The organism is Streptomyces sp. NBC_01241, from assembly GCF_041435435.1.
Classification (GTDB): domain Bacteria; phylum Actinomycetota; class Actinomycetes; order Streptomycetales; family Streptomycetaceae; genus Streptomyces.
The window spans coordinates 7569153-7626823 of record NZ_CP108494.1; the positions used below are offsets into that span (position 1 = coordinate 7569153).

At 69.8% G+C, this 57671-nt stretch carries 45 protein-coding genes and 5 pseudogenes (2 of these 50 cut by a window edge); 26 read left to right on the plus strand and 24 right to left on the minus strand.

Features of this window, described 5'->3' with window-relative positions; genetic code table 11:
• Both OG306_RS34400 and OG306_RS34405 read right to left on the minus strand, forming a co-directional pair.
• On the minus strand, positions 1-266 hold the start of the coding sequence (locus tag OG306_RS34400; RefSeq protein WP_266750150.1) for a sensor histidine kinase. Its footprint begins 1828 nt before the window's first position; the window shows 266 of its 2094 coding nt (coding positions 1-266); the start codon lies at positions 264-266; the stop codon falls past the left edge of the window.
• Positions 244-972: a response regulator transcription factor gene (locus OG306_RS34405; protein WP_266750152.1), complete on the minus strand. Its 729-nt coding sequence runs from the start codon at positions 970-972 to the stop codon at positions 244-246. Before OG306_RS34405 ends, OG306_RS34400 begins: the two co-directional genes overlap by 23 nt.
• 264 nt (positions 973-1236) lie before the next feature.
• Between OG306_RS34405 and OG306_RS34410 the strand changes: the two genes are divergently transcribed.
• The 3 genes from OG306_RS34410 (at position 1237) to OG306_RS34420 (ending at position 5375) form a co-directional block, all read left to right on the plus strand.
• On the plus strand, positions 1237-1956 hold the full coding sequence (locus tag OG306_RS34410) for a hypothetical protein (protein WP_266750153.1): 720 nt from the start codon (positions 1237-1239) through the stop codon (positions 1954-1956).
• 274 nt (positions 1957-2230) lie between these two features.
• On the plus strand, positions 2231-3076 hold the full coding sequence (locus OG306_RS34415; protein WP_266752594.1) for a maleylpyruvate isomerase family mycothiol-dependent enzyme: 846 nt from the start codon (positions 2231-2233) through the stop codon (positions 3074-3076).
• Positions 3077-3233: 157 nt separating this feature from the next.
• Positions 3234-5375 (plus strand): tetratricopeptide repeat protein, encoded by a 2142-nt coding sequence (locus tag OG306_RS34420; RefSeq protein ID WP_266750155.1) that lies wholly within the window; start codon positions 3234-3236, stop codon positions 5373-5375.
• A gap of 27 nt (positions 5376-5402) precedes the next feature.
• On the opposite strand, the gene OG306_RS34425 is transcribed toward OG306_RS34420, so the two are convergent.
• The 4 genes from OG306_RS34425 to OG306_RS34440 form a co-directional block, all read right to left on the minus strand.
• On the minus strand, positions 5403-6764 hold the full coding sequence (locus tag OG306_RS34425) for a hypothetical protein (RefSeq protein ID WP_371666049.1): 1362 nt from the start codon (positions 6762-6764) through the stop codon (positions 5403-5405).
• A 619-nt stretch (positions 6765-7383) separates the two neighbouring features.
• Positions 7384-7602 (minus strand): hypothetical protein, encoded by a 219-nt coding sequence (locus OG306_RS34430; RefSeq protein ID WP_266750158.1) that lies wholly within the window; start codon positions 7600-7602, stop codon positions 7384-7386.
• A 35-nt stretch (positions 7603-7637) separates the two neighbouring features.
• Positions 7638-9266, minus strand: coding sequence for a transposase (locus OG306_RS34435; RefSeq protein ID WP_266750159.1), 1629 nt, complete (start codon positions 9264-9266; stop codon positions 7638-7640).
• 341 nt (positions 9267-9607) lie between these two features.
• Complete coding sequence (locus OG306_RS34440) at positions 9608-10027, minus strand: hypothetical protein (RefSeq protein ID WP_371666050.1); 420 nt, start codon at positions 10025-10027, stop codon at positions 9608-9610.
• 115 nt (positions 10028-10142) lie between these two features.
• On the opposite strand from OG306_RS34440, the pseudogene OG306_RS34445 reads away from it, so the two are divergent.
• A pseudogene (locus OG306_RS34445) lies at positions 10143-10321 on the plus strand (IS5/IS1182 family transposase); the annotation flags it as partial.
• Positions 10322-10600: 279 nt separating this feature from the next.
• Here OG306_RS34445 and OG306_RS34450 read toward each other — a convergent pair.
• Positions 10601-10786 carry a DUF397 domain-containing protein gene (locus OG306_RS34450; protein WP_266904782.1) on the minus strand — a complete coding sequence of 62 codons (186 nt, stop codon included), beginning with the start codon at positions 10784-10786 and terminating at the stop codon, positions 10601-10603.
• Positions 10783-11640, minus strand: coding sequence for a helix-turn-helix domain-containing protein (locus tag OG306_RS34455; protein WP_266904780.1), 858 nt, complete (start codon positions 11638-11640; stop codon positions 10783-10785). The genes OG306_RS34450 and OG306_RS34455 overlap by 4 nt, the downstream gene beginning before the upstream one ends.
• A gap of 365 nt (positions 11641-12005) precedes the next feature.
• Here OG306_RS34455 and OG306_RS34460 point away from each other — a divergent pair, with 365 nt between their 5' ends.
• A complete protein-coding gene (locus OG306_RS34460) occupies positions 12006-12449 on the plus strand; it encodes an ATP-binding protein (protein ID WP_266904778.1) in 444 nt (147 codons plus the stop codon).
• 41 nt (positions 12450-12490) lie between these two features.
• On the opposite strand, the gene OG306_RS34465 is transcribed toward OG306_RS34460, so the two are convergent.
• On the minus strand, positions 12491-12847 hold the full coding sequence (locus OG306_RS34465; RefSeq protein WP_371666051.1) for a hypothetical protein: 357 nt from the start codon (positions 12845-12847) through the stop codon (positions 12491-12493).
• Between the two features lie 203 nt (positions 12848-13050).
• On the opposite strand from OG306_RS34465, the pseudogene OG306_RS40990 reads away from it, so the two are divergent.
• Positions 13051-13406, plus strand: a pseudogene (locus tag OG306_RS40990) (IS630 family transposase); the annotation flags it as partial.
• 91 nt (positions 13407-13497) lie between these two features.
• Here the strand turns inward: OG306_RS40990 and OG306_RS34470 are convergent.
• The 4 genes from OG306_RS34470 to OG306_RS34485 form a co-directional block, all read right to left on the minus strand.
• Positions 13498-15957 carry an Ig domain-containing protein gene (locus OG306_RS34470; protein WP_266904776.1) on the minus strand — a complete coding sequence of 820 codons (2460 nt, stop codon included), beginning with the start codon at positions 15955-15957 and terminating at the stop codon, positions 13498-13500.
• 55 nt (positions 15958-16012) lie between these two features.
• The gene (locus OG306_RS34475) at positions 16013-16840 is read right to left on the minus strand and encodes a carbohydrate ABC transporter permease (protein WP_266750168.1); all 828 of its coding nucleotides are present in this window, start codon (positions 16838-16840) and stop codon (positions 16013-16015) included.
• Positions 16837-17646: a carbohydrate ABC transporter permease gene (locus tag OG306_RS34480; RefSeq protein ID WP_371666291.1), complete on the minus strand. Its 810-nt coding sequence runs from the start codon at positions 17644-17646 to the stop codon at positions 16837-16839. Before OG306_RS34480 ends, OG306_RS34475 begins: the two co-directional genes overlap by 4 nt.
• Positions 17647-17831: 185 nt before the next feature.
• Positions 17832-19115: an ABC transporter substrate-binding protein gene (locus tag OG306_RS34485; protein WP_266750172.1), complete on the minus strand. Its 1284-nt coding sequence runs from the start codon at positions 19113-19115 to the stop codon at positions 17832-17834.
• Between the two features lie 113 nt (positions 19116-19228).
• Between OG306_RS34485 and OG306_RS34490 the strand changes: the two genes are divergently transcribed.
• The 5 genes and pseudogenes from OG306_RS34490 (at position 19229) to OG306_RS34510 (ending at position 26384) form a co-directional block, all read left to right on the plus strand.
• Positions 19229-20449, plus strand: a complete 1221-nt coding sequence (locus OG306_RS34490; protein WP_266750173.1) for an ROK family protein — start codon at positions 19229-19231, stop codon at positions 20447-20449.
• 43 nt (positions 20450-20492) lie between these two features.
• A complete protein-coding gene (locus OG306_RS34495; protein ID WP_266750175.1) occupies positions 20493-22646 on the plus strand; it encodes an alpha-galactosidase in 2154 nt (717 codons plus the stop codon).
• 126 nt (positions 22647-22772) lie between these two features.
• Positions 22773-23570 (plus strand): annotated as a pseudogene (locus tag OG306_RS34500) (PP2C family protein-serine/threonine phosphatase); the annotation flags it as partial.
• 468 nt (positions 23571-24038) lie between these two features.
• Complete coding sequence (locus OG306_RS34505; protein WP_266750177.1) at positions 24039-25298, plus strand: esterase/lipase family protein; 1260 nt, start codon at positions 24039-24041, stop codon at positions 25296-25298.
• Between the two features lie 24 nt (positions 25299-25322).
• Positions 25323-26384: an alpha/beta hydrolase gene (locus tag OG306_RS34510; protein WP_266750179.1), complete on the plus strand. Its 1062-nt coding sequence runs from the start codon at positions 25323-25325 to the stop codon at positions 26382-26384.
• Positions 26385-26547: 163 nt separating this feature from the next.
• On the opposite strand, the pseudogene OG306_RS34515 reads toward OG306_RS34510, so the two are convergent.
• Positions 26548-26793, minus strand: a pseudogene (locus tag OG306_RS34515) (hypothetical protein); the annotation flags it as partial.
• A gap of 12 nt (positions 26794-26805) precedes the next feature.
• Here OG306_RS34515 and OG306_RS34520 point away from each other — a divergent pair.
• From OG306_RS34520 to OG306_RS34530, 3 genes are all read left to right on the plus strand, one after another.
• Entirely contained in the window at positions 26806-28995 is a 2190-nt protein-coding gene (locus OG306_RS34520; RefSeq protein WP_266750180.1) for a hypothetical protein, read from the plus strand.
• Positions 28996-29342: 347 nt separating this feature from the next.
• Complete coding sequence (locus tag OG306_RS34525) at positions 29343-30872, plus strand: PfkB family carbohydrate kinase (RefSeq protein ID WP_371666052.1); 1530 nt, start codon at positions 29343-29345, stop codon at positions 30870-30872.
• Entirely contained in the window at positions 30847-32508 is a 1662-nt protein-coding gene (locus tag OG306_RS34530) for a PfkB family carbohydrate kinase (protein WP_371666053.1), read from the plus strand. Before OG306_RS34525 ends, OG306_RS34530 begins: the two co-directional genes overlap by 26 nt.
• Positions 32509-32596: 88 nt before the next feature.
• Here the strand turns inward: OG306_RS34530 and OG306_RS34535 are convergent.
• A pseudogene (locus tag OG306_RS34535) lies at positions 32597-32962 on the minus strand (glycoside hydrolase); the annotation flags it as partial.
• Positions 32963-33167: 205 nt separating this feature from the next.
• Here OG306_RS34535 and OG306_RS34540 point away from each other — a divergent pair.
• Genes OG306_RS34540 through OG306_RS34550 form a run of 3 tightly spaced genes read left to right on the plus strand, consistent with a single transcriptional unit; the run spans position 33168 to position 35925 of the window.
• On the plus strand, positions 33168-34475 hold the full coding sequence (locus OG306_RS34540) for a cytochrome P450 (protein WP_266750184.1): 1308 nt from the start codon (positions 33168-33170) through the stop codon (positions 34473-34475).
• Complete coding sequence (locus tag OG306_RS34545) at positions 34472-35731, plus strand: cytochrome P450 family protein (protein ID WP_266904772.1); 1260 nt, start codon at positions 34472-34474, stop codon at positions 35729-35731. The genes OG306_RS34540 and OG306_RS34545 overlap by 4 nt, the downstream gene beginning before the upstream one ends.
• Before the next feature lie 32 nt (positions 35732-35763).
• Positions 35764-35925: a hypothetical protein gene (locus OG306_RS34550; RefSeq protein WP_327258518.1), complete on the plus strand. Its 162-nt coding sequence runs from the start codon at positions 35764-35766 to the stop codon at positions 35923-35925.
• Between the two features lie 78 nt (positions 35926-36003).
• Here the strand turns inward: OG306_RS34550 and OG306_RS34555 are convergent, their stop codons facing one another.
• From OG306_RS34555 to xylB, 4 genes are all read right to left on the minus strand, one after another.
• Positions 36004-37371: a cytochrome P450 gene (locus tag OG306_RS34555; protein WP_266904770.1), complete on the minus strand. Its 1368-nt coding sequence runs from the start codon at positions 37369-37371 to the stop codon at positions 36004-36006.
• 253 nt (positions 37372-37624) lie between these two features.
• Positions 37625-38482 carry a hypothetical protein gene (locus tag OG306_RS34560; protein ID WP_266750190.1) on the minus strand — a complete coding sequence of 286 codons (858 nt, stop codon included), beginning with the start codon at positions 38480-38482 and terminating at the stop codon, positions 37625-37627.
• Complete coding sequence (locus OG306_RS34565; RefSeq protein ID WP_266750191.1) at positions 38482-39759, minus strand: VWA domain-containing protein; 1278 nt, start codon at positions 39757-39759, stop codon at positions 38482-38484. The genes OG306_RS34560 and OG306_RS34565 overlap by 1 nt, the downstream gene beginning before the upstream one ends.
• Before the next feature lie 51 nt (positions 39760-39810).
• The gene (gene xylB / locus OG306_RS34570; protein ID WP_266750193.1) at positions 39811-41292 is read right to left on the minus strand and encodes a xylulokinase; all 1482 of its coding nucleotides are present in this window, start codon (positions 41290-41292) and stop codon (positions 39811-39813) included.
• 216 nt (positions 41293-41508) lie between these two features.
• On the opposite strand from xylB, the gene xylA reads away from it, so the two are divergent.
• A complete protein-coding gene (gene xylA, locus OG306_RS34575; RefSeq protein WP_266750195.1) occupies positions 41509-42678 on the plus strand; it encodes a xylose isomerase in 1170 nt (389 codons plus the stop codon).
• Between the two features lie 268 nt (positions 42679-42946).
• Here xylA and OG306_RS34580 read toward each other — a convergent pair whose 3' ends face one another.
• Genes OG306_RS34580 through OG306_RS34590 form a run of 3 tightly spaced genes read right to left on the minus strand, consistent with a single transcriptional unit; the run spans position 42947 to position 46550 of the window.
• A complete protein-coding gene (locus OG306_RS34580) occupies positions 42947-44194 on the minus strand; it encodes an ROK family protein (RefSeq protein WP_266750196.1) in 1248 nt (415 codons plus the stop codon).
• A 47-nt stretch (positions 44195-44241) separates the two neighbouring features.
• Positions 44242-45306, minus strand: coding sequence for a formylglycine-generating enzyme family protein (locus OG306_RS34585; RefSeq protein ID WP_371666054.1), 1065 nt, complete (start codon positions 45304-45306; stop codon positions 44242-44244).
• Positions 45303-46550 (minus strand): ROK family transcriptional regulator, encoded by a 1248-nt coding sequence (locus OG306_RS34590; RefSeq protein ID WP_266750198.1) that lies wholly within the window; start codon positions 46548-46550, stop codon positions 45303-45305. Before OG306_RS34590 ends, OG306_RS34585 begins: the two co-directional genes overlap by 4 nt.
• 210 nt (positions 46551-46760) lie before the next feature.
• On the opposite strand from OG306_RS34590, the gene OG306_RS34595 reads away from it, so the two are divergent.
• The 6 genes from OG306_RS34595 to OG306_RS34620 all read left to right on the plus strand — a co-directional run bounded on the left by OG306_RS34595 (position 46761) and on the right by OG306_RS34620 (position 54695).
• Positions 46761-48278 (plus strand): sulfatase-like hydrolase/transferase, encoded by a 1518-nt coding sequence (locus OG306_RS34595; protein ID WP_266750200.1) that lies wholly within the window; start codon positions 46761-46763, stop codon positions 48276-48278.
• The gene (locus OG306_RS34600; protein ID WP_266750201.1) at positions 48275-49120 is read left to right on the plus strand and encodes an ABC transporter permease; all 846 of its coding nucleotides are present in this window, start codon (positions 48275-48277) and stop codon (positions 49118-49120) included. Before OG306_RS34595 ends, OG306_RS34600 begins: the two co-directional genes overlap by 4 nt.
• Positions 49121-49122: 2 nt before the next feature.
• Positions 49123-49905, plus strand: coding sequence for an ABC transporter ATP-binding protein (locus OG306_RS34605; RefSeq protein WP_266750203.1), 783 nt, complete (start codon positions 49123-49125; stop codon positions 49903-49905).
• Positions 49902-50933 (plus strand): aliphatic sulfonate ABC transporter substrate-binding protein, encoded by a 1032-nt coding sequence (locus tag OG306_RS34610; protein WP_266750205.1) that lies wholly within the window; start codon positions 49902-49904, stop codon positions 50931-50933. Before OG306_RS34605 ends, OG306_RS34610 begins: the two co-directional genes overlap by 4 nt.
• Positions 50930-53230, plus strand: coding sequence for a DUF4838 domain-containing protein (locus OG306_RS34615; protein WP_266750207.1), 2301 nt, complete (start codon positions 50930-50932; stop codon positions 53228-53230). Before OG306_RS34610 ends, OG306_RS34615 begins: the two co-directional genes overlap by 4 nt.
• A gap of 292 nt (positions 53231-53522) precedes the next feature.
• Complete coding sequence (locus tag OG306_RS34620) at positions 53523-54695, plus strand: RNA-guided endonuclease InsQ/TnpB family protein (protein ID WP_371666292.1); 1173 nt, start codon at positions 53523-53525, stop codon at positions 54693-54695.
• A gap of 164 nt (positions 54696-54859) precedes the next feature.
• On the opposite strand, the gene OG306_RS34625 is transcribed toward OG306_RS34620, so the two are convergent.
• Positions 54860-55084, minus strand: coding sequence for a hypothetical protein (locus OG306_RS34625; RefSeq protein WP_266750209.1), 225 nt, complete (start codon positions 55082-55084; stop codon positions 54860-54862).
• A 102-nt stretch (positions 55085-55186) separates the two neighbouring features.
• Here OG306_RS34625 and OG306_RS34630 point away from each other — a divergent pair, with 102 nt between their 5' ends.
• Both OG306_RS34630 and OG306_RS34635 read left to right on the plus strand, forming a co-directional pair.
• Positions 55187-56068, plus strand: coding sequence for a phospholipid scramblase-related protein (locus OG306_RS34630; RefSeq protein ID WP_266750211.1), 882 nt, complete (start codon positions 55187-55189; stop codon positions 56066-56068).
• Between the two features lie 194 nt (positions 56069-56262).
• Positions 56263-56871 (plus strand): GNAT family N-acetyltransferase, encoded by a 609-nt coding sequence (locus OG306_RS34635; protein ID WP_266750213.1) that lies wholly within the window; start codon positions 56263-56265, stop codon positions 56869-56871.
• 53 nt (positions 56872-56924) lie between these two features.
• Here OG306_RS34635 and OG306_RS34640 read toward each other — a convergent pair whose 3' ends face one another.
• A protein-coding gene (locus OG306_RS34640) for an APC family permease (protein ID WP_266750215.1) crosses the window boundary here: on the minus strand, positions 56925-57671 show its 3' portion. Its footprint extends 762 nt past the window's final position; 747 of the gene's 1509 nt are visible here — the last part of the coding sequence; its start codon lies beyond the right edge, outside the window — the gene reads right to left on this strand; its stop codon occupies positions 56925-56927.

The window sequence follows — 57671 nt, forward strand, 5'->3', positions numbered from 1 at the left end:
TCCCAGGTGGGGTGAGCTGCCGCATATCCGAGCAGGGTGTAGTAGATCTGGGCGTCGGCGGCGAGGTTCTGACCCTGTTCCTGCTTGATGGCGCCGGAGGTGGTCTGGACGGCAAGCCAGGCCGTGGCGGCCACCGAACACGCCGCCACCAGCGCCGATACCGCCAGCAGACGGCCGAACAGACTCTTGCGCAGCGGCAGCCGCGCCCGCTGCTCACGTCGAAGGGGCACGCCACGCACCCGGCTACGACGACGCACGCGAAGCATTCCTCGCCGGGTCCGTCAGCTTGTAGCCGACACCGAAAACGGTGAGCAGCCGGACCGGCCGACGTGGCGTGGGCTCGATCTTCTTGCGCAGGTTCATGATGTGCACGTCGACGGTGCGGAAACTGATGTACCGGTCGAAGCCGTGCAACTCCTCCAGCAGCCGCTGCCGGGTGAAGACCCGCTCGGGCTCGGCCGCCATGGCGGCGAGAATCCGGAACTCGCCGGGTGTGCACTCCACGGACCGGCCGTCGACCGACACCTCGTGCCGGTCCGGGTCGACGATGAGCGCACCCACCGTCAGCACCTGGTTCGTGACAGGATCGCCCCCCGCCGCTGCCCGCCGGCTGCGACGCAGCAGCGTCCGTACGCGCGCCATCAACTCACGCGGGCTGTACGGCTTCGTCACATAGTCGTCCGCACCGAGGTCCAGACCCAGCAGCAGATCGTCCTCGGTGCTGCGGGCCGTCAGCATCAGCACCGGCACCTCCCGGTGCTCGGCGCGCAGCACACGTACCACGTCAAGACCGTCGGCCCGCGGCATCATCACATCGAGCACCAGCAGATCGGGCTCCCGGTGCCGGACCTCGGCGAGGGCCGCCAGGCCGTCCCCGACGACCGTGACCGCGTGGCCCTCGTGTTCGAGGTAGCGGCGTACGAGTTCGGCCTGCTTCTCGTCGTCTTCGGCGACTATGACGTTTGCGCACACGCGGACGATCGTAGATGAGCCCGCGCCGGCACCTGGTGACACCGCTCGTCCGACAGACCCCGGACGCCGAGCGGGCCGACTTCGGGCTCCGCTGCGAGAACCCGAAGTGGCCCCAGTGACGGACGAAGTCGATCCGGCTCCAGTGGGCTGTCATCTGCCAGGAGTACGCAAGTGGGTTCTGCCACCGTCGGGCGGAGCGTCCGTCCAGCGGGCAGTGGAAAACCGCTCGACGGATCTGTCCGGGGCGGGGCATGCTCCGCACTCGTGACGACGCCGAAGCAGCTCCTGGTCCAGACCGCCGCCCGCAACAACGCCGACTGGTGCGCGGCGATGAGCCGATCGCACGACGTGGCGAGCGAGTTCGGGACACAGGCCTGGACGGCCCCGACCCGCACACCCCTGTACTACCCCGACGCGGTGACGCTGGTGCCGGGTGCCGACCCGGCCGCGCTGGCAGAGCGGATCGACATCACCGCGCCCGGCGCCTCGGTCAAGGACAGTTTCGCCGACCTCGACCTGACGGAGGCCGGCTTCCAGGTGCTGTTCGAGACGCAGTGGATCCACCGCCCGGCGGGTGCGCCCGCCATCACTTCGGATCTCGCCTGGGACGTGGCGGGTGACCCGGACATGCTGCGTGCCTGGGCGCTCGCCTGGGACGGCGGGGAGGGCAGCGCGGGCCTCTTCCGGCCCGAGCTGCTCGACGACCCGGCCACCTTCGTGCTCGCCGGACAGTCACCTGACGGCCGGGTGATTGCCGGAGCGGTGGCGAGCCGCAGCGACCATGTGGTCGGAATTTCCAATGTCTTCGCCCTGGAAGGCGGCCCTGACGCGGCCTGGCCGGTCGTGCTGGACGCGGTGCACCGACTGTTTCCCGGCCTGCCCGTGGTCGGCTATGAGCACGGGCAGGATCTGGCGGTCGCCGTCCGCCACGGCTTCCAGCCGGTCGCTCCACTGCGGATCTGGCTGCAATCTGACCGTCGGTGACTGGCCATCGACTGCCGCCGTTCGCGGGTGTCGTATCCCCGTGGTGGGCTGCGCGTTCGCATCACCACGCCGCATGCCATGCGACAAGATCTTCATCGACAAATCGTCCGGCAAGCTCGCCGGCCGTCCGACATATGCTTGGTGCCATCCCGACTTCAACACGCTGAACTTGGCAGGGAAGCGATCCGTGACGAGGTCCACGGAGGAGTGCGCGGACACGGACGAGTGCGCAGACGCGGGCGAGTACACAGCAGCGGTCGAGGCGGGGAGAACTGTGGAACCAGGAACCGGATACGACGCACACGACGCACACGACGTACCGGGCGTGCTGCCCGAAGGGCTCGGCGAGGCGATACGTGCCACCGCCGAGGAGATCGCCGAGGTGCTGCGCGGAGTTGCGGACACGAGCGTCCCGGTGCCCGGCTCGGAGTGGACCGTAGGGCAGGCGGCGGCGCACCTGACGCAGGCCAACGAGCTGATGGCCGGCATCGCCGCAGGCCAGGAACGCACCTACGGGGACGGAACGCCGCAGAGCCTGGCCGCGGCCAACGAGCGCGCGCTCGCCGCCTTCGAGGAGCGGGGCGCCGAACCGCTGGCCGGGATGATCGTGGCGCACGCGGAGGCGTACCTCACGGCGGTGGACCGGTACGGGACGGACGAGAACGCGACCGTGGTCACGCCGTTGGGCCCGATGAGCCGGGCGGTGCTGAGCTCGTACCTGCTGACACACATGCTCGGCCACGGCTACGACCTGGCCCGTGCGCTGGGCCGCCCGCACATGATCGACCGCACCCGCGTCGAGCTGTCGCTGCCCTTCCTCATTACGGCGATGCCCCGGGTGACCGATGCCGCTGCGATCGCCCGGCTGACCGCCCGCTACACGATCCGACTGTGGGGCGGCGCCCGCTTCGGCGTCACCTTCACCGACGGCGTCGTATTCGTCACCCCGCAGCCGCCCACCCGCCCGGACTGCACCATCCTCATCGAGCCGGTCACCTTCCTCCTCATGGCGCTCGGCCGGTGCAACCCATGGGGAGCCATGGCCCGCGGCCGCGTCCTCGCCTGGGGCCGCAAACCCTGGCTCGCTCCCCGGTTCCCCAGGCTGTTCACGGCACCCTGAGCGGCGGCCGGATCTTCCCGCGTCGAGCCAGGACGATCACCATCGCCATGTCCAAGAGATGCCGCCCCGTCTGACGCTAACGTTGATCCGCACGGTGGCAGCGGCGGTGCCGGGGAGGGCGCATCGCGCGGAACACCGGGAACGAGGAGTGCGCGACATGCTGGATCCCACTTCGGTGGCGGCGATTTCGGCGGTACTCGGCGCGGTTGGTTCGGGGATGGCCAACGAGGCCGGCAAATGGGCCTGGGAGTCGACCGGCGGCTTCGTACGGAGAATCGTCGGGCGGGAGGTCCCCGCGCCCGTCGCCCCGGGCGACCGGGACGACGTGGCCCGCATGGTCCACGATCAGATCCGCTCGAACCCACAACTCGCGGCCTCCTGGAGCGCGTTCGCGACAAGAGTGCAGGACAACCCCACTCCCGTCGGAGCAGCAGCGCGGTCACACCTCCCCGCCTCCATCAGGTTCTTCACCGACCGCAAGGAAGCGATGAAGCAACTCCAGCGCGAGGCATCCCGGCGCGCGGACGGACGGCCCCGCCTCGCCCTGGTGCACGGCCCGGACGGCATGGGGTCCAGCACGCTCGCCGTGCACTTCGGATCCCGGCCGACCCGGCTCTTCCCGGACGGCCAGATCTACGCCGACCTCGGTGGCGGGGGCGCCGGGAGCGCACGCGACGTCGGAACCGTACTGCGCACGCTGCTCCGCCAGTTGGGCGTGCGGGACGAAGAGATGCCACCCGCGACCGACCGGCTCGGTGAGTTCTTCCGGCACTGTGTGGCGGACCGCAGGCTCCTGGTCGTGCTCGACCACGCGCACTCGGCGGCCCAGGTCCGGCCGTTCCTCACGTCGGCGCCCGGGGTGTTCACGATCGTGGTCGCCCGGACCCCGTTTCCCGGGCTCGACGCCGTACGGGTCCCCGTCGGTCCGCTCACCGACCGGGACGCTGTGCGTCTGCTCACCGATATCACCGGCAAATCCGCCGTCGCCGCGGCTCGCGCCACGTTGCCGTCGCTGCTCGACCGGTGCGGCGGATCGCCGTACGCCCTGCGTGCCGCGGCGGACCGGCTCTCCGCCCCCACCCTTCCGCCGCGCAGCGCCGCGGTGAACGGCGACCCGGTCCAAGGGGCGGCAGAGGACAACTACCAGCTCCTGACGCCGGAAGCCGGCACGCTGTACCGGCTGATGGCGCTGCGCGGTTGGCCTGCCTTCGATGCCGCGGCGGCGGGACGGACCACCGGTCTGGACCCGGCGGTCACGGCCGGACTCCTGGAGGATCTTGCCGACAGGATGCTCCTGGAGCGCAGCCGGAGCGGAAGCGACAACAGGCGCTACCACTACCGTCCCGGAGTCCGCGCACACGCCGAGGCGACAGCGATCCGCGTGGACGGAATCGCGGCCTGCTCGGCAGCCCTGGCCCGCACGCTCCTCGCCTACGCGGACCTGGCGGCATCGGCGGCCCACCAGGCACTCCCGGAGAGCTGGCGCGTCCCGGCACCCTCCGACGAGCGGTCCGGGCAGGTATACGAGGACCGGGGCGCCGCCCTCGACGTGCTGCTCGCGGAGTCGGGCAATCTGGTCGAGGCCGTTCGCTGCGCCGAGGAGTCCGGCCAACCGGACACCGCCGTACACCTGTGCCGTTCCCTGTGGCCGCTGCAGCTCAAGGCCGGGCATCACGAGATGCTGCTGCCCGCGCTGCGCATCGGAGCACGTCTCGTCGACTCCCATCTCCCGGGAAGCCTCGACGCCGGAGCGCTCCACGCTCAACTGGCGCACAGCCTCACCGAACTGGGGCGTTGGGAGGAAGCGGAGGCGGAGTCGCTGGCTGCGGCTCGGGCCGAGGAATCGGCAGGCCACAAGCGAGGCCACGCCTCGGCCGTGGAGTTCCTGGGACTGCTGAGACTGCGTCAGTGGCGTTACCAGGAGGCGTACGAGTGCTTCGAGGAAGCGGGCGACATCCTGAGCACGCTGGGCGCGCACGACGAAGGAGCAGCTGATCTGCCGCGTGCCGAGGCCCTGTTGGAGCGCCACCGCGGACGAGCCCTGCGCGGGATCGGGCGGGGAGCGGAGGCCCGGGAGAGGCTGGAGTCAGCACTGCGCCGCTTCCGGGTGAGCGGCGATACGTACAACACGGCCCGGACGCTCACCGATCTGGCCGAGACCTGGCTGGACGGAGAGGACACCGAAGCGGCACTGCCCCTGATCGACGAGGCGATCGCCACACTCGACGGCCAGCGCGCGGAGTACCACCTGACACATCTGCGACGCATGCGAGAACGCTGCATGACCGGCACCCCGTAGGCGCTCTTCCCGGCTCCGGCACCTCCGTCATCCCGGAGGTGCCAGAGGCTCGATGCGTACGTGGTGCAGCCGAGCACCTGTCCGCACGGAGAGCCCGTCGGCCACGGCTCGCGCGAGCCGCTTGTCGGGGGCGCCCACATCGTGGTCGCTCGTGGCCAGCCAGGCGTACAGGGCTGAGGCGTACACGGCGGGATCCACACCGCGGACGCCCTCCGTGGAGGTCGCGGGCGCCGCCACCACCCGCAGCGGCTCTTCGCCACGCATCCGGACCACACACGCGGACGGCCCGGTCACATAGGCCGCGAGTGAACAGCACTGATCGCGGCGGAGCACCTCGGCGGTCCAGATCGACGGGGACCCGAAGCGCGGATCGTCCGGTGCCCCGTCCCGGAAGATGACATCGGCGAGATCCAACTGGTCCACGTCACGGGTGTCTTCGTGCACAGCGACGTGCATTTCACCGTAACCGTAGCCGTCATCATCGCCATCGCCGCCGCTGTCCGCACTCGTCCACGGGGGCGGCCCCGCCCAGCGACTGACCGCGATCTCGCCCGGCCCGCGTACCTGCGACAGAACGCGCAGGGGGACAGTGACCGTTCCGGCCTCGTAATCGGGCAGCGTGAGCGGCTTCAAGGAGGCCGGCCGCGCGGGCTCCGGCGCTCCCATCATCGAGTAGAAGAGCCTGCGCAGGCGCTCCGCGGATTCGCCCGGCACGGAGGTGGTGAATTCGGCGGGCCCCGGCAACGGCCGGTGACGGGCGATGAGTCTCTCGATCTGTGCCGACAGCGATGCTTCGGGGTTCAGTTGTGGCGCCTCCCGCATGAACGCGGAGATCGGCGCATCGGGATCCAGGGCGTCGAGCGGCGCGGCGCCCAGCAGCACAGGAGTGCCGAGGGCGGCCGCGTAATACGTGACGGAACCGTGGTCCCCGATCACCGCATCGGCGGCCAGCAGAGCCTGCCGCCACCCCTTCAGCGGATCGATCAGCGCCAGCCCGCCGCGCCGCGCGCGATCGAGCCAGGAACGGATCTGACCGGGTCCGTGGCCCTGCCAGACGTTGGGGTGCAGTATGGCCGCGAACCGGTACTCGTCCACGGGAAACTCCGTGGCGACCCGATCCAGCAGCGCAGCGATGACGTCACCACCGCCCTCTTCGCTGTCACCGACCAGTGAATCGGAGTTCCAGGTCGAATTGAGCAGTACGAGCCGCTGCCCCGGCCGCACCCCCAACGCGCGGCGGAAGCGCTCGCGATAGGGCCGGGCGGCGAGCATCCGGTCGAAGCAGGGGTCCCCGGCGAGAACGGCGGTCGGCGCCGCCTCGGGGCAGGCGATGCGCAATCGTTCGTACTGCTCGGGGTGGGAGAGAACGAGCGCGTCCGCGACGGGCACGCCCCGCGACAGAAGCCACTCCGGCGCGAGCCCGAAGACGGGCACTGCCCCCGACCCCGACCCGGTGTCCGGTGTCCGGTGTCCGGTGTCGCCAGCCTCTTAGTGTAGCCGACACCGTGTGAAAGGATGGCCAACTGCCCGGAAAAAAAGTCGAGTTGACCGCCAAAACTGGCGGAGATGATCAGATCCACCTCCGTCTCGGTCGCCTGCTCGTACGGCATGACCGGCACCCCGGTATCGGCAAGCAACTCTGCCGTGCCCGCCGCGAATGCCGAGGAGCCCGTACAGGTCACCAGCAGCTGGACACGCCAGTCGTCGTCGAACAGGGGAAGTACGTCGAGCAGCCGGGTCGCGGCGGTCACGTTGTGTACGACGACGAGCACGCGCAAGCACTTGCCCCGGGTCGTCCACCGCGCCGCGTCGTCACCCACCGGCACCCGCACCCGTTCGGCCCGCCCGTATGCCATTCGTCCGCACGCCCCTTCATCCAGTCCAGCTCAGCCACGATAGTCAACCAGTGCGACCACCGGACCGACCATGGGGCAGACCATGGGGCAGACCATGGGACAGACCCGGATTGGGGCAGACACCAGGACAGGCTCATGTATGCGGCGCCCCCTCACGCAGCCATCGCAACCGCGACCTTGCTCAGTGGTGAGTCGTCGTGGGATCGGGGCGCGTTCCGGTCGGCGAAGACGACAACCCGCAGCACCGCGAACCGTGCGACACCCGCCAGGGCGGATGCCGACAGATAGACCGTCTGCTCGACGAGGGCCGAAGGTTCCGGCCGTACGGCGTGCAGGCAGAGCAGCGCCCCGGTCGTGAACGTATAGCTCACCGCGACCGTCACTCCGGACTGGAGATGGACCGTTCCTAGCCAGTGTGCATGAGTGAGTCCTGGACCCACTGATGTGTACTGGGCGCATCCCGAACGGTTTTGGATGCGCTGGGTTGCCGCTTTCGCGTCCCGTTCGGCGGCACGTCTCTGGGGGCGTGGTCCGTTGCGAGTGGGCGGGTTCCCTCGCGCCCCCGTGCACCTGGCCTGGCCTGGGCGGTCCGATGCCCCGCACGATCTCTCTGGTCGTGTGGGGGCGGTGCCGTCCGACGCCGGACCGGGTGTCCGAGGGCGCGTCGTCCGATCGCGATGCCGGCGGCATCGTGACGGGACATTCTGCGGTGCGGGGTGGCCAGTGGTTTCTGCCAGTGCTGGGCACCCCACATCGAGGTGTAGGCGGGGTCGACCGCGACGATACTCAGGTCGTGTTCGGCTGCCATGGAGACCAGCCGGGCCTTGAGCTTTCCGGTCGGGATTCCGGAGATGAGCTGGCGGAACCGTTTCCTGCGGCCGTGTTTCTCGCGGGTCTTCTCGGTGGTGAAGTCGAGGTCTTCGATGGCGATCGCGGTGACACCGGCCTGCTTGGCCCAGTGGAGCAGGCGGGTCAGTGCGTGGCGGATCTGGGCGTCGCGGTGCGTGGTGGTGCCGGAGAGGTTGTAGCCGAAGCGGTGCGGGTCGCCGATGGGGTTGCCGTGTGGGTCGAGGTGGTAGGCGGCGAAGTGGTCGGCGTTGGTATCGACGCCGATCATGCCCCGGGCTCGGGCGGTCGTGAGGGGGATGGTCTGGACGATGGGGCGTTGCCAGGAGGCGGTGAGGTACCAGCGGCGACGGTCGGTGTCGAGGTGGATGCGGTAGGCGACGGACCGGTTCGCGGTGATGCGGTCGGCCCACTCCTGGCCCCGGTGTGCGAACGCCACGGTCGAGGTGAGGGTGTACCGGCCGTGCTTGGCGTTGGCCAGGTGTGCGAGCGGGACGGGCAGTTTGATGCTGACCTCGCCGTCCGGAGTGACGCGGATGGTCTCGTTCCCGAACCGCTTCCCGGACTCGCCGTCGGCGGCGATGAACCAGCGCTCCGCCTCCCAGCGCTCCCGCCACTGCTCTTCGGTGAGGTGGGCGTCGGCGAGGTGGTGGCGAGTGTTGAGGAGGCGTTTGCCGCCGCGTACGACCCGGACGCGTCCGGCCTGCCGGTCACGGACCGCGGCAGCATGCCGCGCTTCCAGCGCCGCGAGACGGCGGGACTTGTGGAACCACTCACCCCTGGAACGGTAGCCACCGGCCGCCCGCTTGGTGCCCCTCGCGCCGATGGGGAGGGACAGGCGGTGCCGCAGCGTCCCGATCCCGGCCTCCAGATTCCGGATGTGCGCCGCCTGACAACGGCGCGCCAGCGCCCACTGATCGTGTGTGGCCTTGGTGATCGCACCCGCGATCCGAGACGACGACAGCGGCGTCAGGTCCCGCTTGCGCGCCGCCCAGGTCTCCTTGCTGTGCTCCAGACCATCCGCACAACGGGCCCTGAGGTCATGGGAAGCGAGCGCGCCCTGGTGCTCACCGACTGCCCGCAGAACCTTCTCGTCCTGGGGCGTGAGGTGCTTGAGACGGTCCCGGACCGCCACCCCGCAAGGCCCGGGCGCCACGAAGGGCGCGGCCAGCTCCCGTACACCACCCACTACAACACCCCCTCCCACGAGACCGGACACCTGCTACCCAGTCCAACGAGCACCAGCCGCCAAGGTCACCCATTCGGCCCCAGAACTCCCGTTCCCGCTCCATGAAGCCGCCGACAGGACTCACTCCTGCTCACTCCAACGCCACTTCAGCTCAGCAAACCGACAGCAGCTCACAACCCCTTTTGCCGCCCTGTGTGCGACATGGCCTCGGGCCCGGCTGGAGATCCGGAGCAGCGGGATTGGGCATATGTGCCGGCTGTCTCGGGCTTGCACCCCCGGTCTGGGGCGCCTGGGTTCGCGGATCGCTGCATCGTGCGGTTTCTGCGCACCAGATGCCGAGCTCAGGTCCCTGTGTGGCCGGTGAGTACCTCGCCGAAGACGTCGTAGACGACGACGCGCATCTGCTGCGAGTGGATGGCGGAGAAGGTCTCCACGATGGTTTCTGCCGTGGACATGGGGTCCTCGACGGGGGTTGGGCCGCCGTTGATGTCGGTGGAGATGAAGGCATTTCCGGATTTGGCGTCCCAATCACCGATGATCTTCTGGACTCGTGTGGCAGCCTTCTGCTGGTCGTTGGTGCCGTGCTTGTCCACCCATGACCGGAACTCTCGTGCTCGCTTGGAGGACTTGGCCTGATTGGTGTCCCTGGGGAGTTTCGTGGCTATGTTGGTGGGAGGGAGGGGCCCGGCAGAGTCGTCGTGGAGACTGCATCCGGTGAGCAACGCGGCCGTAACTGCAATGCCAAGGAGCGGGGTGATCACTGCGCGCACGGTCTCTCCAGCGTAGAGAAATGAGAGGAAGCTTCCGGAGCGGAAGCCCGGAAGGGCTCAGAACTTGAGTGTGTCAGAACCGGCGATCGACACCTTCAGCACCGGACGCGTCGGCATCGAGTCCTCCACACGACTGGGCCGACACTGCTGGGTGGCCGAGAGTACCGTGTCGTGGCTGGTCAGCTGCCGACGACTGCACCGCCGCGACGAACGCAAGCCTGAGCACTTCCTGGCCTCTGTCGGCATAGCCGAGTCCTCATCGCCCACCGCCGCCTCAACGGATGAAGCGACGTCTGACGAGCGGTGCTTGGAGCCGCGACCATGCTTCGTGATCCAGCCCTGAACAGGGCAATCGCCAACCAAGCGAACAGTGCAGCCGACACCACCCCAAGAGCGAGGTAAACGATCCTGGGCCACTGCTCCGTGCTCACCAAGCTCCCTCTCCGTGGACAACCAGCCCGATAACTCCATGGCTGTGTCACCCCAAAAAGGCGGGCACCCAGACCTGAGGCCTGATGTCGTCCGGCCCGGTCCATGTGTGGACCGGGCCGGAGGCACGTGTCGTCAGTGATCCGCTGCGTACCGTACGAACCGGCCCCAGCCCTCGCGTCCGACCGCGAACGCTGGGCGGCTCAGGTCCTTGGAGTCCCGGACATGGACGGCCTGCTCGGCGACAGCGACCTCCACGCAGTCGTCGCCCTGGCTGCCGCTGTAGCTGGACTTGAACCAGGCGAGTTCCGTCGTACTCATAGGTCTCCTCGCAGTCGCTCCAACAGACCCCGCGATTCCTTGGGGTTCAGGGCCTGCGAACGCAGTGTGTCATAGCGCTGGTGAAGGAGACTCACCTCTTTCGGATCGGTGATCAGCCGTCCGTTCTGCTGCCCCTCGGAGTACCCGAGGCGGCGTCCTTCCGGCGTCTCCAGCAGCCGCACCGGCCCGTCCAGGCACGCGTGTAACCCAGCCTCCAACGGCACCACTTGCAGCGTCACATTGCGCGGAGCGCTGAGCTCCAGTATGCGATCGAGCATGCCCCGCATCTGCTCCGGACGGCCGAACCTGCGCCGGAGGACATGCTCTTCCACGATGAAGCTGAACGGGACGGTAGGCCGTTCGTGCATCATCTTCTGCCGCTCCAGCCGCGCTGCGAGCTGGGCTTCCAGCTGCTGATCCGTCAGCAACAGAATCGTGCCCTCGAACACCGCCCGCGCATATGCGTCCGACTGCAACAACCCCGGCACCAGCCTGCACTCGTAGGTGCACAGGCTCACCGCAACCTTCTCCAACCGCGCCCACCTGCGGAACCAGGCCGCCAGCCCCGGCTCGCCGCGCGTCAGATGGGCTGCGGCTTTTCTCAGCGCGCACGTGTTGCCGAGTGCCGCCTCCGCCCGCTCCACGAACGCGTCATCCGGCATGCGGCGCCCCAACTCCACCGAGTCCACTGTGTGTTTGGAGAACCTCACGTGCGTGCCGAAGTCGGTCCGGCTGAGCCCGGCGTGTTCGCGGAGGGCCTGGACGACGGCCCCGAAAGTCCGCAGACTGTCCGAGGGGTCGGGTTCCCGCTCCTCCCGATCAGCCCCTGCCACAACGGCGTTATCGGTCGTCATACGCGGCCACCTCCAGGTGCATGCGCGCGCGATCTTTCCGCGCTCAACTCACCCAGGGTGACGGAATGACCGTCGCGCTGGCCACTGAACGTGCCCGTACGCTGACTGAGCGTACGGAGTCCGGCGGTCCGAGTGCAGGCCGGCGCGGACGGTGAACACACCCAGAAGCAGCCGCGGGCCCGACGATCAGCCAAAGCACTGCCCGACACCTTCCCGAGCAGGAACTGTCCGGCACCAGCGATACGGACCCGGCCCGGTGCGACGTCCGTACAACGTTCCGCGCCGTGGTCCCGCTCTCCGTACCCCTGCCTGTCGTACGGAAGTAATGCCTGGTCGGAGTCGTCTCAAGGGGAAACCCTGGCGGGGTGAATCCATCGAACCAACTGGCGGAACCATCCCGTCCGGCAACCGAGTTCACGCTGCGGCTCAGCAGCACCCGCCGCGGTGCACGACTCGCCCGTACACTCGCCGTTCAGCAACTGACCGAGTGGCGCGGAGTCCCACACGATTCGGCCTCCGCGCAGGCCGTCGCACTTGTCACGGCAGAACTCGCCTCCAACGCGATCACCCATGGGCGTCTGCAGGGACGCGACTTCCGGCTGACGCTGCGGTTGTTGCCCGAGGCCGTCCGTATCGAGGTGACCGACACCCGTCCCGAACGCCTCCTCCCGGCTACAGCTCCGAAGCCCTGCGATCCGGTTGGCGAGACCGGGCGTGGTCTGCTGCTCGTCGAGGCGTACGCGAGCCGCTGGGGATGCGCGGTTCTCGATGCCTGCACCAAGTGCGTGTGGGCCGAAGTGCTCTGCTGAGGGCGCATGCAGGGGGCTGTGCTTGCCCACGTCCGGCCGGGTCAGGGGGACTTGAGCATGCCGCGAAGTTCGGCGACGAGACCGCGTACATCACGTTCGGCGACGGGTGTGGTGACGTGGCCGGTCATCGGGGCCGGGGGCGTGTCCGGCTCCGAAGCGGGGCGGCGGCAGGCGCGGCAGAGGCCGTCGGGGAGTGCTTCCGGGCGGCCGGGGACACCGCACTGGGTGCACTCCATCATCACGCGGGGGGTATGAGCAGCCGAGGCGGTGGGGGCGGCAGTGGCGGGCAGACGAGGCGACATCTTGTCGCGGAGCCTGCGGCGGACGAAGCCCAGCGGTGAGTTGACCTTGTCCGGCAGCCCGGCGACGAGGGACCGGACGAGGTGGTCCGGGGTCACGCCCCGCGCCAGCCAGTCCGCGCCAGCTCCTCCAACACTGTGCAGTCGGCTGCGGAGAGGGCCAGGCGCGGTTCTGTGCGGCCGAGTTGGGCCAGTGCCAGACAGGCGGGGGAGGGGCGCTCCGGGCTCAGGGCCGAGGAGGGCGCCGGGGACGGTGTGGGTGTCGGCTGTGTCTGCGGGGGAGTGGCACTCCGTTGCTGCGGTACAGCGTGCAGATGCCCGCCCGGCCCGCCGCCGAACGCGACGAAGACGCGATTACTGCATGGCGGAAGGCGACCCGGCAGGAGGTAAAAACCTCCGGACGGCGACCGGCGCGTTCATCTGCTTCGAGGATGAAGCGGGCGTAACCGGTCGGCCGCCCAAGGGCCGCACCTGGGGCCGGCGCGGGATCACCCCGACGGTGCGTGTGCCCGGGTGCAGCTGTGGCCGCCTCTCGGTGCCCGGGCTGCTGTGCATCAGGCCGGGCCTGCCCACCCGCCTGTGCCGACACGCCGGCCGCAAGGGCGAGCGCCGCTCGCTGAGCGAGACGGACTGCATCCGCCTGCTCGACGGCGCCCACCGGGACTGCGCCAGGTCCAGTACCGGCCCGACCTTATTGACGGAGGCCTTGCCGGCACTGGACTCACCCCGACGACACCACGCCTACAAGCTCAGTGACCGCCGACCTCGATCACGTAGTCGCGCTGCGCTGTCGGCTGACCGGAGCTCTGGTACGCCGTGACCGTGAACGGCGCCGCTCCCGCCCTGACCGGTGTCCCCACGATTCCGCCGGTGTCCGCATTGAGCACGAGGCCCGCGGGCAAGGTCCCCGAGGTCACCGCGTAGCGCGTGGTCGCCGGCGTGTTGGTCTTCACGGTCGCCTCGTACAGGGCTCCCTTGGCTGCCGCGGGCAGCGGTCCGGCATCGAGCTCCGGGGTCGGGGCGACGACGGCCTGGGGGGCGCCGACCGGCTTGCCGTCGGCGTCCAGCTCCTGCAGGGACCAGCGCTTGCCCGGCTCGACCGCGCTCAGGTGCCAGTTCGTCTTCAGGTCGCGGAACCGCGCCTGCTGCTCCGGGGTGAACGCGCCCAGGTTGCGTGCCGTCTCCCATTGCTGAATGGCGTCGAGCAGCCGCGTGGTGTTCTCGCCGCCCGACTCGAGGCGGGAGACCGAGCTCTGGAAACCTGTCCCGGCGTTCAGGCCGGCGCCTCGGGCCAGCTTCCACTCCATGGTGAGCAGACTGTCCGAGCCTTTGAGGCTGATCCAGCCGAGCATTCCGGGGAGGTAGTTCGCCTGGAGGTACTTGTTGTTGGTGAACACCTGCTCCATCGAGGTGCTGCCGACTTCACCCCAGCTGGCCCGGGTCAGCGCGTCCCAGGTGTTCGAGGTCATCCGGCTGGTCTCGGAGATGAATCCGTCCTTGGCGTCGATGCGCCGGAACGTCTTGTTCACGAGGTGAGCCATGCCGTAGGCGCCCCAGCCGGACTCCGATGCCGACTCCAGGCCGTCCCACGACATACCGTTGATGCCGGTGGTGTTCCAGGCGGTGGTCAGCCTGTCGCTGATCTCGTCGAGGACGGCATGGCCGCCGATCGCGCCGCCGTAGCTGTTGGCCATGACCCGGGCGGTGTGGTCGCCCTCAGGGTGCGAGACCGCGACCGATCCCCATCGCGCGCGCTGCACGCCGGTCAGCTTCCACTCCTTCCCGACCTGCTCGGCCGCTCCGTAGCTGACGAACTCGTCCCCGATGCGCAGGTAGCTGTAGCTCGGTCCCGCGGCGAGCAGCGCGCCGTCGTCGAGGTACACGGTGGTGTCGCCGGCCGTCAGCGGACGGGTGAGCGAGGCGGTGCCTCCCATCGCGAGCCGGTCGTCGGCGGGCGGCGTGAGGTAGGCGTCCCGCGGGAACCAGGCCCAGTTGTAGGGCTCGTCGCCGGTGCTGATGAAGTCCGACAGGGTGTGTACGCCGAGCTCTACACCGTTTGCTTTGGCGATGTCCACGGCCGCCGCGGCCCCGGCGTCGCTCCCGCCCAGGCTGGAGTCGAACTGGTAGTGGCCGCTCGACTCCCATGGGCCGTAGTTACTGGTGAGCGAGTAGATGCGGTTCATGCCGGCCGCCTTGGCGAATCGGGCCGCCGCCGGAATGTTGCCGGTCTCCAGGTCTCCGAGCACCAGCCATGACTGGCTGCTCGCCTGAGAGGCCTTCTGCCACTGACCGTTCAGCTTCGGGTAGGGCAGCTTCTCGCCCTTCGCGATGTTGGACAGGATCGTCGGCGTCGCCTCGGGCGAGGCTCCGAAGAGTGCGATCTTGGAACCGGCGATCCTGCCGTCGCGGCCGGGCAGCGGTCCGACCGGGATCGGATAGCCGCGTACCTTGCGGTGGCGTTCCTTCGTGTAGTCGAAGGTGAAGGCGCGCAGTACGGAACCCCAGGGGGTCACGCCTGCCGCGCTCCACTCCTCCAGGGAACCCACGCTCACATGGTCCGTATTGCGGTCGACCTCGCTCTCCCAGCCCATGTCCTGGTCCTCCTGCGGCCAGGCGCCTTCGGTCCGGTCGGTCAGCGGTCGGAGCCCGATGGCGAAATCGTCGTCGCGGACCACGCCCACCGATGTGCCGACCGTCTGGGAGATCGACGTGGCCAGTGGACCCCAGAGCAGGGTCTGCACATCGACGCCCTTCGGCGCGTCGACGGCGACCGCTTCGAACGTGGTGTAGCCGCCGCGACTGCTGACCAGCTTCACCTGGATCTTCCAGTGCGCGGCCTTGTTCCGGAACGTGAGCATCTGGCCACCGGGTCCGGAGCGGTCAACCGTGGTCGGCCTCTGCTGCTTGCCGTCGACGACCAGGCTGACCAGGGACGCCGCATGACCGGGCGCGAGGTGGTCGACCCCGGTCCTGACGTCCTCCAGACCCACGACCGTACCTGTCCTGTCGAGCTCCAGCTCCAGATAGCCGGCCTGGATCTCGATCGACGGAGTCTTTCCGCCAGGTCGTGCTTGCGCCGGCTGTGCGCCGACCGTGGGCAGAATGCCGGCGGTCAGCACCGCGAACGCCAGGGCACCGGCCGTCCGCCGACGCTGTTCGGGCCTCCTCCGGGGAGGCTGGGATCCGACTATGAGTCCTGAGAATCGCACGATATTACTCCTGTCACCTCTCGACGAAAACTGCTGCACCGGCCGCTCGTGCCGGTCATCCCTTCGTGGCACCCCCTGTCAGACCACGGACGAACTGCTTCTGGAAGGCGAGATAGAAGGCCAGGACGGGCAGTGTGGCCAACAGCATGAAGGCGAACACCGCCCCGAAGTCCTGCTGGTAGGGGCCGATGGAGCGGAAGATCCCGACCGTCACGGTGTTGCCGGCTCCGGGGCCCAGGACGAGCAGTGGGGTCAGGAAGTCGTTCCAGACCCATACCCCGAGGAAGATCAGCACGCTGGCCGACGCGGGCCGCAGCAGCGGGAAGACGACCTGCCAGAAGATCCGGAAACGGCCGGCGCCGTCGACCGCCGCGGCCTCTTCGAGTTCGCGCGGGATCGAGCGGATGAAGCCCATGAAGACGAACACGGCGAACGGCAGGTAGTACCCGACGTCGACCAGCACGGCTCCCGGCATCGAGTGCAACAGGCCGATGGCGTCGAGGATCCGCGTGATCGGAAGCATGATCACCGCGGGCGGGATCATCAGGCCGGACAGCATGACGCCGAGGACGGCACGGCTCCACCAGCGGCCCGACCGCACGAGATGGTACGCGGACATCGCGGCCAGCACGGTGGTGATGAGGATCGACGCCGCGGTCAGGGTGACGGAGTTGACGAGGCCGTACCAGAACAGCCCGTCCGGCCGGCTCAGTACGTGTTCGAGGTTGTCGAGGGTCGGCGGAACCGGGAGCGCCAACGGCGAGGTCACGACCTCGGAGCTGGGCTTGAAGACGTTGACCAGCGCCACGTAGAGCGGCATGCAGAAGACGGCCGCCACGCCGGTGGCCAACAGCGGCCGCATCCACGGCATTCGGGAGTTCACAGATTCACCTCTCGTCGTTGCAGGAGCCTGAGCACGGTCACGCTCGCGACCGAGACGACGACGAGCATGATCCCGGCCATCGCGGACGCCACTCCCGGACGTTGCTCGGAGAAGGCGGTGCGGATCACCGCGAAGGCCACGGTGGCCGTGCCGTCGGTGCCGGGGCCGCCGTTGGTGAGCACGGCGATCTGGTCGTAGACCTTGAACGAGCTGATCATCAGCATCACGGTGTTGATCGTCAGCGCGGGCGCGAGCAGCGGCCAGGTGATCGCGCGGAACTGCTGCCAGGGGCCGGCGCCGTCGAGGCTCGCCGCCTCGTCGAGCTCGGCGGGGATCCCCGCGAGCCCGGCGAGGTAGACCACGACGGCGAAGCCGAGCAGCTGCCAGACCATGATCCCGGAGACGGAGTAGATCGCGTACGACGGATCCGTGAGCCAGCCCGGCGGGTGCTCGACCCCCAGTGAGACGAGCGCGCTGTTCAGCAGGCCGTCATCCGCCAGGATCGAACGCCCGATCACCGACACCACCACAGCGGAGAGGATCACCGGTGTGAAGTAGACGCTGCGGAGCAGGCTGTAGAGCCGTCCCGGCCGGCGCAGCAGCAGGGCGATCGCGAGACCGAGCAGGTTCGTCAGCAGCACCACGATCACCGTGATCACCACGGTGTTCCACAGGGAGTGCCGGAACTCCTCGTTCCCGAGGAGGAATCCGTAGTTGTCCAGGCCTACGAACGAGGTCTCCGAGCGCGTGGCGCGCTCATCGGTCAACCCGGTGTAGAGGGTCCACAGGATGGGCGCCAGGACCATCGCGGTGAAGATCGCGAGGGTCGGCATGACGAAGACGGCGCCGGCTCCCACCGACGACCACGTCCAGGTGCGGCGCTGGTGCGGCCCACCCACGCGCCCGGACGGGGCCGAAGTGGCCGGCGGCCGGTCGGACCGCGACTTCCCTCCGGCGGCGTCGGTCCCCGTCCGGGCGCGCGAGGGGCGCGTCACTTCGCGAGCTCCTTGAACTTCGTGTTCAGCGTCGCGACGAACTTGTCCACGTCCGCACGGCCGTTGAGGAGATCGTTCAGTGCCGCGTCGACCTTGGGTATGAAGCCCGACGGCAGGGCCGGGACACCGCTCTCGTTTCCGAAGCTCGGCGTCACGGTTCCACCGGCCTGGGCCTTCTCGTAGAGATCGAGGGTGGTGTTGTACAGCGGCGGCAGGCCGGCCGGCGGCTTGTAGCCCTTGAGCGCGACGAACAGGCCGTCGTACCGCGCCCCGCCGTCGGCGTTCAGCTTCGAGAACTCGATGGCCCACTGCTTGGCCTTCGCGACGTCAGGGGACTTGGCGCTCACCGACAGTCCACCGCCGGTGTACACGGGCAGGACGAGCGAGCCGTCCTGCGTGGGCATGGGGAAGGCGCCGAACTCCTTCTGCTGCGCCTTGTCCGGGGACGCCGGGAACCACGAGCCCATCGGGTACATGGCGCCCTTGCCCTTGAGGAAGGCTTCCTGCGCCTGTGCGTAGGTGGCCGACAGGTTGTCGACGTTCTCCTTGCCCGCCAGTGCCTTCATCTTGGTCGCCGCGTTGACGAACAGCGGGTCGCTGAAGTCGGTCTTCCCCGCGGTCAGCTTGTCGAGCCACTTCGGGTCCTTGGCGTAGACCTCGTCGGCCACCAGCTGGGCGAAGGTCCAGCGCGGGCCGAGGCCGTCCGGTGCACCGCCGCCGATGACGAACGGCTTGATCTGCGCCGCCTTCAGCTTGTCGACCGCGGCGAGCAGGTCGTCCCACTTTTTCGGAGGAGTGGTGATGCCCGCCTTCTCGAAGGCCGCCTTGCGGTAGTAGATCTGCCACGTCTGCGAGTTGGTGGGAAGCTGGTAGATCTTGCCGTTGAAGCTGTTCGCGGTCGGGCTGGTCCAGTCCGCCACTTCCTTCTCGCTGAACTGGGCGAGCTTGCCGCCCTCCGCCAGTCCGGCGGGGTCGATCGCGACCATGATGTCGGGCAGTGCGCCGGTCGAGTCGAGCTGGCGCGTGTACTCGTTGCGCTGTTCGGCGCTCGGCGCGACGAGTTTCTTGATCTTCACCCCCGGCACCTTGGCACTGGTCCGGGCGATGATGTCGTCCCAGTAGGAGGCAGTGAGGTTGGGGGTCTCGAAGGTGAGCAGGCTCAACGTCACGTCATCGCCCGAACCGCTCCCACCTCCGTTCCCGCCGCCGACGGCACAGCCGGTCAGCGCGACCAGGCCCAACGACACCGCTACCGCACCCCAGTTGGCCCGCTTGCTCATGAGGCCCTCCTTGCTGGTCGAACCCACCGGGGGATGTCGCTCGGCCAGAATTTAGATAAGTAAGTTTCTTGGCAATATTGCTGTTGCGGCGTCAATTTAGATACCGTGCCGCCGTGAGTCAAGACATCGGTGAAACCCGGGGCAGCACGGCACCCGCAGGCCGTGCGGGCGATGCCCACCTCCTGCGCAGGCTCAATCTCTCGGCCACGGTGCGGGCCTTCCTCGACGCCGCGTCACTGACGGTCAGCGACGTGCGTTCGATCGTCGGAGTCTCCCGCCCCACCGCCGAGGACCTGGTGGCGACGCTGCTGGACGAGGGCTTCGTCCGTGAGGCGCTCGACCGTCCGAACGGCGAGCGGTCCGCGGGACGGCCGGCCCGGCGCTACGAGGTCGTGGCCGAGAACTTCGCCGTCGTCGGCGTCGACATCGGCGCCCACAAGGTGGCTGTGGTCGTCTGCGACCTGCGCGGAAACGTCCTGGCGGTGCGCAGACGCAGCGTCGACTCCCGCATCGGGCCGGCCGGGCGCATCGGGGCGGCGGCGCGACTGGCCGAGGCGACCCTCCGGCAGACCGGGACGAACGGGGAACACGTCCGCTCGGTGGCCTGCGGCATCACCGGTGTGGGGGCCAACGACTCGGAGGTCATGGACATCCGCACCGTTCCCGCGGGCCAGGACCTGGACGTCTACTCACTCCCGGGTTTCGACCGGATCGACGTCGTGTCGGAGGTGTCGGAACGCTTCAAGCGCGACGTGCTGGTCTCCAACGACATCCACCTCGCGGCGGTGGCCGAGCAGTGGCGGGGCGGCGCCGGGGCACGCGACCTCGTCTACATGCACGCCGGCCGCCGCCTCGGGGCCGCGATCGTCATCAACGGGCAGATCCACAACGGGCGGCACGGCCTGGCGGCGTCCGTCGGTTCGATGAAAATCCTGGGGTGGGCCGAGGCGATGGCGCAGCTCGACCGCGAGAGCCGCAAGCTTGCGGGCTCGGCCGCCGAGGAGTCCACCAGCGGCAACGTCCGGGCGCTCTTCGAAGCGGCCGCGAACGGCGACCGCACTGCGGTGCGGACCGTCGACCGCGTCGCCGAGGCCCTCGCCCTGGGCGCCTCCGTCCTGGTCCACGCCGTCGACCCCGATCTCGTCGTGCTCGGCGGCGGCCTGTCCCGCGCGGGGGACGTGCTCGCCGGTCCCTTCGAGCGGCACCTGGCCGCGACCTCCCTCAACCGGACGGGATTCCGCGTGTCCCTGCTCGGCGACGAGTCCGTCGCCCTCGGCGCCGCCCGGCTGGCGCTCGACGATCTCAAGGAGCGCCTGCTCGCAGTGCAGGCCTGATCCACCCCCCACGCCCCCTCTCACCGCACCAAGGAGTCACCGAATGATCGAGCCCGGACGCGTTGCCGTGCCCGTGCCCACCGCCCCCGTGTCCCTCTCCGGACTCGGCGGCACCGAGACCACGACGATGGTCCTGCTGCCGAGGGCGGACGGCTTGCCCGACATCGGGTGGGTGGGGCCTTCCCTGGCGGCGACGGACGTGAGATCCCTGACGATCCCGGCCTCGGTCGAGACCACGGCCTGGAACTCCTGGCTGATCGGCTCACAGGTCAGCGTGCTCCCGGAGCACGCGCGCGGCTACCTCGGACGGCCCGCGCTGCTCGGCCACCGGGTCGGCCCCGAAGGCCCCGGGAGCGACTGGTCCACCGCGTTCGGCCCCGGATCGGTGCGGTGTGACGACGGCTCACTCGTGGTCCGGGCCACCGACGGGGCAGCGGGACTCGAACTGTGCTTCGAGGCCGAAGCCGTCCCGGGCGGAGGGCTCCGCCTCCGGCACCTGTTGACCAACGTCGGCGCCGGTCCCTACGTGGTCGACGCGCTCGACGTGGTCGTCCCCGTTCCGACCGGCGCGGGCGAGATCCTCGACTTCACCGGGCGATGGGCCCGCGAGCGGCAGCCCCAGCGCCGTGCCCTCGCGGACGGGCAGTGGGTCCGGGAGCACCGCCGTGGCATGCGCGTCCTCGACGGCACCGGCCTGGTCGTGGTCGGTAGCCCCGGCTTCGGATACGGCCAGGGTGAGGTGCTCGGTGTCCACCTCGCCTGGAGTGGCAACCACCGGTACGCAGTCGAGCAGCTCAGCTCCGGCACCGCCGTCGTCCGGGCCGGCGAGTTGCTGCACCCGGGCGAGATGGTCCTCGCCGAGGGTGAGACGTACGCGATGCCCTGGGTGCACGTGGCCGCGTCCGCGCGCGGCCTCGACGGACTGGCGGACGCGACCCACCAGTACGTCCGGTCGCTCGCGGCCCATCCGTCCCGGCCCGCACCCGTCATGTTCAACCCGTGGGAGGCGGTCTACCTCGACCACGACCTCGACACGCTGACCGCGCTGGTCGACATCTCGGCCGAACTGGGTGCCGAGCGTTTCGTGCTCGACGACGGGTGGTTCGCGGGCCGCACCTCCCTCGACGACGGCCTGGGCGACTGGACCCCGGACCCGGCGGTGTGGCCGCACGGGCTGGCACCACTGGTGGACCGGGTGCACGAGAAGGGGATGGAGTTCGGGCTCTGGTGGGAGCCGGAGGCCGTCAACCCCAACTCCGCGGTCCACCGCGACCATCCCGACTGGATTCTGCGCACGGGCGACCGGTCGCCCGTGCTGGAACGCAACTGCTACCTGCTCGATCTCGGCCGGGAGGACGTGCGGACCCACCTGCTCGACGCCTTCGGCCGTCTGGTGGCGGCGCACCGGATCGACTTCGTCAAGTGGGACCACAACCGCGACCAGGTCGACGGCGGTGACTCGCGCGGCACCGGCCGGCCCGCTTCACGGCGGCAGACCCTCGCCTTCCGCGAGCTCCTCGATGAGCTGGCCCGCCGCCATCCCGGCATCTCGTGGGAGAGCTGCGCCTCGGGAGGCGGCAGGATCGACCTGGACGTGCTCGAGCGGGTCCAGAGCACCTGGGCCTCCGACGTCACCGATCCGCTGTCCCGCCAGCCGATCCAGCACTGGAGCGCCCAGCTCGCCCCGCTGGAGTACCTCGGCGCTCACGTCACCGCACCGGTCTCCCACCAGACCGGCCGGACCAGCGTCCTGGACCTCCGCGCGGCCACGGCCTTCTTCGGCCAGTTCGGCATCCAGTGGGACCTCACGAAGGTGCCGGCCCACGAGCTGGACCGTCTCGCGTCCTGGATCGGCCTTTACAAGCGGCACCGCGCGCTCCTGCACACGGGGCGGCTGACGCGTGTCGCACTGCCCGACGGTCTGCTCGCGCATGGAGTGGTCGCCCGGGACCGGTCGGAGGCGCTCTTCTCCTATGCCCAGCTCGATGAGATCGTGCCCGTGCCGCCTCGGCTCCGCATCCCTGGACTCGACCCGGACCGGACCTACCGCGCCTCGCTCGTCACGCCGGCCGACCCGTCGGTCACCTGGGAGGTCACGGGCGTCCAGGCCTCCGGTGCGGCGCTGGGAGCACTGGGGCTGCCAGGTCCCGCGCGGGCATCTCAGAGCGCGGCGCTGGTCCACCTGCGCGCCGTCTGATCCGGCGGATGGCCTCGTCGCGCAGCTTGAGCACGAGTTCGTCGAAGTCGGGCTCGAAGGCGAGGCGCTTGATGTCGCCGATGGACTCGGCCGGCACCTCCAGGATGATCGGCACGGTGGCGGCCGCAGCGCGTCCTGGACTTCGGTATCCACTCGCTGATCGCTGTACCGTTGCAGGCCCGCGACGTGGTGCTGGGGATGGTCGACTTCTGGCGCTCGGAGAAGGATCCCTTCGCGGAGGAGGATCTGTCCTTCGCCGAGGAGTTGGCCGCCCGAGCGGCGGTCGCGATCGACAACGCCCGCCGCTACACCCGCGAGCACACCATGGCGGTCGCCCTGCAGCGCAGCCTGCTGCCCCACAGCCTGCCCGAGCAGTCGGCCCTGGACGTGGCTCACCGCTACCTGCCCGCTCAGGCCGGGGTGGGCGGGGACTGGTTCGACGTCATCCCCCTGCCCGGCGCCCGCGTCGCCCTGGTCGTCGGCGATGTCGTCGGGCACGGCCTGCATGCGGCTGTCACCATGGGCCGCCTGCGCACCGTCGTCCACAATTTCTGTGCCCTCGACCTGTCCACTGGCGAACTCCTGGGCCAGCTGGACGAGTTGGTCGCCCACATCGACCAGAACGAGGCCGCCGAGGGCGAGAGCGAAGGCATCACCGGCGCCACCTGCCTGCTTGCGATCTACGACCCGGACTCCGGCCGTTGCAGCATCGCCCGGGCCGGCCACCCCGGACCCGCCCTTGTGCTCACCAATGGCACCGTCACCTTCCCCGACGTGCCCGTCTCCCCGCCCCTTGGCCTGGGCGCCGGCCTGCCGATCGAGACCGCCGAACTGAACCTGCCCGAGGGCTCCCGGCTGGTCTTGTACACCGACGGGCTCATCGGAAACCGCGACCGCGACATCGACACCGGCCTCGAACTCCTGAGCGGCATGGTGCTTGTAATACCGCGTCGGGGTCGTTTTGTTGTGTCGGCACCGTAAGCAGGTGCGACGACGCGTCGCAAGCCGGCCACGATTAGCCGTACTTGCTCGCCGTTACGGGTCGGGGAGGTCAGGGGGGTTTCCCACCCCCCTATGACCCGCTGGTTAAAGAAGGCGCTCGGATCCCGGCGCCCGGGTCTCCTCGCTCGTGTCCCGGCGCCCGGATCCCGAAGCTCAGGACTCGGCCGAAGACCCTGGTGCGTACCCACGAAAGAGTGAGGAGGGCGGTGCGGTAACTCGGTCTCGACACCCGGGTTTCGAGACCCGAGTTTCGAGCCCCGGCACATGGCGGCACGACACACCCCTCCGCCCCGTACCTATAGCTGTTCACCCCATGGGAAGGTTCCCCGCGCCGCTCTACCGTGGCGGACTCGAACCACCGAGCCCACCCCCCCGGACGGGAGAGCCGCGATGCGCAGAGCAACGAGCACCTTGCTCGGCATGCTCCTCACACTGCTGAGCCTCGGAGCAGCCACCACAGCGGCCCACGCCGCCCCACCCGGCTACCTCACCCTCGAAGCCACCTACACCACCGTCGCCAACGGCTGGGACCGCGTCGACCGCTACCTCGACACCACCAGCGGCTTCCATGCCGAGCAGTACCCCTCGGACGGCCGTGGCGACCAGGACGGTCAGCGGCGCACCTTCTTCGGCGGCGTCAAGCAGCCCTATTCCGGCCGCTTCCTCCTCTACTCCGCCCCCGGCTGGAACAGCGGCAGTCACCAGACCCCCGTCCTCCTCGTCCACGGCGCCAACGACAACGCCGACCGCGCCTGGGCCAACCCCGGCGAAGCCGGTGGCTACGGCTGCGGGGCCCTGTCCTGCCCCAGCACCGGACTCATGCAGTACCTCGCCGCCCGCGGCTACCGCGTCTTCGCCGTCAACTTCGCCCACAAGCAGGGCGACAACCTGATGCAGGCCCAGCAGGTCGGCGACGCCATCGCCGCCATCAAGGACCGGCTCGGCGTCAGCCAGGTGGACCTCGTCGGCTGGAGCAAGGGGGAGATATCCACCCGAGCCTACGTCTCCTCACTGCGCCCCACCTGGGGACGCCCCTACGCCGGAGACGTACGCCGCCTCCTCACCCTCGGCGGCCCCAACGGCGGCTACGACTACCCCTACGCCCACGGCTGGGCCCACGACTTCAGCATCTGGCCCCAGTGCGGCGGCAGCGTCAACGCCCCCTCGCCCCACCTCTACATGACCTGCTACGGCACCTACACCGCCCACCCGGAATTCGCCTTCGCCCCCACCAACGGCTATGACGTCTATCCCGGACAACGCCAGATGCTCGCCCGCTGGGACGCCACCTACGGCATCGACATGACCCAACAGGACTGGTACACCACCTACCACGGTGGCCAGGGCTTCTACACCTCCGGCAGCGGCATCCAGACCGCCATCGACGCCGGCTCCCTGATCACCCCCCTCCACAAGGCAGGCATCCCCGGCTCCGTCGCCACCTACCTCCTCGCCGGAGGATCCCCCAGCGTCCTCGGCATCTACAACGAGAACCGCGGCCCCAGCGACGGCGTGGTCTTCGTCGACAGTGCCCTCGACCGCACCGGCATCGCCAACGTTGCCGACACCGCCCTCATCACCACCGCCAACCACCTCCAACTCGGCTGGCACTCCTCCGCCAGCGCCCAGATCGCCGCCTGGCTCGGCTGACCCTGCCACTCCCAAGGACGGACCATGACCTCGCCCGCACTCCTCCCCGGCATCCACGCTCGACGGATCACCACCCCCCGGCTCACCCTCAACCTCCTCGAACTCCCAGACCGGACCGGCGAACCCGTCCTCTTCGTCCACGGCAACGTCTCCGCCGCCACCTTCTGGCAGCAGGCCATGCTCGACCTGCCCCACGCCTACCGCCCCCTCGCCGTCGACCTCCGCGGTTTCGGCGACACCGACTCCCTCCCCGTCGACGCCACCCGCGGCGTCCGGGACTACAGCGACGACCTCACCGCCCTTTGCGACACCCTCGCCCTCGACCGCGTCCACCTCGTCGGCTGGAGCATGGGCGGCGGCATCGCCCTCCAACACCTCCGCGATCACCCCGCCGCCGTCCGCAGCCTCACCCTCGTCAACCCCGTCTCCCCCTACGGCTTCGGCGGCACCCATGGCCCCGACGGCCTGCTCAACCACCCCGACGGTGCCGGCTCCGGCGCAGGCACCGTCAACCCCGAATTCGTCCAGCGCCTCAAAGACGGCGACCACAGCGAGGACTCACCACTCTCCCCCCGCGCCGTCCTCGCCTCCAGCTACGTCAAACCGCCGCTCCGCCCCGCGCTTGAGGACGCCTTCGTCGACGCGATGCTCTCCACCCGCACGGGAGAAGAGCACTACCCCGGCGACACCCGCCCCAGCGACCACTGGCCCGGCACCGCACCCGGCCCCCGAGGTGTCCTCAACGCCATGGCCCCCACCCACTTCCGTATCGACGACCTGCACCGGATCGAGCCCAAACCGCCCATCGGCTGGATCCGCGGCACCGACGACGTCATCGTCTCCGACACCTCGCTCTTCGACCTCGCCCACCTCGGTGCACTCGGCGCCGTCCCCGGCTGGCCCGGCGCCGCGCACTGCCCCGCCCAGCCCATGGTCGCCCAGACCCGTCACGCACTCGATCACTACGCCGCCGCGGGCGGCCCCGTCCGCGAAACCGCCATCCCGGACGCCGGCCACGCCGTCCACATCGACAAACCCAAGGAGTTCACCGCGGCCCTCCTCGACACCCTCACCGCGGGCCGGTGAAGCCACAGGCCGTGGTTGACGCTCCCCGTCGTCGACCGAACCCACCGACGCCCGCGGCCCCGGCCGGCGACTGACCGCAACCTCACCCTGTCCGAGGACCCGCGACAGGACGTGCAGGGGGACGGTGGTTGTCCCGGCCTCGTGATCGGGCAGTGGGAGCGGCGTCACCGAAGAGCGACTCGGAATTCCAGGTCGAATTGAGCAGGATCAGTTGCTGACCGGTCCGCACACCCGGTGCACGGCGGAAGCGCTCGCGACAGGGCCGGGCGGCGAGTATCCGGTCGAAGCAGGGGTCCCCGGCGAGTACGGCGGTAGGTGCCGTCCAGGAACAGGCGATGCGCAACCGTTCGTACTGCTCGGGATGGGACAGGACGAGCGCGTCCGCCGCTGCTGTCGCCGGTGGACCGATTACGGTTCAATAGTGATCGCCCGGTCCCGTGGAACCGCGATCTCCACCGGGCCCGAAGGCCGCCGGCACGCTCTGCGACCGCGGCCGTACGACAGAACAGGCAGGGCCGGTGTGATGCGGATGTTCTTCGCGCCCGAGGAGACCGAAGAATACGAGGCAGCGCGTTCGCTGCTGATCCACCGCATGGGGCAGTGGGCCCGCGAGCGGGGCGAGAGCGTGGACCCGTTCGTCGTCGAGACGGCGCTCGATTATCGCCATCGAGGTACCCGCGACGGGCGACTGGGGCTGTGGGAGCCCCGGCACATCGAGGCGTATCTGCTGGACTGGATGCCGCGCACGATCACCGTGCTGCCCGGCGAGGAGTTGGCGGATGTGCCCGGCGCGCTCGCAGCCCTGCTGCGCTACCTCGACGCGATGGGCCTCAGCGACCCGCGCGGGGCCTCGCTGGCCGACAACCTGGCTGCGATCGAGACCCTCGCACCGCGGCACGCCCCCGCCATGGCTGACCGCAACCGATGGGGAATGGCGAAGTTCTGGACGACCACCGCAGCCGAGCAGGGTGTCGACATCCACGATCCGGCGGCGCTTCAGCGCTTCGTGGAGCGGGCTCAGCGAGGCGAGGTGACGTACGACCAGGACGTACTGGACGAGGTGATGCGCAACCACCTGACGCGCGGCCCGGCAGCCGTGACACGCGCCGAACCGCAGCTGCCGGTCCTGCTGCCCGCGGAGAAGGAGCTGCGTGCGCGCGCCGAGACGTCCCGCGCGCTGCGGTGGCTGCGAGGAATCGCCGACTGGGCGGGCCATGAGGGGCGCGTGCTCACCGCGACAGGCAACCTGCGGATGGCAGACGCGCGGGCCCTCGTCGCCCAGCTGGGGACAGGCGACGCGGCGGAAACGGTGCGCTCCTCCACGCAGCTGCCGCGGCTGGGGCTTGCGGTCGAGTGGGCGAAGAAGGCCCGGCTGGTACGGGTGGTCAAGGGGCGGCTCTACGCGGTCGCCAAGGCGCAGCCCCTGCTGAAGGACCCGCTCGCGCTGTGGCGGCGTGCCTTCGAGACCTTCTCCGAGCTGCGCGGACCACTCCTGGGTACCCGCGGCAGCCGACACGTCGAGTCAATGCTCTTCGACAGCTTCCAGGACATCGTGCCGGATGTTCTCAACACCCTCTACGGCCTACCGCACGCCATGCCCTGGCCCCGGCTGCGCGACTCGCTGCACCTGGCCTACCGCGCCGAGTACGACCTGACCGGGCACTACGCCTGGAAGATGGAACTCGGACATGCGGACCGTGATCTGCGCACCGTACTGGACGTGCTGGAGGACCTGGGCGCGATCAAGCGGCACGAGGGCATGGCCGACCCGGTCTTCCTCGACATACCGCTCGAGGAGCACGCGCTGCCGCCCGCCGGGATGCCGCCGGAGCTCGCCGAGCTCTTCGGTGCCGTCGCCGGTGGACAGGGGGAGAGCGAGGAGGCCGAGGTCAGGCGTGAGGAACAGCGGGCGGAACTGGTCGGCGGACCCGTCGAGTTGATCCGTCTCACCGCCCTCGGCCACGACTCCGTACGCCGTCGGCTGCTGGCCGAGGGGCGCGATGCCCCGCTCATCGGTGAACTCGCCCACGCCCCCGCCGCCGGTCTCCTCGGTGTCATTGCCGAGCACTACGACCCGGACGCCGCCCGCACCGAACTCGCTGCCTGGACCGCCGCCCAGGAGGGCCCTGCCGAGGCGCTGGAGAAGCTGACCGACGCGGTGCGCACCTGCCCGTTCCGCACCCGCGCCGAAGCCATGCTCGACGCTCTCGTCGAGGCGTACCCGGATGGCGAGGCCATGCTGCGCGGCCTGCGCGGCGACCCGCTCCTCGCCCCCACCGTCCTGAGTGTCCTGGTACGCCGGGAGGTCCTCGGTGCCGAGGACCTCACCGAGCCCGAGAGCCTCCTCATGGTCGCCGAGAGTCTGCTCCAGCTCCTCGAGACGGCGGGTCCCGAAGGCTTCCTCACAATCCTGGGAGGCCAGGAACTCTCTGTCCATAAGGCTCTTGAGGCCGCTCTCGGATCCGGGCACCCCGACCGGGCAGGCCTGGCAGACCTGAGGACGGTCGCCGAGCAGGCCCGGCGGCAGCCGGTCGTGCGTCTCGGCCGCAGCCATCAGCGGCGCCGGCCGGGCGCCGGCGGCAAGGGCAGGGGCGGCAAGCGGCGGCGGTGACGCCGCACGCGGTCGGGGCCGCAGCGGTCCGGGTGACGCCGCCCTCGGCGAAGCCGCCGAACGCGCCGGCGGACATCGTGCGAGGGGCTTGTCGATGCACCTGGCACCGGGCCGACGGTCTCGGAGAAGTCTCGCGGAGGCGGGCAGCGGAAGGGCAGGGTGTCCCGCCCGCTCGCGGGACCGTCCTGTTCGGGTAATCGGTCTTCGGAGGTCGTCCGGCAGTCGCCTTGCTCAAGCGGTAATCCTCAAGTTACTTCGGGTATAGGTGAGTTGGGTGTGCGCCATGTCGCAGCATCACCGCATCGGGGGTTGCAGTGAGGGAACCGAGAACAGTTGAGGTTGTCGGCGTGGGGGCGCTGAACGTGGACTACATCGCCTCCGCGTCCCGGTTGTCGCAGCTCATGGCGGAACAGGTGCAGGAATCGGTGGCCCGCTTCGAATGGAACACCGAGGGGCCGGTGGACCAGGCGTCCGTCACCAAGGCCATCGAGCGCCTCGGAGGGGCCTCGCTCGATGCCTCGCTCGGCGGCTCCGCATGGCTGACCATCTTCACGCTCGCGCAGCTGCGTCTCGACGTGCGGCTGGGATATATAGGTGTGGTGGGCCGGATCGAGACACCTGGTCTGTCCTTTCTGGGGCAGATGGACCGGCTCGGCATCGACCGCACCATGGTCACCCGTCGCCCTGATCTTCTTTGCGGTGTCTGTCTGTCCTACCTGGACGATGTGGAACGAGTCCTGCTCACACACCCTGGAGCGAACTTTGCGATGGCCGACCATCTGCGCTCCCGGGCCGACGCGATCGCCGCCTACCTTTCGGCTGCCCGCATCGTGCACGTCACCTCGTTTCTGGACGAGGAGACGCCACCGCTTCTCTTGGATGTCCTGCGCGACGCGAAAGAACGCAATCCCGCTCTGTTGGTGAGCTTCGACCCGGGCTTCGACTGGGCCAAGCACCCCACCCGCGCCATTGAGGGCATCCTTGCCCTGTCGGACCTCATCTTCGTCAATCACCGTGAGTTCAAGGCACTCGCCGACTACACCGTGGGGGAGTCGGACGAGGTTCTGGCCGCCCGGCTTGTGGAACGGATCGTCCCGACTGCCACCGTGTTCGTGACCAAGCGCTACGACGCGGTGGATGTTTTCCGGGCATCGGCCACCGGGGTACAGGCACGCCGCTTCCAGCTGCGCCGTCCGCTCCGCGAGATCAGCGTGGAGGACGCGACCGGAGCCGGTGATGTGTTCTCGGCGTCTGTGCTGGCAGCCCGCGTCTCCCGACCCCTTCAGGTGGAACTGGGGGCCAGGCTCGGCCTCGGAGTCGTGAGACGCCGCACCGGGCGGGAAGCCGCGGCCAGCGCGCCCGCGGAGGCGTCCCTGGTCCAGGCCCCGGAAGACCTGACCGGGCCCGGAAGCCGCCCGAGTGCGGTGCTGGTCGCCCATGAGGGCGAGAGCGGATGGACGAAGTTGGACAGGTTCCTGACCGAGGACCTGGATCTCCCCGTACGCGGGATAGATCTGTCCGCTCCTTCCGCGGCAGAACCGGGGAAGACCCGTCCCCGCAGACGCGGCCCCGTGACGGAGGCGCAACTCGCGAGCTGCGGGTTCGCCGTATGCGTACTGGGGGCCACCCGCACCATGGCAGGCGGGTCGCGCCGCGCCGGGGAGACCGTCGTCCATCAGGTGGGAATCTTCCAGGGTTTTTACGGATTCGGCCGGGTCGCGATTCTGGCCGAGGAGGGGTGTGAGGCACCCTCGAACATCGCCGGCCTGATCCGGCTGGACTCTCCTTCCGGACGAATCGAGTCCGTCTTCTGGGAGTTGGAGCGCATGCTGGAGAGGGAAGGGTTTCTGCATGGGAGAAGACCAGGTGAGCAGTGACTCGCACCGTCAGGCCCCGCGCACCGGCTTCGCCCGGGACGTGGTCGGCATCGGCGCCCTCAACCTCGACTACATCATCCCCGCCGACCATCGCCCCCGCGGCGACCGTCAGCGTCTCAGCACCCGCATCGGGGACCTTCTGGAGCCGGGACAGGCGGTGCCGGAATGGGGCACCGAGGCCGCGGTGGACGAGCAGACCGTGTACGCCGCCCTCGAAGCCGCCGATGCCGAGGTACTGCAGACGTCACTCGGTGGCTCAGCCTACAATGCGCTCCATACGCTCGCCGGGCTCCAACTCGACCTGCGTCTGGGATACATCGGTGTCGCAGGGCGCGTACCGGGTCCGGGACTCACGGCGGCGCAGCAGCTGAGCGCCGACGCAATCGACAGCCGGTACGTCTTCCAGAATCCGGACCGGCTGTGCGGCGTCTGTTTCTCCTTCACCGAGGACGGCGAACGGACGCTGCTGACCCACCCGGGCGCGAACACGGGCATGGGCGACTACCTGGCACGCCACTTCGATGAGCTGGTGGCGTATTTGGCAGATACCCATGTCGTTCACGTCACCAGCTTCTTCGATCCCGACACTCCGGGCCGGCTGCTCGCCCTGCTTGCCGAGGTGAAGCGCGCCAACCCGGCCACGCTCATCTGCGTCGACCCCGGTCACGTGTGGAGTCAGAAGGCCTCAGGGGCCGTAGGTGGCATCATCGCCCTGGCGGACTATCTGCTCCTCAACCACCGCGAGTTCCAGGAACTCGGAGGCGCGCACCGCGCCATCGACCCCTCGGGGCCTCCCGGTACCGCCGATTCGGACGGTCGGGCCCCATCCGCACCTGCCGGCGATCTCGACGAGCAGAACGCAGCCCGGGTGCTGGACCTGCTCGCCAACGACCGGGCTCAGCTTGTCGTCAAGCGCCGCTCCGGCATTCATGCGTGGCAGCGCGACGGAAGTAAGAGTCTCGGCGATTTCTACCCCCAGCTCGTACTGACGGACGATCAGATCGAGGACGACACCGGAGCCGGTGACGTCTTCGCCGCCGGCCTGCTCGCCGTGATGACGGGTGAACGGCTCCAGACCGAGCTCGGCTGTCTGCTGGGCATGACGCTGGCCAGGCACAAGCTCCGCTACGTCGGCAGTCACGGCCACGCCCAACTTGCGCAGGTCACCAAGGACTTCATTCGGTCTCTCGACCATGCGCGGCAATCCACGGCAGCACCGGAGGGTGTCTTCATCGCCCACGGCCGCAATCCTGACTGGCTAGCGGTCAAGGCTTTCGTGGAGCAGCGCTTCGGCCTGCCCGTCTACTCCTTCGAGTCCAACTCCTGGGGCAGCCGTCCGGTGACCGAGGCCCTTCAGGACTACCTGCAGCGCTGCACCTTCGCGATCTGTGTGCTCACCGCCGAGGACACCACCGATGAAGGCCACCGAGTTGCTCGGCAGAACGTCATTCATGAGATCGGTCTTTTCCAGGGGCGCCACGGATTCGATCGCGTCCTCGTTCTGGCCGAAGACGGCTGCGCCACCCTTCCCGAAACCGCCGACGCACGTACCGCGACCTTTCCCCGCCACGCCATCGACAAGGCATTCTGGTCACTGGACCAGGCCCTGCGCCGCTCCGGATTCTCGCGCCCCTGACGTCCGAACGGTCTCAGGTTTCAGTGGGACAGAGGGAATACGGCCGGGCGAGGCGGAATATGGCCGAAGCGGGCCATGCAGTTTGCGTACCGGTGGCGACCTTCAGGGCGTCCAGGGTGTGACGTCCGCCCCGGTTGGCGTTGTGCAGACAGCAGTCGGCGTCGCCGGGTTCGAGGCCGTACACCGGCGGCATGAACGGCTTGCCGACCAGCGTGGTGTACTTGCCGATCACCTTCTTCGCGTCGTCGATGAAGTAGTACGCGTCGGGGCGCCGCTCCTGCTGGCCGGGTCCGGACCGGGGAACCGAAGTTGCAGGCGTCGGGCGCGAAGGTGTTGCGGTAGACGCCGTAGTCCGCACTGGAGAGGTAGCAGGGCTGGGAGTTGTTGTAGCCGCCCTCGTTCCAGTTGGTGTTTTGGCGACGTACACCGTCTTTTCACGGTGGGAGGAACTGCCTTCTGCTCGCCCCCACCGAAGAAGAATGGCCAGGGGAGTTCACCCCCTCTTGTGATCAAACATGCGCCACTGTCCGGCTCTTGTTGTCATAAAAGTGGCAGCTGTGGTCGTGATTGGCAGCTAAAGCTTCACGGGACATCCCTATAGTGGTCCCGCGTTGACCGTGGGTCCGTAACACCAAACCGCCGCCACAGGAGTCAGTTCGATGACGCCCCCCTCTTCCGCCGTGCCTGCGCCGCCCGAGCCCGACGCAACTCCCGGCGGGGACTGCGCCATGGGGCACGGCCCGGCCGCAGTGCCGCTCAGCGGTCCCGAGTTCCACACCGACCCCCAGGTCCTCTACCGCACCATGCGGCGCGACCACGGACCCGTGGTGCCCGTCGAACTGCCCGGAGGGTTTCCGGCCTGGCTGGTCATTGGCTACCGGGAACTCCACCAGGTCACCAGCGACGGCCAGTTGTTCCCCCGGGACGTCGGGCTGTGGAACCAATGGGAGCACATTCCCGAGGACTGGCCGCTGCTCCCGATGGTCGGGCGACCCATGCCGTCGATCTACTTCACCGCGGGCGCCGAGCACCGCCGCCACGCCGAGATGGTGGTGCCGGCCCTGGAGGGTGCGGATCCGTTCGAAATCCGGCGCCACTGCGAGGAGTTGGCCGACCGGCTCATCGATGACCTCTGCACACGCGGAAGCGCCGAACTGGTCGCCGAGTTCGCCGAGCCACTGCCCGTGCTGGTCCTCGCCAGGCTCATCGGCTTCCCGGACGCGGAAGGCGCGGACATCGCCCGGGTGCTGAAGGAGCTGGCCGACGGCGGTCCCGGGGCGCAGAGCGCGCATGCGCGGTTCGGGGAGCACATGCAGCGGCTGGTGGCGGCCAAGCGGGCGGCGCCCGGGAACGACGTGACCACGCGAATGATGGCCCATCACGAGCCTTTCACCGATGAGGAGTACGTGCTCGACCTCATGGCCGTCACGGCTGCCGGGCATCTGCCCACAGCCGACTGGATCAGCAACTCCCTGCGGCTGATGCTCACCGACGACCAGTTCGCCGACTCCCTCTTCGGCGGCCGGCACAGCATCGGCGAGGCGATGAACGAGGTTCTCTGGGAGGAGAGTCCGACCCCGATCCTCGCCGGCCGCTGGGCGGCCCGGGACACCCGGCTCGCCGGCCGGGACATCAAGGCCGGAGACATGCTGCTTCTCGGCCTGGGAGCGGCCAACTCCGATCCGCATGTGCGGCAGCATCTCTCCACCGGCCACCCCTCCGGCCAGCGCGGCAACAGTGCGCACCTTGCTTTCAGCCACGGGGAGTACCGCTGCCCGTTCCCCGCTCAGGAAATCGCCGAGATCACCGCCCGTACCGGAATCGAGGTGCTCCTGGACCGGCTGCCCGATCTCGCCCTGGCGGTTCCCGAGGAGACGCTTGTGCGGCGGCAGTCCGCCTTCCTGCGGGGGATGGAATCACTGCCGGTCCTGTTCACCCCCGTACGTACGACAGGAGATGTCTCTTGAACTGCCCTCACGCCGCTGCCCAGCAGGCCGATTCCGCCTGGGCCGGCGGGACCGTCGTCATCGACCCCATGGTGCAGGACCTGGACGGTGAGACGGCGCGGCTGCGCGACGCCGGACCGCTCGCCAGGATCGAGCTGCTCGGCGTACCGGCCTGGACCGTCACCCGGCACGCCGAAGCCCGCCAGCTGCTCGTCGACACCCGTCTGGTGAAGGACCTCGACGCCTGGGGTCTCTGGCAGAGCGGAGCGGTGACGCATGCCTGGCCGCTGATCGGCATGATCGACGCCGGGCGTTCGATGTTCACCGTGGACGGCGCGGAGCACCGGCGGCTGCGCACGAAGACCTCCCAGGCCCTCACGCCACGTCGGCTCGAAGCGATACGGCCGGACATCGAGAGGTTCACCGAGGAGCTGCTGGACGCTCTGGCCGAGCAGGGCAAGGACGGTGTGGTCGACCTCAAGTCCGTGTTCGCGCAGCCGCTGCCGATGCGCGTGGTCGGCATGCTGATGGGCGTGGACGAAGCCGAGCACGCCATGCTGACGAAGAGGTACAAGGCCTTCTTCTCGATGCTCACCCCACACGACGAACGGATGGCGCTGCTGGCCGAGTTGGACGTCTTCTACGCCGCGCTCGTCCGTGAGAGGACGGCACGGCCGAAGGACGATCTCACCAGTGCGCTCATCCTCGCCGAGGAAGGCGGGGACCCGCTCACCGAAGAAGAGGTGGTCGGCAATCTCAAGGCGATGGTTGCGGCCGGGCACGAGACCACCATCGGGCTGATCCTCAACGCGGTACGGGCCCTGCTCGCCCACCCCGATCAGCTGCGCAAGGTCCTCGACGGCGAGATCTCGTGGGAGACAGTGATCGAGGAGACGCTGCGCTGGGACACTCCCACCACCCATCTTCTGATGCGGTTCGCCACCGAGGACATCAAGGTCGGCGACGAGGTGATCGCCAAGGGGGAGGGCGTGGTCATCTCCTACCGGGTCATCGGCCGTGACGTCGAGCAGCACGGACCGGACGCCGATGCCTTCGACATCACCCGGCCGGCCCCGATCCGGCACATGACCTTCGGGCACGGCCCGCACATCTGCCCCGGGGCCGCACTGTCGCGCGTGGAGGCGGGCATCGCCCTTCCCGCACTGTTCGGGCGCTTTCCCCGGCTGTTGCTCGCCGTGCCGGACAAGGAGCTCCGTAAACTGCCGGTGATGACACAGAACGACTTGGAGTGCTTCCCGGTTCTGCTGCACGGCTGACTGCCGGCCGGGCCGCCGCCACCCCTGCGGCGGTGGCCCGGTGCTGGGGTGGCGGAGGCCGGCCCTTCGCCTCCTTCCACGGACTGTCGTACACCGACGTCACCCACAGCGGTCTCACGGCCGAGCGCGACGGCGACCTGCTGCACATCGGGCAGACCGTCATCAACACCGGTGCCGTCGCCGCCGTGGGCTGAGAGCACCGCGGGCTCCCCAGGCCTCTTCGGGGCGGACGGTCGCCCGCCCCGCCCGTCCGCCCAGCGCCCCGGCCACCGCTACCGCGCCCGGACCGTCGCCATCACCTCGCGGTCCGGTTGCAGCGTCAGTGTCGGTACGGGGTTCACGGTGCCCGGATCCACGTCCAGTTCGAACCGGCGTGCCAGCACGGCCAGGATCAGCACCGCCTCGACCATCGCGAACCGGGTGCCGAGGCAGACCCGGGGACCGCCGCCGAACGGGAACCAGGCGTACTCCTCGATGTCGTCGCCCTCCTCGGGATCCCAGCGCTCGGGGCGGAACTCCGCCGGCTCCGGAAACCACCGTTCGTCACGGTGCGTCGCCCACTGACTGGTCCACACCCTCGTGCCCTGCGGTATCGGGACACCGCCGATCCGCGCCCCCTCCTTGGCGACGCCGGTGACCAGCCAGATCGTCGGGTAGAGACGCAGGGTCTCCTTGACCACCGACTGGGTGTACGTCAGCCGGGCATAGTCCTCGAACTCCGGCTCCCGGTCACCGAGTACCTCGACCAGTTCCTCGGTCAGCGCGGCGCGCACCCGCGGATTGCGGGACAGCAGATACCAGGCCCACACCAGAGTGGAGCTCGTCGTCTCGTGCCCGCCGATGTACAACGTGACGGTCTCGTCGCGGATCTCCTGGTCCGTGAGGTGTGCGCCCGTCTCGTCGACCGCGGTCAGCAGCCGGCTCAGCAGGTCGGGACGATCGTCCCCGCCGTCGCGGTGACGGGCGACGACCCGGCCCACCTCGGCGTCGATGACCGCGGCGGCCTTCCTGATCCTGGCCCGGCCCGGTGTCGGCACCCGGTCCGGCAGCAGCGCGCCGATTCCGGCGAACTCCTTACCGATCTCCTGCTGCGCCACATCCATGGCCCGGCCCATCGCATCCGCGTCGGCGGGGGTGTCGACGCCGAAGATCGTACGGACCGCGATCCGCTGCGTCAGCGCCGCCATCTCCCGCTTGATGTCGATGCGTTCGCCGCCGGACCAGGTGTCCGCCAGCTCCACCGCACTGCCCGCCATCGTCGCCGCGTACGACCGGACCTGCTTGGGGCGCACGGATGGCTGCACCAGCGACCGCTTCCGACGCCAGTCCGCGCCCCGGGCGACCACCACGCCATTGCCCATCACCGTGCGGAACGCGATGCCGAGCGCCGGCTGGTCGAAGGTGCGTTCCGTCTCGGTGAGCAGCTCGCCTATGCACTCCGGATCGGCTATGTACACGCATGAGTGAGGACCGAATCGCCAGCCGACCATGTCGCCGTGTGCGCGCAGCCGCTCGAAGAAGGCGAGGGGGTTCTTCGCTAACTGGCGCATGTTCCCGAGGAACGGCAGCCCCTTCGGGCCGGGCACGATCCTGTGGCCGCGCGGCTCGGCGTCTACGGCCGCGCCGGTCTCCGTGGACATGAAAGTCTCCGCTCCCTTGTGGCGCACCACATCGCCGGACGGGTTCCGGACCACGGCCCATCGCACCGCCGGGCGGGTTCCGGACCCGTCCGGCGGTGCCGTGCGCCTTACGGCGCGACAGCCGCTACCCTCGACAACTCACGTACCGCACAAGGCCGATGACACCTGCCACGGCATGCGATACAGCTGACGTCAGGTCGCTGCGCACCGATGCGGTGGGCCGTGGTTCGGAACCTGCCCCGCGGTGTGCGGGTCAGACGCCGGGCGGGACCCGGGAGGGGCGGCCGGTGCCGCGCGTGAGGGAGTAGCCGAAGACGGCCGCGAGTGCCCCCAGGACTCCGCCGCCGACCGTCCACAGCCAGCGGTCGGTCCACCAGCCCGATGCCCAGCCGTCCTCGGGCTCGCTGCCGAGCGCCACCTTGGCCGGCGCCGTGTCGTCACTCGTTGCTGGGGCGTCCGAGGCGTCCGAGGCCTGCTCGACCGAGGACGCGCCGGGGACCAGCGGCTGGGCGAGCATGCCGTCGACGTCCGAGGAGCCGCCCTTGTCGACCGACGTGACTTCGACCTCGGTCCGTACCGGCAGACCGAGGTCCGCCGAGGGCAGGTCGACGACCGTGAGACGTACGTAATAGCTGCCCGGCAGCGGGTCGTTGGCCCACGGCTCGGACCAGGCGCGGACGGTCCTCAGCACGCAGGTCAGCTCGACCGCCGACGCGTCGGCGGTCGCCTTCCCCGTCTGGCGGCCGTACATGCAGGCCTGTCGGCGCCGCAGCCCGTCGTACACATCGACCTGCCAGGTCGACGCGCCGTGCCGGGTGGCGCTCTCCGGCAGCGTGATCTGTGCCTTGACGGTGGTGCGTTGGCCCGCGTCGGCGGGGAACACCCAGTACAGGTAGTCACCCGTGGACGCTCCGGCGGTGGCGCGCTGGTTCTGCTGGATCGCCGTCGCCGTACGGAAGGTGGTGCCGGCCTCGGTGGGGCCGGACGCGCCGTCGGAGGCGTTCGGGCTCGGGCTCGCCGACGGGTCGTCCGCCGAGGCGGCACCCGCCGAGGTCAGCAGGGCGAGACCGGTCAGCAGTGCACCCGCGAGTACACGTCTCGTACGCGTCATCAGTTGGTCCTCCAGACGGCGATGCGCCAGCGCGAGATCCAGCCGGTCAGCAGTCCCGCGACCAGTCCGGTGAGAACCAGTACGCCGAGCAGCCACCAGCCGCGGCCGAGACCGAACGCGGCAACATCGGCCGCGTCGTCCGGGGCGTCCACGAGGTCCACGGTCAGCTCGACGGGCATGCCCGGCGTGGTCTTCACCGAGGCGGGGGCCGAGAAGGAGTTGCTCACCTGGAGGCATACGGTCTCGGCGGCGGGCTTGTCGCCGTTGTCCGTGCCGTCCTGCTCGGCCTTCGGGTAGCGCAGGCCGGAGGAGATCGCGTCGGTGCGGCCGGTGCCCGACTCCGAGCCCCGGACGATTTCCCGGCCGTGCACGGTCACCGCTCGCAGCAGCACCCCGTAGTCGTTGTTCACGGCACGGTCGGCAAAGACACTGACGGAGGCGCGCAGCTCCTGGCCGGGCAGCACGTCCACCCGGTACCAGCGGTGCTCGCCGAACTTCTCGCGGTCGGTGTACAGGCCCGGCTTGAGCTGGGGAGCTGTGGAGCAGCGGTCCGCGCCCTCGGTCGCCACGGGCGTGACGACGGGCTCGGCGGCCCGGTCGACCAACTGCTTGACCCGGCCGGAGAGTTCATCGGCGTGCTGGACGGCGGTGTAGGTGCCGCCGGTGGCCTCGGCGATGCAGGTCAGCTGCTCGCGGATCTTCGCGTTCGGCACCAGACCCAGCGTGTCGATGACGAGATGGATACCGCGGGCCGCAATGTCACGTGCCACCTCGCACGGATCCAGCGGGCCGCAGGTGTCCTCGCCGTCGCTGATGAGCACGATCCGGCGGGTGGAGTCGCCGCCTTCGAGGTCGTCGGCGGCGCCCAGCAGGGCCGGGCCGATCGGGGTCCAGCCGGTGGGCGCCAGGGTGGCGACGGCGGTCTTCGCCTCGGTGCGGTCCAGCGGGCCGACCGGGTAGAGCTGCTTGGTGTCCTTGCAGCCGACCTTCCGGTCGTCGCCCGGGTAATCGGCGCCGAGCGTCCGGATGCCGAGCTCCACCTGCTCGGGCACCGCGTCCAGGACCTCGTTGAACGCCTGCTTCGCCGCGGCCATCCGGGACTGGCCGTCGATGTCGCGGGTTCGCATGGAACCACTGACGTCGAGCACGAGCTCGACCTTGGGGGAGGCTTTGGCGGGGGGTTCATCGGCTGCGGCGGGGAGTGCCGAACCGAGCCCGGCGGTCAGGGTGGCGAGCAGAATGCCCACCCCGACCGTCAGCCTTCTTCTTATGATCATCGCCGGATACTAGTGAAGATCGCTTCGCTTCCCCAAACCGGTGCGGGGAGGTCAGGCACCGCCCGACAAGGGGCCCGCGGCCCGCTCCAGCACCGAGCCGACCCGCTCCCAGGTGGCCGAGTCCCTTTCGACGGCGGGCAGTTGGACATCCTCCTCGGTCCTCCACCCGGTGGCGATCTCGACCGGATCCCCGCCCGTCGCCGCCGCGGCGGCCAGCGCGGCCGCGCCCAGGGCCACCAGTTCGCCGCCGCCGGGCACGATCACCGGCCGGCCGGAGAGCCGTCGTACCGTCTCCACCCAGGTGCGCCCCTGGGCGCCGCCGCCGACCAGGCGCAGCGGCCGGGCGGCCACCTCGGGATCGGCCGGGTCGAGTCCGCAGGCCGACAGGAGCTCGTCGAGCGCGCGCAGCACGGTGACGACCGCGCCTTCATAGGCTGCGCCCAGGAGTTGCTGCGGGGTGGTGTCGTGCCGGAGCCCGGTGAGGAAGCCGGAGGCGTGCGGGAGATCGGGGGTGCGTTCGCCGTCGAGGTAGGGGAGGAGCACCGCCTCGCCGCCGGGGGCCGCGTCGTCGCGGTCCAGGCCGAGCAGCGCGGCGACCTTGTCCACGGCGAGTGTGCAGTTGAGGGTGCAGGCCAGCGGGAGGTACGTACCGTCCGCCGCGGCGAAGCCGGACAGTGCCGTCGACGCAGGCCGGGTCCGGGACGCGGCGAAGACCGTTCCCGAGGTGCCGAGGCTGAGCACGGGGTGGTCCAGCAGTCCGGCGCCGCCCAGCCCGAGGCCGACGGCGGCGCTCATGTTGTCCCCGGTTCCCGCTGCCACGGCGATCGCGGCGGGCAGGCCGAGCGCGTCGGCCGCCTCGTCGGTGAGCCCGCCGATGCGCGTCGCCCCGGTCTCGGCCACCTCGGGCAGCAACGCGGCGTCCAGGCCGATGAGTTCGAGCAGCTCGGGGTCGTACGCACCGGTCGCCGTGGAGTACCAGCCGGTGCCCGAGGCGTCACCGGGGTCGGTCACGGCGGCGCCGGCGAGGCGTTCGGTCAGGAAGTCGTGGGGGAGGCGGACGGCAGTGGCCGCGGCGGTGTTATCCGGTTCGTGCTGCCGCAGCCACTGCCACTTCGACGCGGTGATGGCGGCCACCGGCACCGACCCGGTCCGCGCGGTCCAGGCCGTGGCCCCGCCCAGTGCCCCGGTGAGGGCGGCGGCCTGCGGCGCGGAGCGGGTGTCGTTCCACAGCATCGCCGGGCGCAGCGGACGCCCCGCCCGGTCGAGGACGACCAGCCCGTGCTGCTGCCCGGCGACCGCGATTCCGGCCACCGCGGAGGCGGCGACGCCGGACTCCTTCAGCCCGGCGGCGACGGCGTCGCGCAGCGCCCGCCACCACACCTCCGGGTCGCTCTCGCGGGCGCCCGCCTCACCGGTGACGACATGCGGTGCGCGGCCGACGGCCAGCAGCCGGCCGGTCGCGGTGTCGACGAAGGCGGCTTTGGTGGACTGGGTGGAGCTGTCCACCCCGATGACCACGGTACGCGGCGGCATGGGTGACCTCATTCCTGTGCACCACATCGATTTGATCGTACGGTAAACAAATTACGCGATCACACCTGCCGGGACCAGTGAGCGTCGCCAATTTCCGCCGACGAGGGGTTACGTGTCCGGGGTGCGCGCATGCATGATTAGTCATGACAGTAAACAAATAGGGTTCGGCCACCTCGACCGGTCATGGAACCCCACAGCACTGAAGGCGGCCAGACGATGACGGAACGCTTCACACCCACCCCCGAGGACAAGTTCACCTTCGGACTGTGGACGGTGGGCTGGCAGGGGCGCGACCCCTTCGGCGACGCGACCCGGACCGCGATCGACCCTGTCGACTCCGTGCGGCAGCTCGCGGAGCTCGGTGCGTACGGTGTGACATTCCATGACGACGACCTGATCCCGTTCGGCTCGACGGACACCGAGCGCGAAGGGATCGTGAAGCGGTTCCGGCAGGCGCTGGACGCGGCCGGACTCGTCGTCCCCATGGCGACGACGAACCTCTTCACCCACCCGGTGTTCAAGGACGGCGCGTTCACCGCCAACGACCGGGACGTACGCCGCTACGCCCTGCGCAAGACCCTGCGCAACATCGACCTCGCCGTCGAGCTCGGCGCCACCACCTATGTGGCCTGGGGCGGTCGCGAGGGCTCCGAGTCCGGCGCCGCGAAGGACATCCGGGTCGCCCTCGACCGCATGAAGGAAGCCTTCGACCTGCTGGGCGACTACGTCACGGAGCAGGGGTACGACCTGAAGTTCGCCATCGAGCCCAAGCCGAACGAGCCGCGCGGTGACATCCTGCTGCCGACCATCGGTCACGCCCTCGCCTTCATCGAGCGCCTCGAACGTCCGGAACTGGTCGGCGTCAACCCCGAGACGGGGCACGAGCAGATGGCCGGGCTCAACTTCCCGCACGGCATCGCGCAGGCGCTCTGGGCGGGCAAGCTCTTCCACATCGACTTGAACGGCCAGTCCGGCATCAAGTACGACCAGGACCTGCGCTTCGGCGCGGGTGACCTGCGCCAGGCGTTCTGGCTCGTCGACCTGCTGGAGACGGCCGGTTACGCGGGGCCGCGGCACTTCGACTTCAAGCCGCCGCGCACCGAGGACTACGACGGTGTCTGGGCCTCGGCCGCGGGCTGCATGCGCAACTACCTGATCCTCAAGGAGCGCGCCGCCGCCTTCCGCGCCGACCCCGCAGTACAGGAGGCACTGCGCACGTCCCGGCTCGACGAGCTGGCCCGCCCGACCGCCGAGGACGGCGTGGCCGGACTGCTGGCCGACCGGTCGGCGTTCGAGGAGTTCGACGTGAACGCGGCGGCGGAACGAGGAATGGCGTTCGAGGTCCTGGACCAGCTGGCGATGGACCACCTGCTCGGGGTCCGCTGACCCCGGCCCGCAGCGACGCAAGGCCAAGGGCGCGGGCCGGACACCGGATCGGACCGGGCGTCCGGCCCGCACCCGGTCGCGTGGTTCAGCGGGCTGCCTGTCCGCCCGGCCGCCCGCGTGCGTGTGGGTGAGCAGGCCGCCCGGCCGCCCGCGTGCGTGTGGGTGAGCAGGCCGCCCGGCCGCCCGCGTTCGCGTGGACGAGCAGGCTGCCTGGCCGCCCGCGTTCGCGTGGTTCAGCCGACGACCCGGTCGCCCGCGTGCGTGTGGATCAGTGGGGCGCCCGGTCGCCCGCGTACGCCACCGGGTCGGCCAGTACCGCCGTCATCACCAGCGCCGCGGCGCCCCGCGCGGCGTCACCCGCGACCGAGGAGGCGCGCAGCCGACCGCTCCCCGGGGACCAGAGCCCGGACACCACGCGGCCGGTCAGCTCCTCGTTGGCGGGCGGGGACAGCCACGGCATCAGGTTCCGGTAGATCCCGCCGAGCACCACCGCGTCCGGGTCGAGCAGATTCACCGTCCCGGACAGCACCCGCCCCAGCATCCGGCCGGCCTCCGCGACAGCGGCCACCGCCCGCTCGTCCCCGGCCCGGACGCGCCGCTCGAGCTCGGCCACTCCGGCACCGCCGCCGGGCTCCTCGATCCCGGCGGCCCGCAGGAGCGCCGCCTGTCCCGCGTACTGCTCCAGGCAGCCACGCGAGCCGCACCGGCACTCCGGTCCCTCCGAGTCGACCACCACGTGTCCGATCTCCCCGGCGAACCCGTGCGCTCCGCGCAGCAGTTCACCGTCGATGACCAGGGCGCCGCCTACGCCGATCTCCCCCGTCAGGTAGAGGAAACTGCGGATCGGGCCCAGTCCGCCGAACCAGAGCTCGGCCAGCGCCGCCAGATTGGCCTCGTTCTCCGAACTCACCGGCAGCGCCTTGCGACCGGGGCGTTCGGCGGCGAGCGAAGTGGCGAAGAGCTCCCCGGCGGGAACCTGGTTCCAGCCCAGGTTGGGTGCCTGGCGCACCGCGCCGCCGGAGACCAGACCGGGAAGCGCGAGCGTCACCCCGACCGGGAACAGTTCCTGCTCGCGGGCCGACTCCAGGGTGCGCGCCGCGATCCCGGCCGCCCGCGCCAGCACCTCCGCGGGCGGTGCGCCGCGGTTGTCCAGGTGCTCGGTGAGCCGTACCCGGCCGGTGCCCGCCAGATCGACGACGCACACCGACACATAGTCGATGTTGACCTCCACGCCGAGCCCGGCGGGCCCCGTGCGCGCCACCTTGAGCGCGGTCCCGGGGCGGCCCGCCTGCCCGCTGAACGTCTTGCCGGACTCGGTGAGGAACCCGATGTCGAGGAGCTGCTCGACGAGCGAGGACACCGCGGCCCGGGTCAGTCCCACCCGCGCGGCAACCCCGGCCCTGGTCGCTTCGCCCTCGACCTCGTCACGGACGGCCCGCAGCACGAGGCTGAGGTTGCTCCGGCGTACGGTGTCCTTGTCGGCCTTGGGTCCCAGCGGTGTGAGGTTGCTCTTCATGTTGGATCCGAGCCTATGCGATCCCCTGTGCGATGCCTCCGGCCCGCTCAGAGCGCGCAGCGAAATCCGCCATGGCCCGTCGTGCTGTCGGGGGTGTTGGAGGTGCGGGCGGCGACCCGGTAGCGGGTGCAGTAGGAGCGGTGACAGAGGTAGGAGCCGCCGCGTAGTACCCGGTTCCCGCCGACCGGCGGGCCGACGGGATCGACGCGGGTCTGCGGGCGGTCGGCGATGTGCCAGTCGGCACTGAACCGGTCGGCGCACCACTCCCACACATTGCCCGAGGTGTTGTACAGGCCGAAGCCGTTGGGCGGGTAGGAGTTGACGGGGGCGGTGGAGAGGAAGCCGTCCCCGCCGGTGTTGCGCACAGGGAAGTCGCCCTGCCAGATGTTGCAGCGGTGCCTGCCCCGGGGGGTGAGTTCGTCGCCCCAGGGAAAGCGGGCCCGGACGAGTCCGCCACGGGCCGCCTTCTCCCACTCGGCCTCGGTGGGCAGCCGCTTGCCGGCCCATCGGGCGTAGGCCGCCGCGTCGTGCCACGACATGTGGACCACGGGGTGATTCCGGCGGTCACCGATCGAGGTCCCCGGGCCCTCGGGCGCCCGCCAGTACGCACCGCTCACCGCTCGCCACCAGGGGGCGCCGGGGACGATGCCGGGCAGCACCGCCTTCCGTGCCTGCGGGGGTACGAAGGAGCCGAACACATAGGACCAGCCGATGAGTTCGGCCTCGGTGCGGTAGCCGGTGGCCTTCACGAACACGGCGAACTGGGCATTGGTCACACACGTCGCGTCGATATGGAACGGGCTGACGGCGACCTCCCGTACCGGTCCCTCACCGTCGGCCGTGAACGCATCCTCGTCCTCGCCGCCCATCAGGAACGGGCCACCGGGGACGGCCACCATGCCTCGAAGGACGTCGAGTGACCGGCGTACGGGGACGGCGAAATCCGCCGGGGGAGGGCAGGGCGCGCCATCCGCCGGGGGAGGGCAGAGCGCGCCATCCGCCGGGGGAGGGCAGAGCGAGACGTCCGGCGGCGGGGCGGAGAGCGAGGAGTCCGCCGGGGCAGCGGCCTGCGCCATCGCGTGCGCCCGGGACGGTCCGCAGCATGCGCTCATCGTGACACTCCGGTGATGAGGGGTGAGCCGTCTTCGGTGGCGTCGCCGGGGACGGGCCTGTCGTCGAGCAGCCCGGCCAGTTCCTGGCCGGTGGTACGCAGCAGCAGGGCCACCCCGCCGAGCGCGGCCGCATCGCCGCCGAGCGCGGAACCGCGCACCTCGACGGTGCGGGGCGCGAACGGGAGGGAGAGGGCGGCGAGCTGTTCCCGGATCGGGGCGAGGACGAGTTCGTCCAGGGAGGCCGGTTCACCACAGATCACGATGCATTCGGGGTCGACATGTGCCGCAAGGGCCGCGAGGACGCGCCCGGCGGTGAGGGCCGCGCCACGGAACACATCGGCGACGTCCGGCTGGCCCTCGGCGGCGAGCGCGACCATCTCCTCGGCCTCCCCGACCACCACGCCGCGGTCGGCGCAGGCCGCGAGCAGAGCGGGAATGCTGATGAGGCCCTCCAGACAGCCGCGGCCGCCGCAGTGGCAGGGCTTTCCTTCCGGATCGCAACTGGTGTGGCCGATCTCGCCGGCCGCGCCATGGGCGCCGCGCACCAGCAGACCGTTGACGACGAGCCCCCCGCCGACCCCCTGGGACCACCCCAGATAGACGGTGTTGTCGAGGCCGCGGGCCGCGCCCCAGGTGACCTCTGCGAGCGCGGCGAGCCTGGAGTTGTTGTCGGTGAGCACGGGGGCGTCGAAGTGCCGGCCGAGTTCGGCGGCGACATGGCTGGCGAAAGGTGTCATATTGCGCGGGTCGCCGGAGGCCGGATTCTGGACGAATCCGGGGAGCCCGAGGCCGATGCCCTCGACCGGAGCGAGGCTGATGTTCTCGCGCCGTACCAGCTCCTCCACGGCGGCGATGGCCTGCGCGGCCCGTTCGGCGGCGCCGCTGTCCGCCGGGACGGGGACGCTGTACCGGCCGACGATGTCATGGGCGCAGTTGGCGACGACCACATGGATCCGGTGGCGCTGGAGGTCGATGCCGATCAGTTCGGCGCCGCGTGCGTTGAGTGCGATCTCCAGGGCGGGCCTGCCCCGGCCGCGCGGATGCTCGGGGTCGGGGGCCGGCTGTTCGACGACGGCCTTGCGTTCCAGCAGGTCGGAGACGATCGCGAACAGGGTGGTGCGGGAGAGCCCGACCCTTGCCTTGAGCTCGCCGCGGCTCAGCGCGCCCGACCTGCGCAGTTCACCGAGTACGGCGGCTTCGTTGGCCCTGCGCAGACGTTGCAAGGCATCGATGCGTTCCGTCATGGACGCATGGTCGATCGGTCAAGGTGTTTCTGTCAACGTGCCGGAAGAATTCACATGCTTTTTATTCCCAAGGGTTGACGTAAAAAAGTCACCGTCCTTACAGTTCCGGTCACTTGCCTGCCCGAGCACGTGCTTCGGCACCGGCCCGAGCACGTGCTCAGGCACTCGGCAGCACCACCGTGAGCGACCCGTCGAAAGGGCGACCAGCCAGTGGCTCCGCGCAACGTCCTGTTCCTGATGACCGACCAGCACCGGGTCGACACCCTGGGCTGTTACGGCAACCCACTCGTCGACACCCCGGCCCTGGACGCCCTGGCGGCCGAGGGGACCCGGTTCGACCGCTTCTACACGCCGACCGCGATCTGCACCCCCGCCCGGGCCTCACTCGCCACCGGCCTCCACCCGTTCCGCCACGGCATGCTGAACAACCCCGAGCGCAACGGCGGCAGCAAGGACGAACTCTCCGACGAAAGCCCGATGCTCTGGCGCCAGTTGATGGACCGGGGCTACCAAGTCGGGCACGCCGGCAAATGGCACATCGGCCGCGAGCGCGGCCCCGAGTTCTACGGCCTGGACGGCGAACACCTGCCCGGCGCGCTCAACCCCGTACACCACCCCTCGTACGAGAAGTGGCTGGAGGACAATGGCTTCCCGCCCTTCGCCGTGCGCGAACCCGTCTTCGGCACCGCCGCCAACGGCACCGGACGCGGCCACCTCATCGCCGGCCGGCTCCAGCAGCCCGTCGAGGCCACCATCGAGGCGTTCCTCACCGACCGGACCCTCGCCCTGCTCGACCGCTACGCCGCCGACTGGAAGGCGAGCGGCACGCCCTTCATGCTGTCGTGCCACTGGTACGGCCCCCACCTGCCGTATCTGATCCCCGACCACTACTACGACCTGTACGACCCCGACGACGTGCCGCTGCCCGCCTCCATGGCCGAGACCTTCGCGGGCAAGCCCGATGTGCAGCGCCAGTACAGCGCGTACTGGTCCTCGGACGACTTCGACGCCGCCGCCTGGCGCAAGCTCATCGCCGTCTACTGGGGCTACGTCACCATGATCGACCACCAGACCGGGCGGCTGACCGAGGCGCTCCGGGAGCACGGGCTCTGGGACGACACGGCGGTCTTCTTCACCGCCGACCACGGCGAGTTCACCGGCGCCCACCGGCTCAACGACAAGGGCCCGGCGATGTACGAGGACATCTACCGGATCCCCGCGATCGCCCGGGTCCCCGGCGCCCCCGCCCAGGTCAACGACGACTTCGCCAACCTCATCGACCTCAACCCGACCATCCTCGACCTGGCGGGCGCGCCGGCACCCGAACTCTGCGACGGCGAAAGCCTGTTGCCGCTGCTGAACGGCAAGAACCCCGGGACCGCCGATCACTCCGAGCCCTCCGTCGGAAACACCCGCGACGAGATCGTCGCCGAATTCCACGGCCACCACTTCCCCTACTCCCAGCGCATGCTCCGCGACCGGCGCCACAAGCTGGTGCACAACCCGGAGAGCGTGCACGAGCTGTACGACCTGGAGACCGACCCGCACGAACTGCACAACGTGTACGAGGCACCCGCCTACGCGGACGTCCGGCGCGACCTCACCGTGCGGCTCTACCGCGAGCTGCTGCGCCGCGGCGACCCGGCCTACACCTGGATGAGCTACATGGCGGACATCGGCTCGGACCGTGCGGCGGACGTCGACGGAGTCGCGGAGGAAGTCGCATGAAACAGAAACTGCTGCCCGGCCCCGCCCCGGCCGCGGCCACACCGGTGAAGACCCCGAAACCGGTGAAGTACCCGAAGAAGAAGGCCCGCACCGCCGGCCGGCTCAGCTCCGTGCTGCTCGGCCTCGCCTCCGCCGCGCTCGGCCTGGCCGCCTGGTTCGTCCTCGCCAACAGCGGCATCGACGGCTTCCCGGGACCCGTCGAAGTGGCCCGCCGGGCCATTACTCTCATCGGCGACGGCACGCTCTTCGCCGACGCGGGCGCCAGCCTGAAGCGCGTCCTCATCGGCTATGTCCTCGGCGTCGCCCTCGCGATCCCTGTCGGCTTCCTGATGGGCTGGTACCCGGTCGTCCGCCGGCTGATCGAACCCTGGCTGCAGTTCTTCCGCATGGTGCCGCCGCTCGCGATCATCCCGCTCGCCATCGTCCTCATGGGCATCGACGAGACCCCGAAGATCTTCGTTATCTTCCTGGCATCGTTCCTGTCGTCCGTCGTTTCCACCTTCCAGGGCGTCGTCGCGGTCGACGTCACCCTCGTCAACGCGGCCAGGGTGCTCGGCGCCCGCGACCCACAGGTCTTCCTCGGCGTCGTCGTTCCCGCGTCCACGCCGTTCATCCTGGTCGGCATGCGGATCGGCCTCGGCGCCTCCTGGGCGACCGTCGTCGCGGCCGAACTCATCGCGGCCCAGGGCGGACTGGGCTTCCGCATGCAGCAGGCCCAGCTCTACTACGACCTGCCCACCATCTTCGTCCAGCTCATCGCCATCGGAACGATCGGCCTCGTCATGGACCGGCTGCTGCTCCTCGCCGAGCGCCGGCTCACCCACTGGCAGGAACGGCGGTAACCATGCCCACCATCAACTTCCATGACGTATCAAGGGGCTTCACCGTCAAGGACGGAGAGTTCCTGGCCCTGGACCGGGTCGGACTCGACATCGAGGACGGCGAGTTCGTCACCGTCGTCGGCCCGTCCGGCTGCGGCAAGAGCACCCTGATGAACATCGCGGCCGGCCTCCTGGACGCGACCGACGGCGACGTCACCGTCGACGGAGTCCCCGTCCGCGGACCCGCCCCCGAACGCGGCGTCATCTTCCAGCAGTACGCGCTCTTCCCCTGGATGACCGTCACCGCCAACGTCGAGTACGGACTGAAGGTCGCCGGAGTCGGCAAGGCCGAACGCCGCCGCCGCGCCCGCGAGGTCATCGAACTCGTCGGCCTCACCGACTTCGCCGACGCCCTGCCCAAGACACTCTCCGGCGGCATGAAGCAGCGCTGCGCCATCGCCCGCGCCTACGCCGTCGACCCGAAGGTCCTCCTCATGGACGAACCCTTCGGCGCCCTCGACTCACTGACCCGGGTCCGGATGCAGGAATCCCTGCTCGACACCTGGAGCCGCGACCGGCGCACCGTCATGTTCATCACCCACGACGTCGACGAGGCGGTCTTCCTCGCCAACCGGGTCGTCGTGATGGCCGCCCGTCCGGGCCGCATCCACACGATCATCCCCGTCACGCTGCCCTACCCGCGCACCGAGGAACACCGCCTCTCGCCCGAGTTCGCCGAGCTGCGCGCCCGGGTCTGGCATGCCGTCCACCATCAGCCCGCTCCCCTCGAAGGAACAGCGTCGTGAAGAAAACCCGGGTCATCGGCCGTCGCACGGCGGGCCTCCTCCTCGCCCTCGCCCTCGTCCCCGCCACCACCGGATGCGGCGGCGACTCGTCCGCCGGCTCCTCGGGCGGTGACAGCCACAGGGTTCGCTTCGGCTACATCGCCGACTACAGCGGCTCGGCGGCGCTCGCCGTCGCCCAGAAGCAGGGCCTGTGGAAGAAGGCGGGCATCACCCCCGAGCTGAAGGTCTTCACCAACGGCCCGCTCCAGGTCCAGGCACTCGGCTCCGGCAACCTGGACTTCGGCTACCTCGGCCCCGGCGCGCTCTGGCTCCCCGCCTCCGGCCGCGCCTCGATCGTCTCCGTCAACATGCTGGGCCTCGCCGACCGGGTCATCGCCCGGCCGGGCTCCGGCATCGACAAGCCCGCCGACCTCAAAGGCAAGAAGATCGCCGTCGCCGAAGGCACTTCCGGCGACATGATCCTCAACCTGGCGCTGCGCGAGGCCGGACTGAAGCAGAGCGACGTCACCAAGTTCGCCATGGACGCCTCGACCGTCGTCACGGCCTTCTCGTCCGGCCAGGTGGACGCGGCCGCCACCTGGTACCCGCTGATCGACACGATGAAGAAGAAGGTCCCCGATCTCAAGGAGATCAGCCGGACCCAGGACTACTACCCCAAGCTGACCTTCCCGAATGTCTTCGTCACCCAGCCGAAGCTGGCCTCCGGAAACCCGGAACTCGTCAAGAAGGTGACCGGGGTCCTCAAGGAGGCCGGTGACTGGATCGCGGCACACCCGGAGGAGTCGGAGACCGTCGCCGCCGACTTCCTCAAGCTGCCCACCGGTCAGCTCAAGGGGTCCACGAAGTACGTGAAGATCCTCCCGTCCGCCGAGCTGACGAAGCTCAGCCAGGACGGCACGGTCGACGGCTGGTTCGACGAACTCGCCGATGTCTTCGTCCAGATGAAGAAGCTGCCCGAGGCAGGCAAGGCCAAGGACTACTACCTCGGAGACCTGTACGCCGAAGCCGGAAAGGCGGACCACACATGAACGACATGAGCGCCACGGACGACCCGAACACATCCCATGACCTGAGCACCATGAGCGCGATGAGACGGCGGGGATTCCTCGCCGGAGCCGCCGGCCTCGCCGGCGCGGCCGTACTGCCCTGGACCGCCGCCACCGAGGCCGCGGCGGCCGGACCGGCGTCCGCCACCGCCATCCCCCTCCGTGTCGTCACGGGCGGACGCGCACGGGCCACGGTCCTGTGGTGGGGAGAGGGCAGCGCGCGGTTCGCCGCCACCGAACTGCGGGACTACGTCCAGCGGATCACCGGTGTCCGTCTGCCGCTGCGCGCCGCGCACCACGCCCCCGGCACCACCGTCCCCGAAGGCATCACCGGCCTGGTGAGCCTCGCCCCGGGCACCGGCCGGGAGACCACGATCCCCGCGAGCCGGCTCGCGGACGCGGGCCGGGAACTCTCCGGCGCCCCCGAGGACTCCTTCACCCTGCTCGGCGACAACACCCACCTGCTGCTGACCGGGCTCGGCGACCGGGCCCCGCTCTACGCCGTCTACGCGCTCCTGGAACGGCTCGGCGTACGGTTCTTCGCCCCGTCCTTCCCCGCGTACGAGGGCCACGGCGAGCAGATCCCGCACACCCCGGCCCTCACCCTTCCGCCCGTGCGCCGCACCGACAGGCCCGACTGGCAGATGCGCCGGCAGTACGCCGAGGAGGGCTTCAGCCACACGGAAGCCAGCCTGCCGCCGCTGCTCGACTGGATGGCGAAGAACCGGCTCAACACCTTCGTCTACCCGACGGACTACCTGGGCCTCGGCGTCACCACGTACGACGGAGTGCGCACCGTCCTCACCCGCGAGGCCACCAAGCGCGGCATCCGCATCGAGACCGGCGGCCACGGCTACGACAGCTTCCTGCCGAAGGCCGACTACCCGCAGTACTACGAGTCCGGCGGGCCGCTCTTCGACATCTACAACCCCGAGGCGCTCGACGCCTACATCGACCGCGTCGTCACCTTCCTGCGGGACCGTCCCGAGATCACCGTCTTCGACTGCTGGCCCCCGGACGTCGGCGCGTTCCAGAAACCGATCCTCGACCGGTACGGCAAACCCGCCAACGCGGAATCGGTGGTCGTCAACAAGCTCGTCCAGGTGCTGCGGGAGGAGCTGCCCGGCGTCCGGGTCGAACGGATCGCGTACGCGTCCACCGTCCGGCCGCCCGATCCGGAGTACGCATGCGACCCCGAGGTCATCGTCGACTTCGCCCCGTACTCCCGTAACTACGACGGGAATCTCGGCGACCCCGCGGTGAAGGCCAACACCGGGCTCGCCGACGCGTTGCGCGCCTGGCGGGCCGGATTCCGCGGTTCGCTGGTGATGTACGAGTACTACCGGCGCTACCGCTGGCGCAGCCTGCCGGTGCGTCCGCTCGCCACCATCGCGGGCGACGTCGCTTTCGAGTCCCGGCTCGGTCTCAACGGCATGGGCATGTACAGCGAACCGGGCGACTGGATCACGTACGAACCCGTCCAGAGCCTCGTTGCCGCGCTGGCCTGGGACAACAGCCTGGACGCCGACGCGTATCTCGACGGCTACCTCCTGGCACGCTTCGGCGAGGAGGCCTTCACCGCCGTACGCCGCTACTACGACCTGACCGGCCTCGACCCGGACACCCACGCGGTCACCCGGCTCACCGACAACTACGGCCAGGCCCGCAACGCGCTCCAGGAAGCCACCGGTCAGGCGAAGGGAGCCGCCGCCCGCACGGTGCTGGACCGGCTGACCCGCAACATCGACATCGCGCTGGCCGACATGCGCATCGGTCTGGCACCGGCGAACAGTGCCGAACTCGACGCGGCCCGCCGGGAGTACCGGGCGCTCGTGCACCGCAACCGGTTCAACGGCGTCTGCCTGCCCAACATGCAGGCCTGGTGGCGCTGGAACGGTCCGGCCGGGCAGTCGCCGTACGACGACGCCAGGATCCGCCAGGACGTCGTCGACAGCTATGCGAGTCCCGCCGCCGGATTCGGCGACCCGGGATTCCTCGCGCTGGTACGGGACGGTGATGCCGCGGCGCTCGATGTCGAGGCACAGGACGTCGACTTCACCGGTCACACCGTCCACTGGGCGGCGACCGCGCCCGAGGGCGTGGTGCTGGAACCGGCGAGCGGCACGCTGAAGGTGCACGGAACCCGGGGCGCGGCCGCCAGGGTGACGGTGCGCGCCACCGCCCGGGCGGCGACCGGTGCGCAGCGGATCACGCTGGACTTCCGGCTGCCGGACGGGACCGCGCTGGTCCCCGCGCAGGTGGAGGTCGCCGTGTCATGACCGGTGCGGCGGCGCCATCTCTGCATCCGTGTGGTGGTGCGTCGTCATCAGCTTCAGCGGATTCTCGCGAGGAACCCCGGGGCTTCAGTCCCGGGAGGAATCGCGTCCTTGGCGGGTGGCGGAGCGCCGCAGCGTCGCGCCTGCGGGCGCGGAGTGTCCGCATAGCCGGCCGGCAGAGCCGGGCAAGGCGGTGGGCGCCGGAGGCGAACGTGTGGACTATGGGTCGCCGGTTCGGGCGGAAGGTGTACGGGCCCGGCTGGTTCGTGCGATTGGCGCACTAGGGTCCGTGGTTGTGAAGCTGGTGGTGCGGGTCAAGCTGCTGCCGACGCCCGCGCAGGCGTCGGTGCTTGAGGCGACCCTGACTGCCTGCAACGAGGCCGCGACCTGGGCCGCGCAGGTGGCGTTCGACGAGGGTGTCTGCAAGAACCTGCCGCTGCGCAGGCTGACGTACCGGGAGATCAAGGCCCGGTGGGGTCTTGGGGCGCAGGCCGCCCAGCATGCGATCAAGAAGACCTGCGATGCCTACACCACCCTGGCGGCGAAGCTCCGTAACGGCCGTTACGGCAGGCCCTGCTCGAAGCGTCATTCCCGGGCTTCGGGCAAGCCGGTCGTCTTCCGGGCCCAGGCGGCCCAGCCGTACGACGACCGGATGCTGTCCTGGCAGCACGAGGCGCGTACGGTGTCGATCTGGACCACCGGCGGGCGTATGAAGAACGTGGCCTTCACCGGAATGGCAGACCAGTTGGAGGTCCTGGCCCGGCACCGGCAGGGCGAGTCCGACCTGCTGTGTGAGGGCGGGCAGTGGTATCTGCTCGCGACCTGCGAGATCCCCGAGGCCGAACCGAACGCGCACCCGGTCTCCTTCATCGGGGTGGATCTCGGGATCGTGAACATCGCCGCCACGAGTGACGGTGCCAAGTACTCCGGGCGCCGGATCAACCGCAGGCGGGCCAAGGACCGGGCTCTGCGTTCCAAGCTGCAGAAGAAGGGCACGAAGTCCGCGAAGCGGCGGGCGAAGAAGTGCACGGGTCGCGAGGCCCGCCGCAACAAGGACATCAACCACAAAATTGCGAAGCGGATCGTGGCGGAGGCTGCACGCACCGGTCGCGGGATCGCCCTGGAGGACCTGGGCGGTATCCGGGAGCGGGTCCGGCTGAGAAAGCCCCAACGCACCACGCTCCACTCCTGGCCGTTCGCCCAGCTCGGCGCGTTCATCGGCTACAAGGCCCGGCGGGCCGGGGTGCCGGTGGTGTATGTCGATGCGGCGTACACCAGCCAGGAATGCTCGCAGTGTCATCACGTCGAACGCGGCAACCGGCCTTCCCAGGCCGTGTTTGCCTGCCGGTCCTGTGGCTTCGTTGAGCACGCGGACCACAACTCGTCCCACAACATCGCCCACCGAGGGTGGTACGTGTGGGTCTGCGGGGTCGAGTCAACGGCCCCTGCCCTCACGCTGATCGCGTGAGAGCTGGACGCAGCCGGACCCATCGAAGCCATCGATGACCCGAGCAGCAAACCCTGGACTCCGGTCCCGGGTCGTTGACGTACCTCACCTCGGCGTCCTTGCCCTTCGCCGTCCACAGCGCGTCCAGCTCGGTGTCGGTCGCCATGCCCGGTATCAGCGAATCGTCACCCCGGGGCGTCGGCCACCACGGTCCGTACGGCCACGGGGTGCGCGGGTGTCAGGGTCCGGTCGACGGCCGCGGTGTGGGTGCTCCGGTGGTGCGCGGCCGAACCCGGGAACGCGATCGAACAGCACGAGACCATGGCGAGCAGGACGAACAGCAGGCCGAGAACGGCCGAGGCGTGGGCGCCCTGCCGTCGTCGGTGCGTCCGATCGCTCAGCGTGTTCATCGCCGCCATCGTACGTGGTGTGTGAAGTTTCAACGAGGGTTGGGAGCCACGGATGTGCGGAACGGGGCCTCCGTTGTCGGAGCCGCAAGATAGTGTGCCCCGGTGACAACGCACTCGAACGTATCTGCGGGCTGGTATCCGGATCCGCACGGCGCGCCCCAGCTGCTGCGCTACTGGGACGGTTCCCAGTGGACCGAGCACACCAACCCGGCCGCCGGGCAGCAGCCCCAGGCCGCGGCCCAGGCGAGCCCCGCGCAGGCCCAGGCACCCGCGCAGGTGCCGCCGCAGCAGGCCGCCCCGCACCATCAGCAGGCCGCCCACCAGCAGGCGGCGGTCCCCTCCCGGCAGGGTGGGGTTCCCGGGCAGGGCGGTGCTCCCGGCGCCGGTTCGCTCTTCAACCAGCAGGTCCTGGTCGTGAACCAGAAGGCCAAGCTGATCGAGGTGACGAACGAGTACAGCGTCTTCGACCAGCACGGCAACACCATCGGCTCGGTCGTCCAGGTCGGCCAGAGCGCCCTGCGCAAGGTGCTGCGTTTCCTCACCAGCATCGACCAGTACCTGACCCACCGCCTGGAGATCCGGGACGCCTACGGTCAGCCGCAGCTCCTGCTGACCCGCCCGGCGAAGTTCATCAAGTCCAAGGTCATCGTGCAGCGCCCCGACGGGCAGCCGGTCGGCGAGATCGTCCAGCAGAACGCCATCGGCAAGATCAACTTCGCGATCATGGCCGACGGCCGGCAGATCGGCGCGATCAAGGCGGAGAACTGGCGTGCCTGGAACTTCGCGATCGTCGACCACAACGACGCCGAGATAGCCCGGATCACCAAGACCTGGGAAGGCCTCGCGAAGACGCTGTTCACCACGGCGGACAACTATGTGCTGCAGATCCACTACCAGTTGCCCGAGCCGCTGCTGAGTCTCGTCGTGGCCACGGCCCTGACGGTGGACACCGCCCTCAAGCAGGACGCCCGCGGCCTCGGCTGAGGGACGGGCGCGCGCCTGGTGGGGGCGGGCGGGTACGCGTCTGATGGAGACGGGCTCGGGTACCCGCCTGATGGGCGGGTGCGCCCGGTACCTCGTCATGTGCGTGCTCCCTTGCATGATCTGCCGCGCAAGGGAGGCGGACGGGGCAGGCGGACGGACCTGAAAGGGGTTCGCCGCCGTGCGATGATGCGCCCATGCCGTACCTGGTGCCGCCCCTCATCCCGCCGGGGCGTCTCGCGGACTCCGCCCAACCGGCTCTTGCTGTCACCGACGACCTGCTTCTGCGGCCGTGGCGGTGCGAGGACGCACCGACAATCGTCGCTGCCTTCTCCGATCCGGCGATCCAGCACTGGCATCTGCGCCGGGCCGAAACCGAGGACGAGGCGCGCGACTGGATCGAGCAGTGGCAGGACGCCTGGTACAGCGAGACCGGCGCCCACTGGGCCGTCGTACGTCCCGAGGGAGCGAGCAACGGGACCGGGGAGGTGCTCGGCCGGGTCTCGCTCCGTTCCCTGGTGCCGGCGATCGGCCTGGCGGAATGCTCCTATTGGGTACTGCCGGCCGCCCGCGGACGGGGCGTGGCGCCCCGGGCCGTGTCGGCGCTCGCACGCTGGGCCTTCGATGAGATCGGGTTCGAGCGGCTCGAACTCGCGCACTCCGTGCGGAACGAGGCGTCCTGCCGGGTGGCGGGCAAGACGGGCTTCGCCCTGGAGGGCACCCGGCGCCACTCCCATCTGCACGCCGACGGCTGGCACGACATGCATCTGCACGCCAGGCTCCGCGGGGACGACGCGAACGGCTGACCGCGACGGAGGCGGTGCCGGCCGTTCGCGTCGTCCCCGTGGAGTGGCGCCGTTCAGTCCCGTTCGACGTCCACCTCGGTGAGCCGCGCATACCGCTCGGGGTCGGTGCGGCGGATGCGCAGGGCCACCACGAACCCGGCCACGAGCACCACAGGCAGCGGCACCAGCAGCGCCGCATTGACCGCACCCGTGCGCCCGGTGAGCAGATCGAAGTGGAGCGTCGCGAGCACCGACAGGACCGCGAGACCCGCGAAGGCGATCAGCGGTGCGACCGCGACCCGCCAGACCGACATGCCGCACCGGTCACGGCGGAAGAAGAAACAGACGGCGAGCGCTGCCAGCGCCTGCATGATCATGATGCCGAGGACGCCGGTGCTGTTGGTCCACAGGAAGATCTCGAAGTACGGATCCGCGCCGATCAGCGCACCGCCCACCACGATCACAAGGCCGAAGACGGTCTGTGTGACGACTGCTGTCACCGGTGAGCCCTGCCGGGGCGACACCCGGCCCAGCCGGCGCGGCAGCAGGCCCTCGCGGCCCAGAGCGTAGAGGTAGCGGGCCGCGGCATTGTGGAAGGCGAGGGTGGCGGCGAACGCGCTGACCACGATCAGCACATGCATGGAGTCGGCGAGCCACCGGCCGACGAACTGGTCGGCCGCGTGGAACGTCAACTGCGGGCCGTCCGACGACCGGGCCATCGTGACCGATTCCTCGGTGCCGAAGCTGCCCATCAGGATCCACACCCCGGCGGCGTAGAACAGCGCCAGGAATCCGATCGCGACGAAGGTGGCGCGAGGCAC

What these genes read in the sequence shown, in the direction of transcription:
- OG306_RS34615 (WP_266750207.1), top strand. Translation starts at nt 50,930, where the DNA reads ATGAACGACATGAGCGCCACGGACGACCCGAACACATCCCATGACCTG.
- OG306_RS34450 (WP_266904782.1), bottom strand. Translation starts at nt 10,786, where the DNA reads ATGAGTACGACGGAACTCGCCTGGTTCAAGTCCAGCTACAGCGGCAGC.
- OG306_RS34560 (WP_266750190.1), bottom strand. Translation starts at nt 38,482, where the DNA reads ATGACGCGTACGAGACGTGTACTCGCGGGTGCACTGCTGACCGGTCTC.
- OG306_RS34495 (WP_266750175.1), top strand. Translation starts at nt 20,493, where the DNA reads ATGATCGAGCCCGGACGCGTTGCCGTGCCCGTGCCCACCGCCCCCGTG.
- OG306_RS34585 (WP_371666054.1), bottom strand. Translation starts at nt 45,306, where the DNA reads ATGAGCGCATGCTGCGGACCGTCCCGGGCGCACGCGATGGCGCAGGCC.
- OG306_RS34510 (WP_266750179.1), top strand. Translation starts at nt 25,323, where the DNA reads ATGACCTCGCCCGCACTCCTCCCCGGCATCCACGCTCGACGGATCACC.
- OG306_RS34605 (WP_266750203.1), top strand. Translation starts at nt 49,123, where the DNA reads ATGCCCACCATCAACTTCCATGACGTATCAAGGGGCTTCACCGTCAAG.
- OG306_RS34565 (WP_266750191.1), bottom strand. Translation starts at nt 39,759, where the DNA reads ATGATCATAAGAAGAAGGCTGACGGTCGGGGTGGGCATTCTGCTCGCC.
- OG306_RS34635 (WP_266750213.1), top strand. Translation starts at nt 56,263, where the DNA reads ATGCCGTACCTGGTGCCGCCCCTCATCCCGCCGGGGCGTCTCGCGGAC.
- OG306_RS34420 (WP_266750155.1), top strand. Translation starts at nt 3,234, where the DNA reads ATGCTGGATCCCACTTCGGTGGCGGCGATTTCGGCGGTACTCGGCGCG.
- OG306_RS34455 (WP_266904780.1), bottom strand. Translation starts at nt 11,640, where the DNA reads ATGACGACCGATAACGCCGTTGTGGCAGGGGCTGATCGGGAGGAGCGG.
- OG306_RS34600 (WP_266750201.1), top strand. Translation starts at nt 48,275, where the DNA reads ATGAAACAGAAACTGCTGCCCGGCCCCGCCCCGGCCGCGGCCACACCG.
- OG306_RS34480 (WP_371666291.1), bottom strand. Translation starts at nt 17,646, where the DNA reads ATGGTCCTGGCGCCCATCCTGTGGACCCTCTACACCGGGTTGACCGAT.
- xylB (WP_266750193.1), bottom strand. Translation starts at nt 41,292, where the DNA reads ATGCCGCCGCGTACCGTGGTCATCGGGGTGGACAGCTCCACCCAGTCC.
- OG306_RS34625 (WP_266750209.1), bottom strand. Translation starts at nt 55,084, where the DNA reads ATGAACACGCTGAGCGATCGGACGCACCGACGACGGCAGGGCGCCCAC.
- OG306_RS34580 (WP_266750196.1), bottom strand. Translation starts at nt 44,194, where the DNA reads ATGAAGAGCAACCTCACACCGCTGGGACCCAAGGCCGACAAGGACACC.
- xylA (WP_266750195.1), top strand. Translation starts at nt 41,509, where the DNA reads ATGACGGAACGCTTCACACCCACCCCCGAGGACAAGTTCACCTTCGGA.
- OG306_RS34540 (WP_266750184.1), top strand. Translation starts at nt 33,168, where the DNA reads ATGACGCCCCCCTCTTCCGCCGTGCCTGCGCCGCCCGAGCCCGACGCA.
- OG306_RS34555 (WP_266904770.1), bottom strand. Translation starts at nt 37,371, where the DNA reads ATGTCCACGGAGACCGGCGCGGCCGTAGACGCCGAGCCGCGCGGCCAC.
- OG306_RS34505 (WP_266750177.1), top strand. Translation starts at nt 24,039, where the DNA reads ATGCGCAGAGCAACGAGCACCTTGCTCGGCATGCTCCTCACACTGCTG.
- OG306_RS34485 (WP_266750172.1), bottom strand. Translation starts at nt 19,115, where the DNA reads ATGAGCAAGCGGGCCAACTGGGGTGCGGTAGCGGTGTCGTTGGGCCTG.
- OG306_RS34530 (WP_371666053.1), top strand. Translation starts at nt 30,847, where the DNA reads ATGGGAGAAGACCAGGTGAGCAGTGACTCGCACCGTCAGGCCCCGCGC.
- OG306_RS34590 (WP_266750198.1), bottom strand. Translation starts at nt 46,550, where the DNA reads ATGACGGAACGCATCGATGCCTTGCAACGTCTGCGCAGGGCCAACGAA.